This window comes from Arthrobacter sp. NPDC056493, from assembly GCF_042795115.1.
Taxonomy (GTDB): Bacteria; Actinomycetota; Actinomycetes; order Actinomycetales; family Micrococcaceae; genus Arthrobacter.
In genome coordinates this window covers 61,534-118,086 of record NZ_JBHTSL010000003.1, presented here as the reverse complement: position 1 = coordinate 118,086, position 56,553 = coordinate 61,534, and the positions used below count along the sequence as shown (strand labels likewise).

Genomic DNA, 56,553 nt, shown 5'->3' with positions numbered 1-56,553 from the left:
TCGATCACAGCCGCATCGACGGCACCTACTTTGGTCCGGTTAAGGTGCCCGCCGGCCACCTCTTCGTCCTGGGTGACAACCGGGCGGGCTCCATCGATTCACGCACCTACGGGAGCGTGCCGCTGGAATCGCTGCGGGCCACGGTGCTGTGGCCCGTCGGCCGTTGATGCAGCGCTAAGTCCCTTACCCGAAGGCAAAAGGTAAGTATGCTGGGAATCATCCTGGCGGGCTGCCCGGCCGGCCAGGCACGTAGAAGCATCGGTGACGGCAGCGGAGGAAGACATGAAGGCATCCGAGACTCTGGCCGGCAATCTCCAGAAGGTCCTCACCGACCTGATTGAGCTGCACGTCCAAGGCAAGCAGGCACACTGGAACCTGGTGGGCACCAACTTCCGCGACCTGCATCTGCAGCTGGACGAAATCGTGGACAGTGCCCGGCTGCTCGCCGACCAGACCGCTGAGCGCATGCGTTCGCTGCATGCACTTCCGGACGGCCGCAGCGCCACTGTCTCGTCCGGCACCAGGCTGGACCCGTATCCTGCCGGCCTGACCGTCACGAAGGACACCGCCAAGCTCATCACCGCGAGACTGGAACAAACGGTCAAGACCATCCGCGATGTCCACGATGAGGTCGATGAAGAAGATCCCACGAGCGCGGACCTCCTGCACGAGGCCATCACCCGGCTGGAACAGCTGGCCTGGATGGTGAACGCGGAAGTGATGCCCGCCTCGGCGTCCGTGACCGCCCCGGAACAGGGCTAGCACGGCCATGACCCGGCCCCGCCCCCGACAGTCAGTGGACGCCGCATGAACTCTCCGCACCGCCAGTGGCAGCCCGTCCGATTCGGCCCGACGCCGGCCGGGAAGACCGGCGTCGAACCTGTGCCGGAAACCGGACCTGGGCTTGACGCCGAACCTGAACTAAACGTTCAGCAGCTGCTGGACCGGGTTGCCTCGGCCGTGGGGGACGTCCCGGCGCTGCTGGCCATCGCCCAGCAGGCCGGCCGTTCCGCGCCGAAGCCCGGTGACGGGCGGACTGTGCAGCTGTGGGAACTGCTGGCGTCCGTGGCAGCGGTGGACGTGGCCGCCGCCAGGGTCCTGGAGCCGCATCTGGATGCCGGCGCCATCCTGTCCCAGGCGGGAACACCGGAAACATTTACCGGATCGTGGGGAGTGTACGCAGCCGAGGCCGCGGGCACGCGGCTAACGGCCGCGCCGGCATCACCGTCCGCTGTACAGCTGACCGGCTCCAAGCCCTGGTGCTCGCTGGCCCAGTTTGTGGACCATGCCGTGGTGACCGCGCACGCCGAAACGGGCGGCCGGGCCGCTTTTGCCGTCGACCTGAGGGCCGCCGGCGTCACGTGTGACGTGCCGGAATGGACCAGCCGCGGACTGCGCGAAATTCCCAGCGGAACAGTCCACTTTGACCGGGTACCGGCTGTACCGCTCGGCGGCGACGGGTGGTACTTCCAGCGACCCGGCTTTGCGTGGGGCGGCATGGGCGTTGCCGCGTGCTGGCTGGGCGGCGCCGTGGCACTCGGCCGGCTGTTCGAAGCCGCGCTGCTGCGGGGCGCCAGGTCACAACGCGAGCCCGACCAGGTAGCGCTCGCCGCCCTTGGCGAAGTGGACCGGATCCTGACGTCCACCAGCCAGTATCTCGCCCGCGCAGCTGACGCCGTGGACGCTGCCCGGGCCGGCGCCGCCCAGACCGGCGCCGCCCAGGCGGGCCCGGAATCCGGCCCGGAAGGGGCCGCCGGCGAGCCCAGCACCGAAGGTGCGGTCCAGCTCAGCGGTGCCGTTGGCGGGTGGAGCGAGGCGCTGCGTGTCCGGGGAACTGTTGCCGCCGCCGTCGAACGCGTCCAGCTCCTGGTGAGCCAGAACCTGGGCCCCGGACCACTGGCCTTCGATGAACGGTACGGCAAGTGCATGGCTGACCTGTCCCTCTACGTGCGGCAGCACCATGCCACGCGTGACGACGCCCAGCTGGGCGTGCTCACCCTCAAGGGGGAGCACGCGTGGTGACGTTCTCGCACGCGGATGCCGGCACGCATGAAGATGCATGGGCAGCCGGCGGCCTTGGCACGGTCGGCGAACTGCCGCTGGATTCCGCCGAGCTGTCAGGGACGGAGTTCGTTGTCCTGGTGGCTCACCCGGACGACGAATCCCTCGGCGCCGGAGGGCTGCTTGCCCGCCTCGCGTCCTCCGGTGCACACGTTGAGGTGCTCCTGTGTTCGGCGGGGGAGGCGTCCCACCCGGGGTCGTCCACCACCACCCCGGAGCAGCTTGCCGCCGTCCGCCTGGAAGAGTTCGCAGCCGCCATGGCCGCGTTCGGGCTGGCTGAGCGCTGGCAGTTCCTGAACCTGCCGGACAGCGGGCTGGCCCAGCACCGCGCCATAATTGCCGAACGCCTGGCGGACGTCATTGGAAATCGGGATGTGGTCATTGTTGCCCCGTACCGCGCGGACGGACACATCGACCACGACACCCTGGGATCCGTGGCGGCGGAAGCCGCCGCAGCCGGAAGTCACGGGCTGCTGGAATATCCCATCTGGTACTGGCTGTGGGCCACGCCTGGGGACATCGCCTGGCGGAACTGGGTGCGGCTGCCCCTGAGCTTCGGTGAACAGCGAACCAAGCGTGCGGCCCTGCACGCCCATGCCTCCCAGTTGCAGCCGCTCTCTGACCGCCCTGGCGACGAGGCGCTGCTGTCAGAGCAGTTTCTTGCGCACTTCTCCCGGCCCTTTGAGGTCTTCGCCTGGCAACCGCCGGTGACCGGAAGGCGGAGCGCCCGGGACGCCGAGGCCGTCTTTGACGACCTGCACCGCGGCGCCGAGGATCCCTGGAGGTACCAGGACACCTGGTATGAGCAGCGCAAGCGCAGCCTGACGCTCGCTGCGCTCCCTGAACAGAAGTACGACGCCGGACTGGAGGCCGGCTGCTCGATCGGCACCCTGGGTGCGGAGCTGGCACAGCGCTGCGGGAGGTTCCTGGCCGTGGACGCCAGCGGCACCGCCGTGGCGCGGGCCGCCGAACGGCTCGCCCGGCACCCGGGCGCTGAAGCCATGCAGCTGACCCTGCCGGAACAGTGGCCGGAGGGCAGCTTTGACCTGATCGTGGTCTCCGAGATGGGCTACTACCTCGCGGCGGCCGAACTGGACGAGCTCTTCACCCGGATCTCCGAGTCCCTCATGCCGGGCGGAACGCTGCTGCTCTGCCACTGGAGGCATCCGGTTTCCGGATGGGAGCTCGACGGCGACACCGTGCACGCGCTGGCACGGAGCCGGCTCGGGTGGCCGCCCGCGGGTTTTTACCGCGAGCGGGACTTCATCCTCGAAACCTTCATCGCGCCAGCGGCCGCGCTCTCTTCCAGGCCGGGAGCCGCGCGTGACGCCGGCTAGTTTCCGGCCGGTGATCAACCGGGTGGAGGTGGTGATGCCGGTCCATGACGAGGAGCACCATCTTGGACCCTCCCTGCACGCGCTCGGCGCCGCGGCTGAAACGGTGCGGCGGCATCACCCCGCAATGGCCGTGGGTATCACTGTTGTCCTGGACCACTGCACCGATGGTTCGGCGGATATAGCGGACCGCTTTGCCGGGTCGTGGGCAGGATTAGGCGCCGGACCAAGCACCGGCGTCCGGGTGCTGCACCGGAGGTTCCGCAACGCGGGCGCCAGCAGGGCGGCGGGTGTGGCGGCAGCCCTGGGGGAGGCTGGCGCCGGCCGTCTGCAACGCACCTGGCTGGCCAATACCGATGCCGATTCCAGGGTTCCCGAGGACTGGCTTGTGCGCCAGCTGGAGATTGCGGATGCCGGCTGGGACGTGGTGCTTGGTTCCGTGGAGCCCGACTCCGCAGGGATGGATCCCGAGCTTGTGCGCAGCTGGCGCCTCCGGCATCCGCTCGAGGAGGGGCACGCCAATGTTTATGGCGCCAACCTCGGCGTGCGCGCCTCGGCATACCGCCAGGCTGGCGGATTCCCGCCGCTGCGCTCGTCCGAGGACCGCGCCCTGGTGGAGCAGTTGCGGCGAAGAGGCTTTGCCGTCACAGCCACCGACACCACCCGTGTACTGACCTCTGGGCGTACTGTCGCCCGGGCGCCCCACGGTTTTGGCGCCTACCTTCGTGCGCTGGGTGTTGAAACGGCTGCCGCCCTCCGGAGCAGCTGACCCGGGTCAGCTGCTTTTGCTGTCGCTCTGCTCCTGGCCGTCGGCCTGGTCGCTGTATTTCTCGCGCAGTTCGCGTCCCAGCCGGATGTCTTCCTCTTCCTTCTCCTGGAGCTTGTCGCTTTTCTTGGTGTCGCGGGGCGGAAGCTGGAGTGTTTCCTCGGCTTCGATGCCCGCCTGCAGCTGCCGGCCACGTTCCATCTCGGCGTCGAACTCCGCACCAAAAAGCAGGGACATGTTCAGGATCCAGAGCCACAGCAGCATGACGATCACGCCGCCGATGGCGCCGTACGTCTTGTTGTAGTTGCTGAAGTTCCCCACGTAGAACCCGAAGCCCACCGAGGCCACCACGAAGATCAGCAGGGCGATGAGGGAACCAAGGCTCATCCATCGGATCTTGGGCTGGCGGACGTTGGGAGTGGCGTAATAGAGGATGGCGATCACCACGATGACCAGCGCCACAATCACCGGCCACTTGGCGATGTTCCACACGGTCAGGAACACTCCGCCCAGCCCCAGGGCATTGCCAACGGCTTCAGCCACCGGACCGCTGATGACGAGCATTGCGGCGAGCAGCGCAACGATGATCAGGGAAATCAGCGTCACGCCGAGCATGGTGCCGCGCAGCTTGACGAAGCCCCGGCCCTCATCAATTTCGTAAATTCGGTTCATCGCCCGGCCGAACGCGGTCACATACCCCGAAGCCGACCACAGGGCTGTCGCGAGACCAATGAACAGTGTGAAGCCGGCAGCCGGTGAGGTGGTGAGCTCCTGGATCGGGGCGCGGATCATCTCCACCGCCTGCCCGGGTGCGATGCCCTGGACGATTTCCAGGAGCGCCGCCGTCGTCTTCTCTGCCTGTCCAAAGATGCCGAGCAACGAAACGAGGGCGAGCAGTGCGGGGAAGAGCGAGAAGATCGCGTAATAGGTAAGCCCGGCGGCGAGGTCGGGGCACTGGTCACCCGTGAATTCACGCAGGGTCTTGCGGAAAATGTACTTCCACGACGGCTTGTCCACGTCCGTGGGACTGTCCGGCTTTCGCGCATCATCCGGGGCAGGCGCGCTGGCCGCCTTTGCTGTGCTGGTTTCCGGGGCTTCTTTCGTAGCCATGAAGCATCCTTTCGTTCGCGGGCAGGACGCGTTCCGGCGTCGCGGATCGTTTCCCGCCCGCTATCAGGGTTTGGGCTCACGGGGCGCGCTTTAGGCCGCCTCAGGTTCGGGTCGTTTTTGGTCCTCCGCCTACAGTCCGGGCGCCCTGGGTGGGTTGCGACGGTCCAGTGTGAGCGGGTCGCTCCCCAGCGGGTCGTCTGCGGGTTGCTTCCCACCCAGTGGATCGTCCGCCATCCGGGTGTCCGATTGCGGGGTCTCGGCCAACTGGCCGGAGGCCAACGGGTTGGGTTCGTGGCTACCACGGTGCGCGCCGGGCGGGGGAGCGCTTGCGCCCTGCGGCCGTTTGTTCTCCGTCATGGTCGATCCCTCTCCAGCATGTGGGGTTGCCGAGTGCAACCGGCAACCACTCGCCATAAAATAGTAAGCATGGTTACTATTAGATCGTAAGTACCCTGATTGCCGCTAGTTCAATCGGCCGCCCTCCGTCAGCGTTACGCCGGGTGCAAGTGGCCGGACCTGCCGGAGAATGACGTGCTGGAAAAGAGAGAGGTGGATCCGCGGTGGACCCAACTGCCTGGATTTGGATCGTCGTTGTAATCGTCGTCATCGCGCTCATTGCGGTGCTTCTGATGTCCAGCCGCAAGCGCCGGGAGGCGTTCCGGCAGAAGCGCGATGAACAGAACCGCCAGCACGCTGCCGAGATCCGCAGGAAGGCGGAGAACGCCGACCTTGAGGCGCGCGAAAACGAAGCCCGGGCCATGCACGCCAAGGCTGACGCCGAGAGGGCGCAGGTCGAGGCGGCGCGTCTTCGCCAGGAGGCGGAGCAGCGTCAGTCGTCTGCGCAGGACCTGCGGACGGACGCCGAGAAGCACCAATACAAGGCGGACGCCCTCGACCCGGACGTGGACGCGAACGGCAACCGGCGCGACGATGCACGCACAGATTCCGGGCGTGACGATGCTCGGGCTGCCGACACCTTGGCCGGCGATGCGCGCAACGCTGACGCCCGGGATCCGGGTGAGCGGGACGCTGGCCGACGAACCGGCGATGTGAATGACGCCGACGCGCGCAATCCTGATGCGCGCACCGCTGATGCCCGCCCGGATACCGACGCCGCCACGGATGCTACGCGGCGGAACACCCCGCGCGAGTAGCCGCCGTCGGCCTTTACGCCCCGTAGCCGGCGGCCCGTGAGCTGGCAACTGGCCATGAGCGCTCTGACGCTGTGCCGCTGTTTGAGTGGAGGAGACGCCGGTACGCCGGCGCCTTTTCGGGGCGTAGCCTGGCCACCCTAATACACGTGGAATGCATTCCGTCCGTTGCCGTGGAAAGTTCCGGTCAGATCGCCCGACGGCGGGCCGTGACCGTGGTGCTTCGTTCGACCCTATCGTTTCGGAGCCGTTGTGTAATAAGCACGCTTATGATTTCCTTCTTCTAAGTCTTGCCGCAGGCTTTCTCGACCCCCGATCGAAGGAACCGACGACAATGCCAGAAACCCCGCCCTCCTTGTCCGCGTCCTTCCCTGTGCATACAGCACCCCACTCGGCCCGCCAGCCGGCAGCGCCGTTCAGGGTCCCGTTCGCCGCCCAAACAGGGCGGCTGCACGATGCCTTCCAGAACCAGTTGGTACTCAACTACCTGGACCTGGCGGAGTCGCTCGCCTCGCGGTTTGCAGCCCGCGGACGGGAGCGCTCAGACCTGGTGCAGGTGGCCTACCTGGGGCTGGTCAAGGCCGCCCGCGGCTTCGATGAAGAGAAGGGCGAAAGCTTCCCGGCGTACGCAGCCCCCACCATCAGCGGCGAACTCAAGCGCTTTCTCCGGGACCGGTGCTGGACCGTCCGGCCGCCGCGGCGCATCCAGGATGTGCGGACGCAGCTCCTGCACACTGCCCCGGACCTGTCCCAGTCGCTGGGCCGCGTTCCGTCGGCGCAGGAACTGGCCACCGCGCTTGGCGTTACCGCGGCTGAGGTCCGGGAAGCGCAGGCAGCAGGCAGCAGCATGCATCCCGACTCCCTGGACAGCCCCGATCCGTGGGGCGGGCCGAGCATGGGCGAGGCATTGGTCTCGCCGGACCAGCCGATTGAGCACCTCGAGGAACTCGTGTGCCTCAATGAGGCGATCCAGGAACTGGATCCTGACGACCGGGAGATGCTTTACCGGCGGTACTTCCGCGAGGAGACCCAGGTGGAACTGGGCAAACGCTTTGGCATCTCCCAGATGCAGGTGTCCCGGCGGCTTTCCCGGATCCTGGTCTGGTTGCAGCGCCGGCTGCTCGACGAGGAGGGCCAGCACGGGGAGGGCCAGAGCGCTGACACCGAAAATGGCAGGGGCAGGCAGCGCCAAGCGAAGCGGTGACAGTGCCCGCGGCGCCAGTGATTGGCAGCGGTCGGGCCAGCGCGGGTCAGGCGAGCCGGAGCTGCCCGACAGCCGCCAGGACATCCTCCACCGAAACCGCCAACAGGGCGGGATCAGGGGTTGCCGCGAAGGTGTCGCCGCGGCGCGCCTGAGCATCGGTCAGCACGATGTGCGGTCCCGGCGGCGGCCCCCAGACCTCGGCCGGGGCGGGACCGAAAAGCACCACTGAAGGCCGCGAATACGCTGAGGCGAGGTGCGCCGCGCCGGTGTCGGCGGACACCACAAGCCGGGCCTCCGCTATGGCGGCCATGAACCCGGCCAGCCGCAGCCGCCCCGCCAGAACGTGTTCCTCCGGGAGCCCGGCCAGCCGTGCAACCTCCAGCGCCCGCGGCCGTTCGGCCGAGCTGCCGGTGAACACCAACTGGTGACCATCCGCCGCGAGGGTGCGGGCCACTTCGGCAAAGCGGTCCTCGGGCCACAGCCGGCTGCCGTAGGCGGCCCCCACGTGCAGCACGGTGGCGCCGGGACAGGGGCTGGAAACAGCAGGCGGCAGGAGCCGGAAATCGTCAGGTTCTGCGTCGATGCCATGCCACTGCAGCAGCCTGGTCCACCGCTTTCGCTCATGGATTTCCTCCAGCCAGGCCGGGCCGGGCCGTTCGGCGGTACGGTGCCCGAGGACCGTCCTGGGCCGGACGGCCGCGAGCCGCGCCTCGCTTTCTGGTCCGCTGCCATGCAGGTTCACGGCCACGTCCACTGTGCCTGCCTCGACGGGAATCGGAACATCCAGCCCATGGGTCGGAAGCAGCTCGTAGCCGCCCACCAGAGCCAGTGCGTCTTCCAGCCAGCCCTGCGCTGCGTAGAGCAGGCGGTGTTCCGGATAGGCGCGCCGCAGGGCACGGAGCGCCGGCACAGCAACGAGCAGGTCGCCCAGCTTCAGGGCACGCAGGACCAGCAGGACCGGTTGCTCGTGCGTGCCGTTCGGTGCTTCCACTGCCGTCCTTCTCCTCCTCGGGTTTGCTCTCCCAGAGTGCCTGTCGAGGAGTCTAGCCGAGAAGAAGTCAGCGGCCGGTTGTTTAGGTCTCTGCCGGCCGGGGAACGGAGGGGGTATGGCAACTAACGCTTTGACGCTCAAGGCTGTGCTGTTCGACCGGGACGGGACACTCGTGGTTGACGTGCCGTACAACGGCGACCCTCAGCTGGTCGAGCCCTGCCCCGGCGCGCGGCGGGTACTCGACGAACTGCGCAGCCTGGGCCTGGCCACCGGCGTCCTGAGCAACCAGTCGGGCATTGCCCGCGGCCTCCTGACTGCGGAGCAGGTGGACAGCGTGAACGCCCGGGTGGAGGACCTGCTGGGTCCCTTCGACGTATGGGAAGTCTGCCCGCATGGGGCCGGCGACGGTTGTCCGTGCCGGAAGCCGGCGCCGGGCATGATCCACAGCGCGTGCCGGCGCCTTGGCATCGACCCGTCCGAGGCGGCGTTCATCGGTGACATCGGCAGCGACATTCAGGCGGCCGCAGCCGCCGGTGCGCGGGGCATTCTGGTTCCCACTCCTCAGACCAGAGCCGAAGAGATCAAGGCTGCCCACGAGGTTGCCGCGGACCTCGAGCAGGCCGTTGCCCTGCTGCTTCAGGGTCTGCTGCTTCAGGGACTGCTGCTTCAGGGACCGCTGCTTCAGGGGCGGGCATGAGCAAGGTCCTGGTGGCCCGGCTGGACAGTGTCGGTGACGTCCTCCTGTCCGGCCCGGCAGTCCGGGCCGTGGCGAATGGACGGCGGGCCGACGGTCGCAGCCCCAACGACGTCGTCGTGCTTTGCGCGCCGCAGGGCCAGGCGGCAGCCTCGCTGCTGCCCAACGTGGCCGACGTTTTTGCCTGGGATACCCCATGGATCAGCAATCCGGCACCGCAGGTGACCGGCCCGCATCTGGACTCGCTGGTGGGCTTTGTCCGGAACTCCCGCATCACCGAGGCGGTCATCCTGACGTCCTTCCACCAGTCGCCGCTTCCCCTGGCGCTGCTCCTGCGGTTGGCGGGCGTGGAGCGCATCACCGGGGCCTCCACCGACTACGCGGGATCACTCCTGGACGTCCGGCTGAAACCCGGCGAGGACTTTCCCGAGGACCAGCCGGAGTCCGTGCGGGCGCTGGGCATCGCCCGCGCGGCCGGCTTCCAGCTCAAAGCCGGGGACGACGGAAAACTCACGGTCAAGGACGCACCGGGCGTGCGCCAGCTCGTCGGTGACGGCCCCTACGTGGTGGTCCATCCCGGGGCAACGGTGCCGGCACGGGCATGGCCGCCGCTCCATCATGCGGCTGCCGTGGAGCTGCTGGAGGGTGCAGGTCACAAGGTGGTGGTGACCGGGGGACCGGGCGAAACCGCCCTTACTGCAACGGTGGCCGGCCCCTCCGCCATCGATCTCGGCGGACGGACGGACCTGTCCACCCTGTCCGGTGTCCTGGCCAACGCGGACGTCGTGGTCACGGGAAACACGGGACCCGCCCACCTGGCCGCCGCCGTCGGAACCCCCGTGGTGAGCCTGTTTTCCCCGGTTGTGCAGGCCGTCCGCTGGGCGCCCTACGGCGTTCCGCTGGAATTGCTGGGAGACCAGAACGCGCCGTGCCGGCTCAGCCGCGCACGCATCTGTCCGGTACCGGGACATCCCTGCCTGAGCTCGGTTTCGCCGGAGCAGGTGGTGGAAGCGGTGGAACGCCTGTTGAGCGGGGTCTCCTCGCTCAGCACACGGAGAAAGGTCCGGAAACAATGAGAATTTTGCTCTGGCACGTGCATGGGTCGTGGACGGACGCCTTTGTCCGCGGCGGGCACGAGTACCTGTTGCCGGTCCTGCCCGGCGGCGGCGCCTGGGGACTGGGCCGCGCAGGCCGGGACTGGCCCGCTTCCGCGCGGGAGGTGGTGCTCGCGGAGTTGGACGCCGGCAGTATTGACGCCGTCGTGCTCCAGCGGCCGGAGGAAGCCGCGGAGGCGGCACGCATCCTGGGCCGCCGGCCCGGCGTCGACCTTCCCGCCGTGTACGTGGAACACAACACCCCCAAGGGCGATGTTCCCTTCACCGTGCATCCGCTCGGGGAGCAGCGCGACATCCCGATCGTCCACGTGACCCATTTCAATGAGCTGTTCTGGGACAGCGGCCGCGCTCCGACCAAGGTCATCGAGCACGGCATCGCGGACCCCGGGTACCTCTACACGGGCGAGGTTCCCGAGTTGGGCGTGGTGGTCAACGAACCGGTGCGCCGCGGACGCGTAACGGGCACGGACCTGCTGCCCCGCTTCGCCACCGCGGCCCCGCTCCAGGTCTTCGGTATGGGTGGCGGCGGCCTGGCCGAGGCCACCGGCATTCCTTCGCCGCGCCTCACCGTCCGGGGTGACCTGAAGACCGTGGAGCTCCACCGGGAACTGGCACGCTGCCGGGCTTACCTGCACCCATTGCGCTGGACTTCCCTTGGGCTGGCGCTGCTGGAGGCGATGCACCTCGGCATGCCGGTGCTGGCTCTGGCCGCCACCGAGGCGGCACGGGCCGTGCCGCCTGACGCGGGCTGCATCTCCACCGACGTGGAGGAACTACGCCGGTGTGCCCGGCTGCTGGTCAACGACCCGGAGGAAGCACGACGGCGGGGCAAGGCTGCGCGGGAGGCAGCGCTTGAGCGCTACGGACTTGAGCGGTTCCTCGCCGACTGGGATGAGGTGCTGGCGGACCTGGCGCCGGCGCGACCGGATCCTTCGGAACCGGCGCCTTCAGAACGGGCGCGTTCAGTTCAGGCGCCATCAGCTGAGGAGAGCAGGTTGGGCCGAGGGTCTTCGGAGGGGGTGGCATCGGGGGATGCAGCTTTGAAGGGGTCCGGATCGGATGCCCTGTCCGCGGCGCGAGAAGGGAATACCCATTGAAGATCTCAATGATTTCGGAACACGCCAGTCCTTTGGCAGCGCTTGGAGGAGTGGATGCGGGCGGCCAGAACGTCCATGTTGCGGCACTGTCCTCGGCACTGGCCCGGCGCGGCCACCGGGTGACGGTCTACACCAGGCGTGACGCGCCCGATCTGCCGACGAGGGTCCGGGTGCATCCCCGGCTCGAGGTGGTCCACGTGGACGCCGGCCCGGCCGAACATGTGCCCAAGGACGATCTGTTGCCCTTCATGACCGCCCTCGCGGACGGCGTGGTCCAGGACTGGGGCGACTCGCCGCCGCACGTGGTGCACGGCCACTTCTGGATGTCCGGCGTCGCCGCGCTGGATGCCGCACGCCGCGCGCCGGGCGGTTTCCGCGTGCCCGTGGTGCAGACCTTCCACGCGCTGGGCACCGTCAAGCGCCGCCACCAGGGCGCAGCCGACACGAGCCCCGCCGAGCGGCGCTTCCTTGAACCGTCGGTGGGCCGGTCGGCGGACCGCATCGTGGCAACCTGCTCTGACGAGGTCTTCGAACTGAGGGCCATGGGGATCGACACCCGCCGGGTCTCCATCGCCCCCTGCGGCGTGGACCTGGACCTCTTCTCCAGCGGCGGCCCGGCCGCCGCTGCGCCCCGTTCCCACCGGATCCTTTCCGTGGGCCGGCTGGTTCCGCGCAAGGGCGTGGACCTGGTGATCCGCGCGCTGCCGCATCTGCTGCGGGCGGGGTTCGACGACGTCGAGCTGCTCATAGTGGGCGGCGGGGCGGACACGAAAGGGCAGGATCCGGAGGCGCGAAGGCTGCTGGACCTTGCCCGTGAGCTCCGCGTGGCAGAGCACGTGGAGCTCCGGGGCCAGCTGCCCAGGGAGGCCATGCCCGGCATGTTCCGCAGCGCGGATGCTGTGGTCTGCACTCCCTGGTACGAGCCCTTCGGCATCGTTCCCCTGGAGGCGATGGCCTGTGGCATTCCGGTGGTCGCCGCCGCAGTGGGCGGCCTGACGGACAGCGTGGTGGACCGCGGAACCGGCCTGCACGTGCCGCCGAAGGACCCCGAAGCCATAGCGGAAGCCGTCGGCACCCTGCTGGCCAGCCCGGACCTTCGGGCCAAACTCGGGCAGGCCGGCGAGCGCCGCGCGCAGGCCCGCTACTCGTGGAACCGGGTTGCCGCGGAAACCGAAAAGGCCTACCAGTTGGCCATCGCCGGAACTGCGGACGCCAGCAGCCTGGAACCGATGGAAGGAGCGGCACTGTGACGCCGGAATCCCTGCGGGAGGCTGAGCTTCCTGCCTTGCCCCGGGTCGCCGCCCCGCCCGGCTTGTCCACTGCGAACCCCGTCGGGCACCAAGCCGCCCTGCACGAGGCCGCCCTGGGCTCGCAGCAGGCCGTGCGGACCCACCTCGAAAACGTCCTGCCCGCCCTGCGGTCCCTGGAAAGCCAGGCCGACAGGCTGGCCGGCTGGGGCGTGGAGTTGGCCCAGCGCCTGCTCAGCGGGCAGAAGCTGCTGGCCGCCGGGAACGGCGGGTCCGCCGCCGAGGCGCAGCACCTGACCGCGGAACTCGTGGGCAGATTCGACGGCGAGCGGATGCCCTTTTCCGCGATCTCCCTGCACGCCGAAAGTTCAGCAGTCACGGCTATCGCCAACGACTACGGCTACGCCGAGCTCTTCGCCCGGCAGGTCCGCGCCCACGGCAGGTCCGGGGACATCCTCGTGCTGCTGTCCACCAGCGGCCAGAGCCCCAACCTGCTCCGTGCAGCCGAGGCCGCAGCCAGGCTGAACGTGACCACGTGGGCCCTGACGGGGCCGGCGCCCAACCCGCTGGCGTCCTGCTGCGACGATGCCGTGGCCATCGATGCCATCTCGGCCAATGCGCAGGAAGGCCACCTGATTGCGCTGCACGCGATGTGCCGCGCCTTCGAAGCCGAAGTGGCCCGCAGGGGCCAGGGCATTCCCGGGCCGGAGGCTGAGCGCGGATGAGGATCACGGTGGTGGGCGACGTCCTGCTGGACGTGGACCTTTCCGGTGAAGCAACCAGGCTGTGCCCCGACGCGCCTGTGCCGGTGGTGGACGTCTCCGATGTCCGGCGCCGGGCCGGCGGCGCCGGGCTCGTGGCCCGGATGCTGGCCCACGACGGCCACCGGGTCACCCTGGTGACGGTTCTCTCCGACGACGACGCCTCCCTGGCACTCGAAGGCGCGCTCGCCGGCGTCCGGGTGGTGTCCGGGCCCTCAGGCGCGAGAACGCCGGTGAAGACCAGGGTCCGGGCTGGCCGCCAACCGTTGGTGCGGGTGGATGAGGGATGCGGGCAGCCGGATGTTCCGGCGGCCACACCAGGCATGCTCCGGGCACTGGACCAGGCCGAGGTGATTGTCGTGGCCGACTACGGCAGGGGCGTTGCCGCTAACCCGGAGATCCGTGAGTTGCTCGAGGCCCGCGCCGGCGATATTCCGATCGTGTGGGATCCGCATCCCTCCGGCCCCGTCCCGGTGCGCGGCGTGGCCGTGGTGACCCCCAACCTGTCCGAGGCTGCCAGGGCCGCGGATTCCGGCACCGGAACGCCTGCGGCGATTGCCGCCGTCGGCAGCGCCCTCGGCACCACGCTGCTGGAGCGCTGGCAAAGCCAGGCGGTTCTCGTGACCATGGGCGAGCTGGGTGGCCTGCTGTCCCAGCGCCACACTGCAGCGGTGACGATTCCGGCCCCTGCCACCAAGGTCACCGATCCCTGCGGCGCCGGTGACCGGCTCGCGGCCAGCCTGGCCGTGCATCTTGCGGAGGGCCGCTGCCTGAGCGACGCCGCCGAACTGGCCATCAATGAAGCGGCCGCCTTCCTCGGCGCCGGCGGGGTGGCCTCCCTGCCGGACCGCCACCGGCCGGTCTGGCACCACAGCCGCGAGGAAGACGCCGTCGGCCTGGCCCGGCGGGTGCGCTCCGACGGCGGAACCGTCGTGGCCACCGGCGGCTGCTTCGACCTGCTGCACGCCGGCCATGCCCGCACCCTGGCGGCGGCCAGGGCCCTTGGCGACTGCCTGGTCGTCTGCCTTAACTCGGACGAGTCGGTGCGGCGGATCAAAGGGGATCAGCGCCCCATCGTGAGCCAGGAGGACCGGGCAGAACTTCTGCTGGCCCTCGAATGCGTGGACGCCGTCCTAATCTTCGGGGAGGACACCCCGGAGGCCTGCCTGGACACACTGCGGCCGGACGTCTGGGTAAAGGGCGGCGACTACCGCGCCTCGGAGCTGCCCGAAGCCGGGCTGGTCGAGAGCTGGGGCGGCCGCTGCGTGACGGTGCCGTTCCACCAGGCCCGGTCCACCTCTGTGCTTGCGGATGCGCTGGCGAAGGTCAGCTGAACTGCAGGGGCAGCTGAACTGCAACAAGATCCTGAATCAGACCCGACTGAAAGGAACACCATGACTGAATCGACTATCCGGCCCGGCCGGGTCCTGGTAACCGGCGGTGCCTCCGGACTGGGGGCCGCCGTCGTCGACGCCGTGCTGAAAGCCGGGGGAACCCCGGTGGTGCTGGACCGGGACATCCGGAACGTCGCCGCGGCGAAGGCGTACGAAGTGGACGTCTCGGACCGCGTTGCCGTGACCGCGGCGGTGCAGCAGGCCGCCGAAACCCTCGACGGGCTCGATGCCGTGGTCACCGCGGCCGGCATCGACCGGTGCGGGAAGCTGGAGGACGTGGCCGCGGAGGAATGGGAACGCGTCATCGGGGTCAACCTGATGGGAACGGTGTCCGTCGTAAGGGCCGCCCTCCCGTATCTTAAGGAGTCCCGCGGGCGGGTGGTCACCATAGCGTCCACGCTGGGCAAACGGGCACTGCCCGAGGCCACCGCCTACTGCGCCTCAAAATTCGGCGTGGTGGGCTTCAGCCATTCCCTGGCGGCTGAGACGGGCGGCGAAGTCGGCGTGACCACCATGATCCCCGGCGGCATGAAGACCCGCTTCTTCGACGACCGCGCCGAGCAGTACAAGCCGCAGGACGACTCACGCCTGAACGACCCCGGCAACGTGGCGCAGGCGATTCTGTTTGTCCTCTCCCAGCCCACCGGCTGCGAGGTCCGCGAGATGCTTATCTGCCATGAGGAAGAGGGCTCATGGCCGTGAGCTGGAGTACGTCACCGTAAACCTCAGACGGTTCGATGGCCTTCACGGTGGACTCGTCATGCGGGCACCGTGGGGCCGTCCACCCGACTTGCGTGACGTCCACGCCGCACACCGGGCAGCGCGTGACCCAGCCCAGTCGGACCCGGTGCCTGCTGCGGCCCAGCGGCGCGGCGTTGATGGCATTGCCGGCCCAGTAGATGCCCACCGTTGGCGCCCCCAGGGCCTGGGCCAGGTGGCGCGGTCCGCTGTCGTTCGCCACCACGACGGAGCTCGCCGCCAGCAGCGCGGCGAGCTCACCGAGGCTGAGTTTGCCGGCGAGTGACTCGACGGCCGGACGGGCTTCAGCGGACTCGCTTTTCCGGGACCCTGTGTTGACCTGCTCGGCCCCAGGGTGTTCTGCCTGGGAATGTTCGACGGCGAGTTCCACGACTGTCTCGGCCAGCTCCTTTTCGCTGCTGTCGCCCACCACAAAGACCCGGAAGCCGTCGTCGGCGGCCCTCCGGGCCACCGCGGCGAAGCGTTCGGCAGGCCAGCGCCGGCGCAGATCCGTGGCGCCCGGATGGATCACCAGCACGCGGCCGTACCCGGGTGCGTTCCCCAACGGCAGGCCCTGCCGTGGTCCGCCGCTGTTGGCTGATCCGTCGTTGCTGAGCTCCGGCCCGCCGTTCCCCAACAGCAGTTCCTGCGCGAGCTGCCGGCCAAACTCCGGCAGTGCCTGGAGCCGGGCCTCCAGCTCACGCGGAGGGGCCCCGGCGAAGCCCGCCACCTCGAGGGCCCGGAGCGGCTCGTGCTGGTAGTAGACGTAAGGCACGGTCCGCTCGAGCGGGGCTGCGTCCGGGGTTCTGGTGCCCACGGTATGGCGTGCGCCGAGGCCGAGCAGGAACGGATTTGAGTACCGGCCGCCGCCGTGCAGTTGGACGGCCAGGTCAAAGTTCCTGGCGCGCATCCCGGCAAAGAACCGCTCCAGTTCGTGGTGGTCTTCCGGCCCCGGGCGGACCCCTTCGGCAAACGGCAGAACCACGGCCTCATCCGCGGGCCCCACGGTCTGGGACAGCAGCTCAGCCTGGACCGGCGTGCACAGCAGGGTCACGCTGGCTTCCGGGTAGGCGGCCTTCAGCGCTGCCACCGCCGGCAGGGCATACATCAGGTCACCCAGCCCGCCGCCGCGCAGGACGGCGATGCTGGAAACACCGCTGAAGGCCTCCAAGACCGGGCCGATTCCGTGGCCCGTGATGCGTGCTCCGCCGAAGTCGGCGTTGAAGAGTTCCATGTTGTCAGCCCTCTCGGTTCCGGATCGTTGAGGTCGGGATGCGCTCAGGTCGGGATGGGTCATGTGGAGCCACCCTACGGTGCGTCGGCACTGTAGTGCCAGCTCAGAAAACCCGGTCCCTAGACTCAACAAAACCTGTCATGCCAGCTCTGAAACTCCTGTACCCGGGCGTGTGTAAACACTTCGATACCGGGGTACGGATCACCTCAGAGAGGGCGGGGACTCAGGTCCAGCTGCCCCAGGCCAATCCCCAGTGAGGAGCCACATGCAATCGACCATGACCAGCGAGCTGGCCAATGCGGAAGACGTGCTCACCATCCTGAACCCGCGAACAGGGGACGCTGTCGGCAGCCTTTCCGTCGCCGGCGCGAATGATGTGGCGGGAGCCGTGGCGGCTGCCCGCGCTGCCCAGCCCGGCTGGGCGGCGACGCCCGCGGGGGAGCGGGGCAAGCTGCTGCGCGAGGCCGCCCGGGTGCTGGACGCGGCCGCCGCCGGGCTGGCCGAACTGAATGCGCAGGAGACCGGCCGCCCGGTGGAGGAGGCCCTGGCAGGCATTGCTGCCGGAGTTTCGACTCTGGAGCAATACGCGGAACTGGGGCCCGTCCACCGCGGGCACAGCCTTCGCGGCAACGTGCTGGCCGCGGACTACACCATCGCCGAGCCCCGAGGGGTGGCCGTCCTGCTGACCCCGTGGAACGATCCCGCCGCCGTGGCCTGCGGACTCATCGGGGCTGCCCTGGTCACCGGGAACACCGCCATTCACAAACCGAGCGAGCGATGCCCCCACCTGGGAAAGCTGCTGGGGGAGGCGCTGGCGCCGGTCTTTCCGCCCAACGTGCTGGTGACGCTCACGGGAGGGGCCGACGTCGGAACCCTCCTCACGCAGGAGCCGGACGTTGATATGTTCGCCCACGTGGGCTCCAGCGCGACCGGTGACCGGATTGCGCGGGCGGCGGCGGTGACGGGCGCGTACGTCATCAGGGAAAACGGCGGGAACGATCCACTGCTGGTGGATGCCGACGTCGATCCCGGCTGGGCCGCGGAGCAGGCGGCGATCGGGGCTTTCAGCAACAGCGGGCAGATCTGCACGTCCGTGGAGCGGATCTATGTCCACCGGTCCATCGCCGAACAGTTCTGCCAGGCGCTCGCCGGGCAGGCCCGGGATCGCAACACGGAACATCCACTCGCGCCGCTCGTGGATATCCGGATGCGGGACACGGTCCACCGACACGTGGCCGAGGCGGTGCAGTTGGGCGCGCGGGCGATGGAGGGCGGGACCATTCCGGACGGGCCAGGCGCCTTCTACCCGGCCACGGTCCTGGTGGACTGCACCGACTCCATGGAAGTCATGACCGAGGAAACGTTCGGCCCGGTCGCTCCGGTGCGCGTGGTGGACAGCTTCGAGGAAGGGCTCGCCCTCGCCGCGGCCGGCCGGTACGGACTGGCCGCAACCGTGCTGACCGGCAGCATCGCCCACGCCCAGCAGGCCGTCGCAGCGCTGCCAGTGGGGACCGTCAAGGTCAACGAGGTGTTCGGCGGCGCGCCGGGCGGGGCCGCCCAGCCCCGGGGGGTAAGCGGGCACGGGTTTGGCTACGGCCCCGAACTCCTGGATGAATTCAGCCGGGTCAAGGTGGTCCACATCGCAGCGCCTCCCACCCCTGCAGCTCGTGAAACCAACAGGGCAGTGTCGTGACGGCCGCGGCACCCGGCGTCGGGGGACACCCGGGGGACGACGGCGGCCGGGAGTTGTCCGGCCCGCAGCATTTCGAACCAATGCTTTCAGAATCAGTGCCGTCAGCACCGGTGCTTTCAGAACAGCGTGGCCTTGCCGCGTGGCTTCCCCGGAGGCTGGCCCAGAAGGGGCCTGCCATCACCGTCGTGGGCGACTTTATGCTCGACGGCTGGTGGACGGGCTCGATCGACAGAATGTGCCGCGAGGCCCCGGCTCCGGTGGTGGACATCGCCCGGCGCGACTTTGCCCCCGGCGGCGCCGCCAACACCGCCATGAACCTGGCCGCCCTCGGCGCCCGCGTCAGCGTGGCCGGAATTATCGGAAAGGACGACGCCGGCGCGGAACTTAAGCGCCAACTCGTCGCCGCCGGGGTGGACACTACCCTCCTCGCCGGGCACCCGGACATGGTCACCACCACCAAGATCCGGATCAGCAGCGGCGGCCAGGTCCTCCTGCGCTTCGACGACTCCGCGGCAGCCGTCCCGGGCGACGCCCTGGCGAGGTTCGAGGCTGCGGTTCCTGCCGCCGTCGGACACCAGGACGCGGTGGTGATCTGCGACTACGGAACAGGGGTCCTCGCGGAACCGGTCCGCGGCCGGCTCATCGAATCGCTGGCGGGACGGGGCCAGGAAACGCTTGTGGTGGTGGACGCGCACGATCCCCGCCCATGGGCAGGACTCGAACCGGACCTGGTCACGCCCAACGCCCAGGAGGCGGCGGGGATGCTGGGCCTCCGGCTGGGCGCCGGGCCCGAGCGCGCAGATGTGGTGACCGCGCACGGCGGCGAGTTGCTGCAGGCGACGGGAGCACGCGCCGTCGTGGTCACGCTGGACCGGGACGGCACCGTCCTCATCACGGCCGCCGGGAACCCGCACCGGACCTGGGCACGGCCCGCCACCGAGAAGCAGGCCTCCGGCGCTGGCGACACCTTCGTGGCGGCGCTGACCCTGGCGCGGGCCGCGTCGCTGCCACTGACGGCCAGCCTGGACCTGGCCCAGGCCGCCGCGGATGTGGTGGTCCACCATCAGGGGACATCGGTGTGCGGCACAGACGAGCTGGGCCGGTACCTGGAAAGCTTCGCGGACACCGCCCTGACTGCCGACGAACTGGAGCGGCACATCCGTGCCCACCGCAGCGACGGCCAGCGGGTGGTGCTGACCAACGGCTGCTTCGACGTCCTTCACCGCGGGCATACGCGCTACCTGAATCAGGCCAAGCAGCTCGGCGACATCCTGGTGGTGGCGCTGAACAGTGACGACTCCGTCCGCGAGCTCAAGGGACCGGGCCGCCCCATCAACAGCGTGGCCGACCGGGCCGCCGTGATCGCCGCCCTGAGCTGCGTGGACTACGTCACCGTCTTCGATACCCCGACGCCGATTCCCCTGATTGAACAGCTGCGGCCGGAAATCTATACCAAGGGCGGTGACTACACGCCGGAGATGCTGGCCGAAACGGAAGCCGTGGAGGCCTACGGAGGCACGGTGACCATCCTCGACTACGTGGCCGAACGCTCCACCACGGCGATTGTCCAGCGCATCCGCAACGGCGAAGGGGCGCCTGTGCCGGAGGGGTAGCTCCAGCTGATTGAGCTTGCGGGCTCAGCGGGCTGGCGGGGAGCGGGATCAAGGGCTCCCCGCTGTCAACTAGGCTTGAAGCATGACGGAAGCGGCGGAGAACTGATGGCACGGCGCACCAAGTCAGGCGGGAAATCGGGACCCAAATCCGGCGGCAAAAGAGGCACGGCAGCGGCCTCCGATGCGCTTGAAGATCCAAGGCAGGCCCGTCCCGGCGGAGTTCGGGCAGACGGACCCGCCGAGGGCGTTTACTACATCGACACCGGCGACTGCGAGCTGATTGCCGACCAGGACAACTCCACCGGCTGGCTCCTGCGCATCAACGGCGTGATGAGCTCGCACATCGACCTTGCCGATCCGCTGTTCCTCGACTTCGAGTACATGCGGTGGATGTCCGCGCTCATCGAATCCCGCTGGCCGCCTGAGACCAAGCCCAGGCTGCGCGGCCTGCATCTGGGCGGCGGAGCCTGCTCGCTGGCCCGGTACTTTCATGCCGCCTATCCGGACGCCCGGCAGGTGGTGGTGGAACTGGACGGGAAGCTTGCCGAGTACGTCCGCGGCTGGTTCGACCTGCCCAAGGCCCCGCTGCTGCGCCTGCGTGTCGGCGAGGCCCGTGCTGTGACGGAAACCCTCACCCCGGACACCCGTGACTTCATCATCCGGGACGTCTTCGCCGGCGCGGCGACACCCCTTCCGCTGACCACGGCCGAGTTCAACGGACATGTGCGCCGGGTGCTCGCCCCGGGCGGCATTTACGTAGTGAATTCGGGCGATGGTCCGGAGCTGAAGAATGCCCGGGAGGATGCCGCCACCATCGCGGCTGCGTTCGAGCACACCCTCATCATCGCTGACCCCGCCATGCTGAAGGGGCGCCGCTACGGCAATATGGTGATGGCCGGCAGCGACCAGCCGTTCGACGACGATCCGCAGCTCGCGCGGCGGCTCCTGGGCGGGGCGGTGCCAGCGCACATTTGGAACGACGCCAAGGTCCGGGCCTTCGCCGCCGGAGCCCAGGTGCGCCACGACCCCGTGCCGCGCGCAGACGCCCAACCCAGCACGGACGCTGCAATAACCGAGCCAGGAACTGCGGTCGATCCAAGACCCACCGCCCGCACCGGGTCTCAGCCTTTAGCCAGCAGCTGATCCGCGTCCCCGGCTGAGCCGCTGCGACCTTGCCCGAGGAGCCACTCCCGGTGCGCCGTGGTTTGTTCGCGCAGCGCGGTCACCACGGCGGCGACGGCCGGACGGCGCATGGAGTCGGGGCGCAGGACCATCCAGTAGGGCAGCCGTTCGGCGATGTTCCCGGGCAGCAGTCGCACCAGGTCCTCGTGCCGATCGGCCATGAAACAGGGGAGGAACCCCACCCCGGCACCGGCCCGGGTGGCCTCGACGTGCACGAACACGTTGGTGGAGCTCACACCGTCGCGCATGGCAGGCACCAGCCGCCGTGGCGCATCAAGATCGTCCACCTGCAGCATCGAGTCCACGAAGTACACGAGCGGATGAGCGGTCAGGGCCTCCACTGTGTCAGGCATTCCGTTGGCCTCGATGTACGGGCGGGACGCGTACATCCCGAGCTCGTACTCGCCCAGCCGGAACGCTTCGGCCCGGTGCACCTGCGGCTCGCCCACCACCACCTCGATGTCCAGTCCCGAGCGCTGCTGGAGCGCCCGCCGCGTGACGGTGACAATCTCGACGCTGAGCCCCGGGTGATCCCTCCTCAGCCGGGCCACCGCCGGGGCTGCGATGTACGCGCTGAAACCATCGGTCGCCGTCATGCGTACGACGCCGGTAATCGGGTCAGGCGCGCGGCCTGACGGTCCCAGCGCACGCACCGCGGTCTCCACCTGCTCTGCCACCAGCACGGCTTGGGCCCCGAGCTCGGTCAGCTCCCAGCCCCCGGACGCCCGGGCCAGGACACGGCCGCCCAGGGCTTTCTCCAGTGCGGCAATCCGGCGCGAAACGGTGGTGTGGTTCAGGCCCAGGACCTGGGCCGCCGTCGTGAACTTCGCCGAGCGTGAGACGGCGAGCAGCACCAGCAGATCATCCGGGTTGGCATCCATATCTGCAATTTTGCACGAATCCAGTGCCCGATTGGTCATTGAACCGCGTTCCTTCTGCAGGAATACTCGGGTGAATCGGAAGTGCCGCACGCGTTGGAGTGGAAGGCGTGCAGCACGTGTCAACGTGGACACTTTGAGGAGCAGACTGTGGACGCACAAGGACCGGGCGTGGAGAAGAACCTGAATGGCCGCAAGGCCCTGGTCACCGGCGGTGCCAGCGGCATCGGCGCGGCGTGCGTACGGGAACTGGCCACCAGGGGAGCCAAAGTGGTGGTGGCCGACGTCGACGAAGTTGGCGCCGCGGCCCTCGCCGATGCGGTGGGCGGGACGTCCTGGGCCGTCGACCTCCTGGACGTCGAGGCGCTGGCCGCGCTGAGCCTGGACTGCGACATCCTGGTGAACAACGCCGGCATCCAACAGATCAGCCCGATTGAGGATTTCGATCCCGTGGCGTTCCGGCGGATCCTGGCGCTCATGCTCGAGGCACCGTTCCTGCTGATCCGGGCCGCGCTGCCGCACATGTACGCCAACGGATTTGGGCGCATCATCAACCTGTCGTCGGTGCACGGCCTCCGGGCCTCGCCGTTCAAGAGTGCCTATGTCTCGGCGAAGCACGGTCTTGAGGGACTGAGCAAGGTGACGGCGCTCGAGGGCGGCGAGCACGGGGTCACGTCCAACTGCATCAATCCCGGCTATGTTCGGACGCCGCTGGTGGAGAAGCAAATCGCGGACCAGGCACGTGTCCATGGGATTCCGGAGTCCGAGGTGCTCGCGAAGGTGATGCTGACCGAGTCCGCGGTGAAACGGCTGGTGGAACCCGAGGAGGTGGCCTCGCTGGTTGCCTGGCTGTCCTCCGACGCCGCCGGAATGGTCACCGGGGCCAGCTACACGATGGACGGGGGCTGGTCCGCCCGCTAGCGCGGTGGTTGAAGCCTGTCGAAACCAATCAGCTCTTACTACCCGTCAGTGCAAGGGTGCCCCCGAGCCCGATCATCATCACCCCGCCGGTAGTCGTCACAGCCGCCACCCGACGGGGCGAGCGGGCGAACCACTGCCTCGCTGTGCCGGCGGCGAGTGCCCAGACGCTGTCCGAAACCAGTGCGATGGCCAGGAACGTGGCACCCAGAAGGGCGAGTTGAAGGGGAATATCGCCCGCTGAATGATCGACGAACTGGGGGAGGACCGCCACGAAGAACACCACCGACTTCGGGTTCGTGGCCCCGACAACGAAGCCTTCGCGCAGAATCCGCCGCGTGGTCGCGGGCCTGGTCGGATCCGGGCCGCCCGCAGGACCGCCACGGCGGTGCAGCACCGCCTGGATTCCCAGATAGATGAGGTAGGCCGCGCCGGCAAACTTCACCACGGTGAACAGCAGCACCGACTCAGCCAGCACCACGCCGAGTCCCAAGGCCACCCCTGCGATCTGCAGCAGTTCCCCGGCCGCATTGCCAAGGACACTGAGCAGACCGCCGCGCCGCCCCAAGGCCAGCGACCGTCCGATAACGAACAGGACGCTTGGGCCCGGGACGGCGATCAGCAGTGCGGAGACCAAGGCAAAGGCCAGGAGATTCTGCAGCGGGAGCATGCCTGATGGTAACGCCGGCGGCCGGCAGCCAGCCAGCACCGGTGTGCGCCAAACCGCTGCCAGCCCAGGCACTCATTGCCTCACCGCATGTGCTCAGCTTTGTGGACCCGGTGGATCCCCTGTAGCCGGGCTTCCTGAAGCCCGGATGTACTCCTCCACAGCTGACTCCGGCACGCGGTAGGACTTGCCGAACCGGTCGGCCGCCAGCGTTCCGGCCCGGACCATCCGGTAGACGGTCATTTTGGACAGGCGCAGGGCCGCGGCGACCTCGGCAATGGTGAGGTACGAGGTGGGAAGGTTGGCGATGGACATGGGATCGGCTCCTGTTGGTCGTCGGCTGGACTGGCGGTGACCCGCCTAGTCCGGCCGCCTCAGTTGCCGGTAGTCGTAGAAGTACATCCGGTCCGAGGACCGGATCCCGATCGACCGGCCGTTCTTGACCACCACAGTGCCTTCGCGCCGGCCATTGAACGGATCGTCGCCCACCAGGACATCGCCGACCTTGTATGGAATTGCGGCCCTGCGCGCCCGCTGCAGGGTCTGGGCCAGGAGACCGGGTGACCGCCCGGATTGAATATTTGGTGCCGGTGCCCCGGCTTGGATTTCCAACATGAGGACCACTCCTTCACAGTGTGACCAATCGTCGAATCACTGGCGGCGCGGGTCCGGGTCATCATCCGGGGTCAATGCCCCAGCCGGCTGGCACCGTGTAGTCCACTGTAGGAAGAAATCACATGCGTCACACGAGTAACATCTACCTCATTTATCACATCAGGCACTCGCGTAACAGACATTAATTACCTGTCTTGTCCCATTTCTACTACTTGTTTTTGCCAATTCCAGCGCGGCGCGGCACTGTCGCGGGAATCCTACTCAGTTTTCCGCGACCACCGGCAGTGGTGAGGTCTCATCCTCAAGGTGGGCCCGGCGTCGTCCGTTGCCTTTGACCCAGAGCCGGTAGGCGGCCACCAGCAACCCCAGCCACACAGCCCCCACATAGAGCGCGACCCGCGTGTCCTCGAAAAACCCAAGCACCGCGATCACCAGCCCCATGAAGCCGATGGTGAGGACGGATGCCGCCGGCCACCACGGCGAGGGAAACTCCGACGCCGGCAGGCCCTTGCGTGCAATCTCGCGCTTCATGGCCACATGGGAGGCGAGAATCATGACCCACACCCAGACCGTGGCGAAGGTGGCGATGGAGGCGATGAGCAGGAAGACGTCCTCCGGGATGACCGCGTTCAGCACCACTCCCACCAGCAGGATCCCGGTCATCATCACCACAGTCATCCACGGCACGCCATGCCGCGAAACCCGCCCGAAGCTCTGCGGTGCGTGCCCCTGCTTGGCCAGGCCGAACAGGATCCGCCCGGCGCCGAAGATGTCGCTGTTGATCGCAGACAGCGCGGCGGTGATCACCACGGCGTTGAGGATGTGGGGTGCGGCGGGAATGCCCAGGCCGCTGAAGATCTGGACGAACGGGCTGCCGCTGCTGCCGATCTCGTTCCACGGGAAAAGGCTCATGAGCACGCCCAGGGTGAGTACATAGAACAGCAGGACCCGGACCGGCACTGTGTTGACGGCCTTCGGGATCACCTTCTTGGGGTCGGCCGCCTCGCCGGCCGTGATGCCGATGGTTTCAATCCCGCCGAAGGCGAACATCACGACGGCGAACGAGGCCAGGAGCCCTTCGAAGCCGTTGGGGAAAAGGCCGCCGTGCTCCACGAGGTTGCCCAGGCCGGGGGCGGCCGAGGCATCGCCATTCTGGAAGCCGAATGCGAGGATGGCCGCGCCGCCCGCGATCATCGCGATAATGGCTGAAACCTTCACCAGCGTGAACCAGAATTCGAGTTCGCCGAAGACCTTTACGCTCAGCAGGTTCAGGGCCGCGAGGAGGAAGATGATGGCCAGGATCCAGACCCACCGCTCCACGGATGGGAACCAGAAGCCCATATAGATACTGAACGCGGTGACGTCGGCGATGGCCACGATCGCCATTTCGAAGACGTAGGTCCAGCCGGTCACGAAGCCTGCCAGCGGGCCAAGGTAGCGGCTGGCGTACTGCCCGAACGATCCCGAGACCGGGTGCCGCACGGCCATTTCACCCAGGGCGCGCATCACCATGAACACGGCGGCGCCGCCGATCATGTAGGCGAACAGCACGGCGGGGCCGGCCTTTTGGATGGCCGAGGCCGAACCGTAGAACAGGCCGGTGCCGATGGCGGAGCCCAGCGCCATGAAGCGGATGTGGCGGACGTTCAGGCCGCGGTTCAGGACGGTCGCGACGGCGGTTTCGACGGCTGTTTCGACAGCGTTGCGGGCGTTTCGGGCGTTTCCGACGGCGGTGGCGTCATCGGTGGAGGTGCTGTCAGGCGCCGCCGTTTCGGCTGTTGTTTGGGCTTGTTGCATGCCAATACCTTCTCGTCATTGGGAGGGGGATCGCTATCCAGCAGACCATGTCCGGGAGGTCTGTGATGAGGCTCACGGGCTCTTGGTGTCTTTGATTTCAGACTGTGCGCCGCAGGGGATTTGGCGCGAACGGGCAGTTGGGGCCCCTGCTCCACGGCCGCGCGGTAAGAATGTCAGTGGCCGGTGAGATGCTTCGGGTATGGAAAGCAGTGCAGCTGTGGAGATGATGGAGGCCATCGACGCCTCTACTTCTGCACTGGCTGCCTTTGTTGATCTCGCCACGGGAAACGTCCCCGTGACAGGTGGCCAGGCGTCGGGCGCGGCTGATCCGCTGCGGGACCAGGCCGACGCCCACCTTGACGGTTTGGCCGAGCTGGCCAAAGTGGAGGCCCGCCTCGCTGCCCTGAAGGTGCAGCTCGTCGCCGGCTACGCCAACGCTGAGAAAGCCATGACGCCGCCGGCCGCTTCCCCGCAGGACCGCACCGTCAGGGACATGGCCGTGACCGCCGAAGTGGCGGGTGTCCTGACCATCAGCGAACGCGCCGCGGGTGCGCTGCTGTCAGAGGCCCATGTGCTGACCACGGACCTGCCGCTGACGCTGTCCGCGCTCCGGGCCGGCACCATTTCGTGGCAGCACGCCCGGATCATGGTGGAGGAGACCGTGAATCTTGACCCCGCCGGGGCGGCAGCGTTGGAGGCGCATTTCCTCGACCCCGCCGCTCCGAACGCGGCGCGGGGCATGCCAGTCGGCGACCTCGTCCCGTGCCGGTTCCGGGCGAAGGTCCGCTCCTGGCGGGAGCGGCACCACCCGGTCAGCATCGAAAAACGCCACGCCCGCAGCGCGGCGGACCGGCGGGTGGAATATTGTCCGGATCAGGATGGCATGGCCTGGTTCTCGGCCTACCTGCCCGCGGACCAGGCTGCGGGGATCTGGGACCGCAGCACCGCCGCAGCCCGGGCCATGCAGGGACCGGGCGAGGCCAGGACCCTCACCCAGCTCCGCGCCGACGTCGCCGCGACCTGGCTCCTCACCGCAGGCCTCGAACACACGCCGGCCGGCACCGCAGCAGCCGGCAACGGCGCCGGTGACGAAGGTCCCGCCGGTTCCCGGTCGGCCAGCGGTGTGCCCTCGCCCGCGGCGCAGGTCCTGATCACGGTGCCGGCGCTGTCCCTGCTCGGCCTGACCGAGGAAACGGCCATGCTCGACGGCTACGGGCCGATCCCGCCCTCCATGGCCCGTGCACTCGTCGCCGACGGGGCATCCTCATTCCGCAGGGTGCTCACCGACCCCCGCGACGGCGCACCCCTGGAAATCGGACGAACCAGCTACCGGATCCCGAAGCCGCTGCGCCAATGGTTGAGGCTCCGGGACGCCAAGTGCTCGTTCCCGGCCTGCAACAATCACTCCCTGGACAACGACGCCGACCACCTCCTGGCCTGGGCGCGCGGCGGACCCACCGGGATCAGCAACCTCGGCCAACCATGCCCTAAACATCACCGGCTCAAACACGGCTCTACCTGGACACCCACCGCTGCCAGCGCCAACGGCCCGCCCGGCTGGACCTCACCCACCGGCAGGCATTACCCCAGCGAACAACCCGACTGGGAACCCCCACACTGGCCACCAGACATCCAGGCCATACTCGCGTGCCTTGACACAGGCACGCGCGAAAAGGCCGCTTCTCCCGGCGACGTGCCGGAGGCAGGCCGCGCAGCGGCCTAAACGAGCGCCTCAGCGGTAGCCCGTTGCGTCGGCGGGCAATCCGGCGTCCTGGACCTCCGCCAGGTAGCGCCAGCAGTCGGGCCGGGAGCCGTCAACGTCGGTGAAGCCGTACTCCTGCGCCAGGCCGCCGGAGGAGAACGAGCCGCCGGTCCGTCGGTGGACGTCGGGATCGGCGGCGAGGGCGGCGACAGCCCGGCCCACAAAGCGCGGGCTTTCCGAGATGGCGGCGAAGTGCGGATTGGTCGCGGCGGCATCGCGCCACTTGGCTTCGGTCACGCCATAGTTTTCGAGCATCATTTCCGAGCGCATCCACCCCGGCGTTAGCGCCACAGCCGTGCACCCGAACGGCCTCAGCTCCTCGGCCTGACTGAAGGCGAGCCGCAGGACGGCGGATTTGGCAAGGTCGTAAAACGCGGAGAGCCGGTAATGCGCCGCGTTGTAGTCGCGCGTTCCGTCCGTCATTTCCACCACCAGTCCTCCCGGCCGCCGAATGAGCAGCGGCAGCGCGTAGTGGCTCGTGACCAGATGCGTGTCGACGGCGCCGTGCAGCATCCGCAAACCACCGTGAAGGTCGTGTTCCCACAGGGGCGTGTTCCACTGGATGAGCTTCTCGCCGCCCCAAATATCATTCACCAGGATGTCCAGCCGGCCGTGCTCGCCGTCGATGCGGCGGACCAGCGCTTCCACCTCAGTGGCGTTGAGATGGTCAACCGCCACGGCGATGCCGGTCCCGCCGGCCGCGCTCACCATGGCTGCCGTTTCATCGATGGTTTCCGGGCGACGGTAGTCGGACGTCTGGCCCTTAGTGGTGCGGCCGGTGCAGTAGACCACTGCCCCGGCCTCACCCAGCGCCACAGCCGTGCCGCGACCTGCCCCTCGTGTGGCACCGGCCACCAGAGCCACCTTGCCCTTCAGTGGAAATTCCATGGACAAACGCTACCTCCGTGCGCGGGAAAGCGGGATCATGGGGGCTGGCAAGGCGATGTCCGGTATTCCAGACAGTAGTGCTGCTGAAGGAGGGCTTCAGGGAGTGGATCAGGCGCAAGCTTAAGTACGGGATACCGGACACCTTTAGGCGAAAACCCGAAGAGGCAGAATCCCGAACGGACAGTCAAACAACGGGCAGTCAGCCAAACAAACGAGGCCTGGAGGACACATGGCAGGCACGACGGCCGCCACGGCGGCAAAACGGCCGGAATCAGCGGCGCGGCCGGACTCAGCGGTCAAGGCGAAAGTTCCAGCCGCCGAAAATACCTTGCGGATTCTCAAACTGTTGGCTTCCAAGCGGGGGCCGATGGCGGCGTCGAACATTGCCACGGCACTGGGGCTGCCCCGCTCAAGTGTCTACCACCTCCTGGGCGTCATGGAGGCGAACGGCTTCGTCCTGCACCTGCACGAGGAGCAGCGCTACGGCCTCGGCATCAGCGCCTTCGAGCTCAGTTCCGCGTACTCGCGGCAGGAACCGCTGTCCAGGCTGGGGCGGCCCATGCTGGCATCCCTCGTTGATGTCCTAGGCGAAAGCGCACACCTGGCGGTCCTGCACGGCCGGGATGTGCTCTACATCGTGGAGGAGCGCGCCAAGAACCGGCCATCCCTGGTGACCGACGTCGGTGTCCGGCTGCCCAGCCACCTCACCGCCAGCGGCCGGGCCATCCTTGCCGCGCTGCCAAAGTCACAGGTCCGGGCGCTCTATCCGAACGCCGCCGCCTTCTCTGCCCGGCACGAGGTGGAGGGCGCCATCATGAAGTACTCGGCCCTGTCATCGCACCTGGACCAGGTGCGGCAGCGTGGCTACGCCACGGAACACGGGGAAGTGACCCCGGGCTTTGGTTCAATCGCCGCCGCTGTCACGGATCACCTTGGATGGCCGACGGCGGCAGTCGCCGTCACGTTCCTGGAAGACAAGCTGCCGGAGGACCAGTGGCCGGTGCTCGCCGCCCGGGTCCAAAAGGTCGCCGACGAGCTCTCGGTGCGCATCCACGGCCGCCCGGCGAAATAGGCTGCGCCCAGCACCAGCGCAACTGGGTGGCAGCACAGGGCGTTCCCAGCGCTGGGAACGCCCTGAAGTGCTACCCAGTTGGGTCTGGGATACCGGACAGCCCCGCTTGGAAACCCCTGTCTCACCCGGTCTTGAGGGGCTTTAGTTGATACAGAAGCACTTCCGCTCAAAATGCTGACTCAGCAACACCACAGAATTCCTGCACCACACAACATTCCTGCAACGCAGCAACATTCCCGCTATACGAAGGAGCCACCATGGCACCCGCCGATTTCACCACCGGTGCCCGCCCGGTCAAAGCAGCCCGCGGCACCGAGCTCACCGCCAAGTCCTGGCAGACCGAGGCACCCCTGCGCATGCTCATGAACAACCTCGACCCTGAGGTTGCCGAACGCCCGGATGACCTGGTGGTCTACGGCGGCACCGGCCGGGCCGTGCGTTCCTGGGCTGCGTTCGACGCCATCACCCGCACCCTGGAAACCATGGACAAGGACGAGACCCTGCTGGTCCAGTCGGGCAAGCCGGTGGGCGTCTTCCGCACCAACGAATGGGCCCCGCGGGTGCTGCTGGCCAACTCCAACCTCGTCGGCGACTGGGCCACGTGGCCCGAATTCCGCCGGCTCGAGGCCGAGGGCCTGATGATGTACGGCCAGATGACGGCCGGCTCCTGGATCTACATCGGCACCCAGGGCATCCTGCAGGGCACGTTCGAGACCTTCGCGGCGATCGCCCGCAAGCTCACCGGGGACAGCAACGGCACGCTCGCCGGCACCCTGACCCTGACCGGCGGCTGCGGCGGCATGGGCGGCGCCCAGCCCCTCGCCGTCACCCTCAACGAGGGAGCCTGCCTGATTATCGACGTCGACGAGACCCGCCTGCGTCGCCGCGCCGGCAAGCGCTACCTCGATGAGGTGGAAACGGACCTCGACGCCGCGATCGCCAAGGTCCTGGCGGCCAAGGAAGAGCGCCGCGGCTGGTCGGTGGGCTACGTGGGCAATGCCGCCGAGGTCTTCCCGGAACTGCTTCGCCGCCACAAGGCCGGCGAGCTGACCATCGACATCGTCACCGACCAGACCTCCGCCCACGACCCCCTGAGCTACCTGCCGGAGGGCATTTCCGTGGACGAATGGCACCGCGAGGCCGAGGCCGATCCGGAAGGCTTCACCAAGAAGGCCCAGGCGTCGATGGCCAAGCACGTCCAGGCCATGGTCGAATTCCAGGATGCCGGCGCCGAGGTGTTCGACTACGGCAACTCCATCCGCGACGAGGCCCGCAAGGGCGGCTACAGCCGCGCGTTCGAGTTCCCCGGCTTCGTCCCGGCCTACATCCGCCCCCTGTTCTGCGAGGGCCTCGGCCCGTTCCGCTGGGTTGCCCTCTCCGGCGACCCCGAGGACATCGCCGTCACCGACAAGGCCATCAAGGAACTCTTCCCGGACAACAAGCACCTGCACCGCTGGATCGACGCCGCCGGTGAGCGCGTCGAGTTCGAAGGTCTGCCGGCCCGTATTTGCTGGCTGGGCTACGGCGAACGCGCCAAGGCCGGGCTGCTCTTCAACCAGCTCGTCAAGGAGGGCAAGGTCAAGGCCCCGATCGTCATTGGCCGCGACCACCTCGACTCCGGCTCCGTCGCCTCCCCGTACCGCGAGACCGAAGCCATGGCCGACGGCTCCGACGCCATCGCCGACTGGCCGCTGCTCAACGCGCTGATCAACACCTCCTCCGGCGCCACGTGGGTCTCGATCCACCACGGCGGGGGAGTGGGCATCGGCCGCTCCATCCACGCCGGCCAGGTCTCCGTCGCTGACGGCACCGACCTCGCCGCGCAGAAACTGGAGCGGCTCCTCACCAACGATCCCGGCATGGGCGTCATCCGGCATGTCGACGCCGGCTATGACCGCGCCGTCGACGTCGCCAAGGAACGCGGCGTCCGGATCCCCATGAACGAAGGAACCACCAACTAACTCGCATTAGATGTCGTTTTGAACGCCCAAAACGACAACAACTGCCAGTCAGTTGGGAAGAAGGAAGAAGAAATGACTCTCCCCACGACCTCCCTAACCTCGCAAGCTCGGCCAGGGAACCCTGCCCGCGTGGCCCCAACCCACCAACCGCTCACCGTCACCCTCGGTGCCAGCGGTGCCACGCCCGAGGACGTCGTCGCCGTCGCGCGCCACGACGCCAAGGTGACCATCGCCCAGGAAGCCCTGGACACCGTCGCCAAAGTCCGCGCGCACATCGACGAACTGGCCCACAGCGACGTGCCCGCGTACGGCATCTCCACGGGCTTCGGCGCGCTGGCCAACCGCCACATCCCCGGCGAGCTCCGCACCCAGCTGCAGAAATCGCTGATCCGCAGCCACGCTGCCGGGATGGGCCCCGCTGTGGAACGCGAAGTGGTCCGCGGCATCATGTTCCTGCGCGCCAAGACGCTGGCATCCGGACGCACCGGCGTCCGGCCCGTGGTGCTGCAGACCATGGTGGACGTGCTCAACGCCGGCATCACCCCGGTGGTCCGTGAGTTCGGTTCGTTGGGCTGCTCCGGCGACCTCGCACCGCTGTCCCACTGCGCCCTGGTCCTCATGGGTGAGGGCGAAGCAACCGGCCCCGACGGCGAACTCTACGGGGGCGCCGGCCAGCGCACGGTTGCCGACCTCCTTGCCGCACACAGCATCGAACCCGTGACCCTGGCCGAGAAGGAAGGGCTGGCGCTGGTCAACGGCACTGAGGGCATGCTGGGCATGCTCCTGATGGCCATCGCGGACATCCGCCAGCTGCTCACGACGGCGGACATCACCGCCGCGCTCAGCGTCGAGGCGCTGCTCGGCACAGATCAGGTGTTCCTGCCCGAGCTGCACGCCGCCCTCCGCCCGCACCCCGGCCAGGCTGCCAGCGCCGACAACATGCTCCGGGTCCTGTCCGACTCGGCCATCGTGGCGTCGCACCGCGTGGGCGATTCCCGGGTCCAGGATGCCTACTCCCTGCGCTGCGCACCCCAGGTTGCCGGCGCCGTCCGGGACACGGTCGACCACGCCGAACTCGTGGCCTCCCGTGAACTCGCGGCAGCCATCGACAACCCCGTGGTCCTGCCCGACGGCCGGGTCAGCTCCAACGGCAACTTCCACGGCGCCCCTGTGGCGTATGTTCTCGACTACCTGGCCATCGCCGTCGCGGACCTCAGCTCCATCGCCGAACGGCGTACGGACCGCATGCTTGACCCTGCCCGCTCGCACGGCCTGCCGGCGTTCCTGGCCGCGGATCCGGGCGTGGACTCGGGTCTTATGATCGCCCAGTACACCCAGGCCGGGCTGGTTTCGGACAACAAGAGGCTCGCGGTGCCCGCGTCCGTGGACTCCATCCCGAGCTCGGCCATGCAGGAGGACCACGTATCCATGGGCTGGCACGCTGCCCGAAAGCTCCGGAAAGCCGTGGAGAACCTGCGCCGCGTGCTGGCGATCGAGCTGGTGACATCGGCCCGGGCTATCGACATGCGTACCCAGCTGTCCGGGGGCCAGCTGACGCCGGGACCCGCCGGGGCGGCTGTCCTCGAAACACTGCGGACCGTCGTCGCCGGCCCGGGCACGGACCGGTTCCTCTCACCCGAGCTCGAGGCCGCCGACCGGCTGGTCGCCTCCGGTGCGGTGCGGGCGGCAGCCGAATCCGCCGTCGGAAACCTCGCCTGAGGGTGAACATTGTGCGCCGCCGGCAATGATTTGCCGGCGGCGCCGAAATAGTCTGCAACCCGCCGGAAATAGGCCGGAGAGTGTAGTAGAACTAAAGGTGTAGTGAAAGTCACATCAACGATGCTGTGGCGTAAGAAGAACATCCACAAAGGGGTAGAAGTTCAAATGAAAGCACGCGGGGCAGTCCTGTCCAGACGCATCGCACACGCAGCTACGGTTTCAGACTGGGGATCGCTGCACGTGGGCGAGCGGATTGAGATCATCAAGCATGCGCACGTAATTGCGGCAGGCGAGGTGGAGGAAATCTCACGGAGCGGCAACGTGCTGTGGCTGATCTGTGGCGGAGCGCATGAATCCCAGCTCTTTATGAAATCCGACGGCGTGCAGGTGCGCCGGATGTAGTCCGGCTGAAGCCCTGCGGAGCACGCGCAGCTGAAATCAAAAAGCCCCCGACCTTGGATGATTCGGCCGTTTGGCCAGCATGAGTCCAGGATCGGGGGCTTTTTCGCGTGTTAGGCTGCGATGTCCTCGTGTGTTTCACCGAAGGGGACAGACTCGTCGAGGGCCACCGTGTAACGGCCTGGCTCAAGGCGCGTGACCTTGATGCCGCAGGTGCCTTCCTGGGCAGCCGTTTCGATCAGCGCTTCTACCGCGTTTTCCAGGCCGTCGTGGACCTGGTCGGCACTGGTGAACGCCAGGTCGATGGACCGGGCATCCGCGGAGCGAGACGCGCTCTTAGGAGCGGTTGGGCGCTCCATGGTTGCTGTGCTCATGTACTGACTTTCTGTGATTCTTGCCGGGGGGCAGTAGACCATTCTACCGGGAACCGGTCCAAAGGTAAGATGACTGTCATTTGACAAGACGTTTGACATGTCTGTGACTGGGTTTGTTTTGGGTGCGCCCATCCGCGGCGTGCCCTCCCGGGTGCGTGAACGGGCGGCTAGTGTTGGTCAGGTCTGAGAGGCCGACGGCGCAGGAGGCGACCGTGTTTGAAGGTGCCAGCATCATGTTCGCCGCGGCGGGCGTCGCGGTCTTTGTTGCCGCCATCCTGCCCAAGGCCCTGCGCAGTGCCCCGATCTCCATGCCGATGGTCTTCCTGGGTGCCGGCGCCGCCGCCTTCGGCCTGCTTCCCAACCTCCCCGACCCGAACCCTGTCCAGCACCCCGAGCTGACCCTGCACCTGACCGAGATCTGCGTGATCATCTCGCTGATGGGAGCCGGGCTGGCGCTGGACCGCTCGGTGGGCCGGCGGAACTGGGCCACCACCTGGCGGATGCTCGGGATTGCCATGCCCCTGTGCATGCTGGGCCTGACGCTCCTCGGGCTCTGGCTGCTGGGACTGGGACTCGCCGCCGCGCTCCTCGTTTCGGCTGCCCTGGCGCCCACGGATCCGGTCCTGGCCTCCGAGGTGCAGGTGGGCGAGCCCGCCGACGAGGAGGAGGGCACCGACCAGGAGGACGAGGTCAGGTTCGCCCTGACCTCGGAGGCAGGCCTGAATGACGGGCTGGCCTTTCCCTTTGTGTACCTGGCCATCGCCATGAGCCTCGTGGGGACCGCGCCGTCGGCCTGGTTTCCGGCGTGGTTCGGCGTGGACGTCCTGTGGCGCATCGGCGTGGGCCTGTTGCTGGGCTACTGCACGGGCAAGGTGCTGGCCCGGCTTTTCTTCTCCGCCCGGCACGACAGCATCCGGCTGTCCAACCACTCCGAGGGCTTCGTTGCGCTGGCCGCCACCTTCCTGGCGTACGGCGTCACACAGATGATCGAGGGCTACGGCTTCATTGCGGTGTTCGTCTGCGCCGTGACCATCAGGGCAGCGGAGCGCACCCACGGCTACCACCGCATTCTTCACTCCTACGTGGAACAGCTCGAGCGGCTCCTGACAGTTGTCATCCTGGTCCTCCTGGGCGGAGCGATCGCGAGGGGCCTGCTGGCCGGCGTCGGCTGGGCCGAGGTGGGCGTGGCGGTGGCCTTCCTGATCCTGGTCCGTCCGCTGTCCGGCTGGCTGGCGCTTGCCCGGGGCAAGACCGGTCCCCGCGAACGGATCGCCATTTCCTTCTTCGGCATCAGGGGCATCGGGTCCCTGTACTACCTTGCCTACGCGCTGGGCCAGGGCAGCTTCGGGGACCAGGCCCAGCGCCTGTGGAGCATCATCGGACTGGTAGTGGCGGTGTCCGTGGTGCTGCACGGGGCCACCACGGCGCCGGTCATGAAGCGCCTGGACCGGCTCCGCGAACGCAGGGCAGCCGAGAAATTCGGTGACGAGGGAAAGGCGCCGCACACCCCGGTCTGACCCTGCGAAGCACGAATCATGCCGGGAGCGGCGAGTATTCTACTTTCCGGCCGATGATGTGGTGAGCTTGGATCATGGCAGGCAGAAGGTTGATATCCCGTTTGGCTCTTGCGCTGGCAAAGTTGCTGGGGTTCGTGGTTGTCAGCTGCCTCTGCGGGGTCCTGGTGGCCAGCTTCCTGGTGCCCGGGGCCGCCCTCGCCGGCACCTCGGTCAGCAAGTCGATTTCCTACTTCAACAGCCTGCCCACCGAACTCGCGGTGCCCGCCCCATCGCAGACCACCCGCATGCTGACCGCGGACGGCAAGCTCATCGCCACGTTCTATTCGGAGAACCGGGTCCGCGTTCCGCTGAAGCAGATGTCCCCGTTCATCCGGAAGGCAGTCGTCGCCATCGAGGACAGCCGCTTCTATGAGCACGGCGGCGTGGACACGCAGGGCGTCCTGCGCGCGCTGACCAGCAACCTGACCCGGGGTGACCGGCAGGGAGCCTCAACCCTCACCCAGCAGTACGTCACCAACATTGTGAACGAGTCCCTGATATCCGAAGGCCGTGAGGACCAGGTGGTGCTCAGCGGGCAGAAGACCATGGGGGACAAGCTGCGCGAGATGCGCCTCGCCATGGCGCTGGAGAAGAAATTCACCAAGGACCAGATCCTTGAGGGCTACCTCAACATCGTCTTCTTCAACCGCAGCGCGTACGGCATTGAGGCTGCCTCCCAGTATTTCTTCAGCGTTCCGGCCAGCAAGCTGACCCTGCCCCAGTCGGCGCTGCTCGCGGGCCTGGTGAACAGCCCCAGCTTCTACGATCCCGTGACCAACCCCAAGAACTCGCTGAAACGCCGCAACCAGGTCCTCGGCGAAATGCTCAAGCAGAAGATGATCACCAAGAAGCAGCATGACGCCGCAGTGGCCTCCGGCGTCGGCCTGAAGGTCAGGCCCTCGCGGCAGGGTTGCGCCGCGGCCACCATGGCCCCCTACTTCTGTGACTACGTGACCCATCTCTTCCTCAACAACCCGGCCTACGGCGCGGACACCGAGGCGCGCGAAAAGCGGCTCTTCCGCGGCGGACTCACCATCACCACGACCCTGGACAGCCGGCTGCAGGCCAGGGCACAGTCGCAGGTCAACGCCACCGCCGGCGCCAACCCGAATAAATGGGGTGCTTCCCTGGTCACGGTCCAGCCGGGCACCGGCAAGGTCCTGGCGATGGCGCAGAACACGGTGTACCTGCCGCAGCCCGGGAAGTTCGACACCCAGCTGAACTTCAACGTGGATGCCAAGGACGCCAACGGCAACGACCTCAACGGCGCCGGCGGGTTCCAGCCGGGGTCCACCATGAAGCCCTTTACCTTCGCCGAGTGGCTGCACCAGGGCAAAACCATGAGTACAGTGGTGGACGCCTCCAAGCGCGAGTACCCCCTGGGCTTCCGCTGGCGGTCCTCGTGCGGCAAGGTGGCAGGCGGCTACAGCACCAAGCAACGCAGGGCAGGACTCGAAACGGCGGACGACCTGCAGAACGCTTCAGAAGGCTACTACCGCAAGATGCCGGCCGACTACGGGCTCTACAACTCCATCAATACGGCCACCTTTGCCGAGGCCGCGCAGCTGGACTTCTGCGGGATCCAGAACATGGTCAACGCTGTCGGGCTCCGCAGCGGGCTGGACGGAACGCCGGTCAACATGCACCAGCTGGGCAACCTGCTGGGCGGCACCGGGGTGGCCCCGCTGACCATGGCCAACGCCTTTGCCACCTTCGCGGCCGATGGCCGCCACTGCGAGCCGGTGGCCCTGGCCGGGGTGGCGGACATGGCGGGCAAGAAGCTCCCGGCGGAGGCCCAGGACTGCAGCGACGCCGTGGACAAGAACGTGGTCCGCGGCGTTAACAAGGCACTCCAGGACATGCTCAACAAGGGCTCCGGTATCTACATCAACCCCAAGGTGCAGAAAACCGTGCCGGTGGCGGCCAAAACGGGCACCAACAACAGCAACAGCGCCACCTGGGTGCTGGGGTACACCTCTGGTTTGGCAACTGCCTCGTTCTTCGGGGACGCGCTGGAGGGCCAGCAGCGGCCCGGCCGGAACCTCACCATCAATGGCAAGTTCTACGACCGCATTGACGGCTACATGATCGCGGGGCCGCAGTGGGCGAACTACATGCTCCAAGTGGCGCGGCTCTATCCCGCCGCTGCCTTCCCCAAGCCGCCGGCGTCGATCGTCAGCAAGCCCGCGGCGAAGCCCAAGGCGCCTGCCCGGCCTGCCCCGAAGCCCACAGCCAAGCCCAAGCCCAAGGACTAGCCGGGCCGGGCTCGGCACGGGACTGACGCTCAGCCCAGCAGGATGCTGACCAGCCGCGCCGCTACCCGGGCGGTCCGGTTGTCGATGTCGAATGCCGGGTTCAGCTCGGCCACGTCAGCGTGCAGCAGTTTGCCGCTGGCCACGACCTGGCGGCAGACGGCACTGATGACGGGCAGCGGAACGCCGTACGCGGCCGGTGCGCTGACCCCGGGAGCCACCGCCGCCGGCAGCACGTCCAGGTCGATGGTCAGGTACAGGACGTCGATTCCGCTGAGGAAGTCCGCCACGAAGGCCCCGGCCGCGCCGGCGGTGCAGTCCTCGTCCAGCAGGTACTTCACCCCCAACTCATCGGCAGTACTGAACAGTGCGCGGGTGTTGTTGGGTTCGGAAATTCCGACGACGGCGTACGACAGTTCGCGCCCCGCGGCCGCTTCCGCGCGGGCCATCTGGAGGAACGGGGTCCCCGAACTGGGGACCGCCTCATCCCGCAGATCGAAGTGGGCATCAAGGTTGAGGACGCCCAGCCGCTGGCCGTCGCGGACCGCCCTGGACCCTGCCACGCCGAGGTAGCTGGCATACGCCGTTTCGTGGCCGCCGCCCAGCACCATGGTGAGGCGGCCGCCGTCGAGCAGTCCCGCAACGGCGGCGCCCGCCCGGGCCTGGCCCGCCTCCAGCTCGCCGTCGCGGACCACGACGTCGCCGGCGTCGGCGACTGGCCGATCCGAATGGTAGGCAAGGGGGCCGAGCGCACTGCGGATCGCTGCAGGGGCGGCCGCGGCTCCGGTCCTGCCCTTGTTTCGGCGCACGCCCTCGTCGCTGCAGAAGCCGAGGATCACCGCAGGGCGGGCGGTGGCGTCAGTGCCGGCAAGCGGGGGCACCCTGACGGGCGGATCGGCGCGCAGGGGGCTGCCGTCCTGCTGGCTCTGTGAATGAGGGGTTACCGCCTGCCACCAGCGGCGGTGGGCGTCGCCGTCGCCGTCGTCACGGCCCGTCCAGGGGCGGGGCTGAGCGTCGACGGAGAGCGCGGGAAAGTCCATGCTTCAAGCTCACCGCACGGTGCTGGCCAAAGCCAGCAGCGCCGCCGTCGTGATGTCTGGAATACCGGAAACCCGGCCTGCTACATGCCCAGTGCCTGCTCAAGCGGGCCGATGCCGAAGAACAGGACGAAGGCCGCCGCGACGGCCCACATCAGCGGGTGCACTTCGCGGGCACGGCCCTGGAAGGTGCGGATGAGGGCGTAGGAGATGAAGCCGGCACCCAGGCCGTTGGCGATCGAGTAGGTGAACGGCATCAGCGTGAACGTGAGGAAGGCGGGCAGTGCAATGCCCCAGTCCTGCCAGTGGATTTTGCCGATCTGGGCCACCATCATGAAGCCGACCACCACCAGCGCGGGGGCCACGGCCTCGAACGGTACGAGGTTGATCAGCGGGGTGAAGAACATGGCCACCAGGAACAGCAGCCCGGTCACGATCGAGGCCAGGCCGGTCCGCGCGCCTTCGCCGATGCCTGCGCCGGATTCGACGAAGATCTGGTTGGAGGACACGGAGGCGCCGCCGCCCACAATGGCGCCGAGGGCATCCACCTGCAGCACGCGGTCAACGTTGGGGATGTTGCCGTCCTTGTCCACGGTTCCGGCCTCGTTGGCCAGGCCCACCATGGTGCCCATCGCGTCGAAGAAGATGCTGAGCAGGATCACGAACGCCAGCAGCGCAGCGGCCACAATGCCCAGGTGGCCGAAGGCCCCGACCGGGTTGGCCTTGCCGATCAGGGAGAGGTCCGGAGCTGACCATTCGGTGAATTTGGGGGCAACAAGGGACCAGCCCTGCGGGTTAAAGTTCTTGCCGTCGAAACTGGGACCGATGTGCAGGGTGAACTCGAGGATGACCGCCAGGACGGTGGAGGCGACGATGCCGATCAGGATGGCGCCCTTGATGTTGCGCACCAGCAGGGCGATGGTCAGGATCAGGCCGAACACGAACACCAGCGTCGGCCAGCCCAGGAGCTTGCCGTCAAAGCCGAGGCCCACCGGAACGGTGGTCCCGGCCGCATCCGGAATCCGCCGCACGAAGCCGGCGTTGACCAGGCCGATGAGGGCGATGAACAGGCCGATGCCCACCACGATGGCCGTCTTGAGCCCGTCCGGAACGGCCCGGAACACGGCGGTCCGGAACCCGGTCAGGACCAGGATCATCATGGTGACGCCGGAGAGGACCACCAGTCCCATCATGTCCGGCCAGGTCAGTCCCGGGTTGGTGGCCACTGTCACGGCCACGAACGCGTTGACGCCCAGGCCGGTGGCCATGGCGAAGGGGTGCTTGGCCCACGCACCCATGAGGATGGTCAGGATACCGGCAACGAAAGCGGTGACGGCAGCGACTGCCTGGAAACCGAGTGTGGCGCCGGAGGAGTCTGCCCCGGACAGGATGAGGGGGTTGAGCACCACGATGTAGCTCATGGCGAAGAAGGTGGCAAAACCGCCGCGGATCTCGCGGGAGAAGTTCGACCCCCGTTCGGAAATCTTGAAATACCGGTCCAGTGCAGAGCCCTGCTTGAGCATTAGTCCTCCGGTGAGAGTGTGGGGTTACTTGAATCCTAGTAGGTTGCCGGGTTTCGGTGAGGCAAATTCGCCTACTCTGTAAGGAAGTCAACACGAGGAGTAGTCCGCCCATGCGTTTCACCCGCCAGTTGCTGTCCGCCGTCTTTGGCGCCCTCGCGCTCGTCGCCCTGCTCCTTACTGCCGGGCCGGCTTCCGCGCATGATGTTGCCGAGTCAAGCAGCCCGGCCGACGGCGCCACCGTGCCAACGGCTCCGGCCAAGGTCTCGATCACCTTCAACAACACCCCGCTGGGGCTCGGCTCCGAGGTCAAGGTGACGGATGCCGCCGGAACCGACTGGACCGACGGCAAGGTGGAGATCGTGGACAACGTCGCCTCGCAGAAGCTGCGGGAAGGTGCGCCTGCCGGGAAGTACACGGTGGTGTGGCGCGTGGTGAGCTCGGATTCCCATCCCATCGAGGGCACGTTCGCCTTTACCGCCACGGCCGCTGCGGCGGGGGCGACGTCGGCGCCGGTCCAGACGGTCGGTACGCCGCAGCCTGGCGCCACGCAGGCCACAGCAAAAGCGCCGGATTCTTCGGAGCCCTTCCCCTGGAGCATCGTGGTGTTCGCGGCCGTGGCTCTCGGCCTGCTCGTCACCCTCGGTGTTCTGGCCCGCCGGAGGCTCGGCGTTGGCGACGAGTCTGACGGTGCAGATGACAATGACGGTACCGGGCAGGGCCCGGGCGGGCGCGAGGCGTAGCCGGGCGCGAGGCCCGGGCCGGGGTTGCCGGGGACTCGCACCCGCTTTCGAGAGCCGCGCCGCTTTAGAGAGCGGCGGCAGGCAGCGCCGGGAAGCTGCCGGTCAGGATCGACGGCACGCTGTCCGGGTAGACCTTCGCCGAGATGGCCTGGCCCACCACCTTTGCCTGCCGCAGCACTTCCTTCGGCGTAGGCGTGATCATCTCACCCACGCCGACCAGGTAGATGCCGATGGCGCGCATGGCCGCGACGAGGTTGGTGCCTATGGAAATGCCGAGGTCCGTGAGCATGCGCCGCAGCTGGCTGTGGGCACAGCGCGTGAGCACAATGTGGTCGGCCAGCAACACGCCGTCAGGGGTATGCACGGCCCAGCGGTGCAGAGAGGCCTCCGCCCCCGGCCCCATCTTGTCCAGCAACACGGCAGACGTGTCGCTGCGGATGTCCAGCTGGTGGCTTGAAGCGTAGTTGCGCAGGTGCCGGAGGATTTCGTTCCGTTCCTGGATTGACCCTGCCTCGGTGTCGTCGCACCGCTGGTGCGCGGATTTCTGGGATTGGCCGCCGGGGGATTCCAGCCGGCTGACAATGATTGAATCAACTCCCCGGCGTCGGAGTTCCGTGGCAATGGCCAAACCGGGAAGTCCTGTGCCGATGACCACAGTGGTGGTCCGTTCTGCGCCGCTGAGACCAGGCATGCGTGACACTTCACTTCCTCCTCGAGAATTTCGAAGCGCAGGGCATCATCGCCCATGCACCGTCCACTGCCCCAGCAAGCAGACACAACCCATCTCCGGCTGTGCGGTGGAGCACAATCCGGACCGATGGTGCCTCGACATTACAGAATTTTTTGGTCGCTGGATACCCCTCCCGAAACATTGGTTTGCCGGGCTTTGCACAGCGTCACCCGAGCACCCCAGGCAGTGCCGGAAGGGCACCCGGAAGGGGTGGAAAACAGCCCACCCACAGGACCCGCAGAGCCCCGTGGGGGCTGCTTGCTAACAGGTCGCCGACCGAGAATAGTTGGACTCAGAGGCAGGCTGCGCATAACCGGGAACCCGACGGCCTGCCGGTGACGGCTAGGCGGGCTGCTTCTGGCAGAATAGCCGCATCATCAGGCAGTATCGCGAGGAGGCGGACCGAATGGACGCACACGAATTGCATCCCGACCCGGCACGGGATGGCGGTGCCCGGCACGCAAGACCCGAAGGGATCGTGGTCGGCGTCGATGGTTCGGACCATGGCCAGTGCGCCCTCGTGTGGGCTGCCCGTGAAGCCGAACGCCGCCGTCGTCCCCTCCATATTGTCACCGCCTACTCGGTGCCCATCTTTGCCGCATCCGGACTCGACGGCGGCTATGCCACCGTGGACGACTCGGTGATCCGCGAGGGCGCCGAGGCGATCCTGCAGCACGCAGTGGACAAGGTGTCCGGCTACAACATCAACGTCAGCGCCTCGGTCGAGAACGGTGACGCTTCCGGCGTCCTGCTCGACCTGTCCGAGACCGCCGAACTGCTGGTTTTCGGGACGCGAGGGCGGGGCGGCTTCGTCGGGCGGCTCCTCGGCTCCGTGAGCAGTGCGCTTCCGGCTCACGCCAAATGCCCCACTGTGACGGTTCCGCTGATCTGCTCCGACCGCCTGGGCGAGACCACCCAGGACAAACACATCCGCGCTGAGCAGGCCAAGTCCGGCCACGGCCCGGTGGAAAAGGTAGTGGCCGTGGGCGTGGACGGGTCCGAGCAGGCCCGCGTCGCAGTCCTGGAAGCCGCGGAGCAGGCCGAACGGCTGGGTGCACCGCTGCGCGTGATCTGCGCCGTGCCGCAGTACAGCGGATCCCTTGCCTGGGTTCCGGCCCCGCTGGACCGGGAAGCGCTGTTCGCCGATATCCAGGTCCAGCTGAAGGCCGGAGTGGCCTGGCTGCAGAGCCACTTCCCGCGGCTGGCCATCGAGACCCGGCTGCTGGACGGTTCGCCCGTGGATGTGCTGGTGGAGGCCAGCAGGCACGTTGAGCTGATAGTGGTGGGAACCCGCGGCCGCGGCGGCTTCACCGGCATGCTCCTGGGCTCGACGTCGGACGGCGTCCTGCACCATGCCAAGAGCCCCGTGATGGTGGTCCCGGACCGGGAAGACCCCCGGCTCGCCGACCGCGTCAGCTTCGGACCGATGCTCGGCGCCTCGTAGCGCATGAGCGGGCTGGTGCTCGGCCTCGGGGACCTCAGCGGCTCCATGCTGCCCCAGGTTGGCGGCAAGGCCGCCAACCTCGGCGAGCTGCTGGCAGCCGGCCTCCCTGTGCCCGACGGGTTCTGCCTGATCACCGAGGCCTACGTCCGGGCCGTGGAGCCGCTGGGGCTCGGCGAGGTTCACAGTGCCCTTCAGGACACCCCCGCCGATGACCTGGAATCCCTCGCGGGCCTGGCCGCCAGGGCCCGCGGCCTGATCACCTCGGCAGAACTTCCGACGGCGATCGCCGGGGAGCTACTCACGGCTTACCGGGCGCTGGACGGCGTGCCCGTCGCAGTCAGGTCCTCGGCCACGGCCGAGGACCTTCCCTTCGCCAGCTTCGCCGGCCAGCAGGACACTTATCTGAACGTCATAGACGCCGTGGCGCTGCTGGACGCCGTCCGGAAGTGCTGGGCCTCGCTGTGGACCGACCGGGCGGTGGCGTACCGCGCCAGCCGGAACATTGACCCCGCAACGGTGGCCCTCGCCGTCGTCATCCAACGCATGGTGAACGCCGAGGCGGCGGGCGTGATGTTTACCGCAAACCCGGTCACCGGCAGGCGCCGGGAGGCCGTGATCGACGCGAGCCCCGGGCTTGGCGAGGCGGTGGTGTCCGGCGCCGTCAATCCTGACCACTTCGTGGTGGATACCGGGTCCGGGGCCATCCTGCAGCGCCGACTGGGGGACAAACGGACGGCTGTCCGGCCGTTGCCCGGGGGAGGCACCGAACTTGTCGAGCAGAGCGCGGAGAACCAGCAGTGCCTGACCGACGCGCAGATCCGGGAACTCGCGGTGCTGGGGAGCAAAGCAGAGGCCCACTACGGCGCCCCGCAGGACACGGAGTGGGCGCTCGACGGCGGCGGAAAGGTCTGGCTGACCCAGTCCCGGCCCATCACCACGCTTTACCCGCAGCCGGAGAAGGCCCCGGACCGGCGCGGTCCGGGGGAGGAGTTGCGGGTCTACCTGTGCTTCAGCCTCGCCCAGGGCCTCACACGGCCGCTGACCCCGATGGGGCTTGCCGCCCTCCGGCGGGTCGGCTCGTCCGTTGCGGCCGCCGCCGGCTTTGACGTTCCCGACCCCCGCAACGGGCCGCCGCCGTACGTCGAAGCCGGGCAGCGCATCTTCGTCGACCTGACCGCGGCCGCGCGGAGCACCGTGGGCCGCCGGCTCATCCCGAGTGTCTTCGACGTCATGGAGGCACGCTCCGCAAAAGTCCTGCGCAGCGTGTTTGGCGACCCCCGCCTCTCGATCACCCGCCGCACGCCATGGGACCTCCTCAGGCACGTGGTCCCCATCGCTGTGCGGTTCCGCGTGCCGGAAGCAGCGGTCCGGGCGCTGGTCCGTCCCGAGGCGGCCCTCAGGCGCCTGAACCGCTTCACTACGGAGTTCAACGCGACGCTGGAACTTCCCCAGGGAGCTTCCCCGCGCGCGCGGCTTGACCACGCCGAGGGGATCCTCCCGCGGCTCTTCCCCAACCTTCCGGCAGTGCTCCCGTTGGCGGGCCTGGGCTTCGCAATGCTCGGCCTCGCCGGGAAACTCCTGGGTGCCGGGAAACTGTTCGGTGCCGGGCCGGACGGTGCCGGGCCGGACAGCTCCGGCCAGGACAGCGCCGGGCAGGACAGCGCCGGGCCGAAACGAAACGTCGATCTCCAGCCCGTGCTCCGCGGCCTGCCCAACAACGTGACAACCGAGATGGACCTTGAGCTGTGGCGGGTGGCCACACAGATGAAGTCCGACACCGAATCGCTGGCCGTGCTCACCGGCCACCCGCCCGCAGTGCTGGCGCAGCGCTTCGCCGCCGGCGACTTGCCGGCCGTGGCCCAGTCCGGCCTGGCAGGATTCCTCGCGCGGTACGGGCACCGGGCTGTCGCCGAGATCGACGTCGGCATGCCCCGCTGGCGGGACGACCCCACCCATATCCTTGGCGTCCTCGCCAACTGCCTCCGGCTGGAGGACCCGGAACGCGCCCCTGACCGCCAGTTCAGCAAGGCGGCAGCCGAGGCCGAGGCGCAAATCGAGCGGCTCGTGGCGGAGGCCCGTTCGCGGGGACGACTCCGGGCCGTGGCCGTCCGGGCGGCGCTGCAGCGGGCGCGGCTCTTCGCCGGGCTGCGCGAGCTTCCCAAATTCCAGATCGTCCTGGCGCTGGCGGAAGTGCGGAAGCAGCTCGCCGAAGTTGGTGCCGTGCTGGCGGAACAGGAACGGCTCGCCCGGGCCGACGACATCTTCTTCCTGGACTTTGCCGAAGCGAACCGGGCCCTGGATGGTGCCGACATGCAGGATCTCGTGGCGCAGCGGCAGGGGGCCTATTACCTGGAACTGGAGCGGCGCCACATTCCCCGGATGCTGCTCTCAGACGGAACGGAACCCGAAACGCTGCTTACCGCCGTCGGAACCGCGGCTGCCGGGGCGCTGTCCGGGAGCCCGGCGTCGGCGGGGACGGTGACAGCGCCCGCGCGCGTCATCCTCGACCCCGTAGGTGCCCACCTGGAACCGGGGGAGATCCTCGTGGCGCCGTCCACCGATCCGGGCTGGACCCCGCTGTTCCTGACGGCGGGCGGCCTGGTGATGGAGATGGGCGGCCCTAATTCCCATGGCGCGGTTGTGGCCCGGGAATACGGCATCCCCGCCGTGGTGGGCGTCGCTGACGCCACCTCGCTGCTCAGGACGGGCCAGGAAGTGACGGTCGACGGCGGCGCGGGCACCGTGGTGCCCGGCGCCTGAGAGCCCGGGGCTACTGAAGGGGGCTATCCGGGCCCGGAACTACTTCCGGTCCTGTGCCGGCTTTCCGCGCCGGATGTGCCGGACCACGAGCCAGATCACGAAGATGGCCAGGGCGCCGTAGACGGCGTAGTTGAGGTAGCGCGAGTACTGCTCCACCATCGCGTATTGGCGCCCCAGCAGCACACCGAAGCCGATCAGGGCGCCGTTCCAGATGCCGCTGCCGGCAATCGTGAAAATGCTGAAAGTGCCGAGGTGCATCCTTTCGGCGCCCGCCGGCAACGAAATGAGGCTCCGCACGCCGGGCAGCAGCCGGCCGAAGAAAATCGCCGATCTGCCGTGGCGGCGGAACCAGCCGTCCGCTTGCTCGAAGTCCTCCCGGTCCACCAGCGGCAGCTTGGACAACCAGCGGATCGAACGCTCCAGCCCCACCTTCGCGCCCAGGAAATACAGCGCAAGGGCGCCCAGATACGCCCCCAGTGTGCTGGTCACGAAGACCAGGACCAGATTGAGGGAGCCCTGCCGGGTCAGGAATCCGGCGAGCGGAAGAATCACTTCGCTGGGAATCGGCGGAAACACCGTCTCGAGGAAGGTGAAGAGCCCCACGCCCCATTCCCCGAGCGAATCGATCGCCTGGGCAGCGAAGCCCACGATGCCTGTCAGTTCATCGGCCGGACTGGATGTGGCACCGGGAATGCGCATGGGGCGGAGGCTCCTGGAAGCTGGAAAACGGCGTCCCTTCCAGTCTGGCGCACGAGTCGCGACAGGGAAAGCAGTCAGCCCGGCCGGGGGCTGCCACATAAGGGGCCGAGGCGTACCCTGAGGGTATGAGCTGCGACGTCGGAGCGGAGTTGACATGACTGCCATCTGGCTGAGGTGGACACCTGCCGTGGCCGTACCTGCTGTTATTGCTGCCGGAGTCCTGGCGGGGTCCCTGCCTGCGAGCGCCCGGGATCCGTTGCCGGAGAAGACACCGGCCCAGGTGCTGGCGATGATCGGGCAGCACCAGACCAAGTCCTTCTCCGGCACCCTGGAGCAGTCCTCCGAACTCGGACTGCCTGATGTTCCCCAGGTGGGGCCCAGCTCGGGTGCCGGCACGGGCTCCCTCGCCGAGCTGCTTACCGGGCCGCACAGCGCCCGCGTCTATGTCGACGGGGCAACCAAGGCCCGCATCCAGGTGATGGACCGGATGGCCGAGCGCGACGCCGTCCGCCAGGGCAACGAGGTGTGGCTGTACAACTCCAAGGACAACACAGCCACGCATGTCACGCTTCCCGCGGCGGCAGCGAAGGAATCCCGCAGCCATGACATGCCGGAAGGCGTGGCAACGCCGGAGGAACTGGCCGCGAAGATGCTTGACAAGCTGGACAGCAGCACCGAAGTGGCGGTGGCCGGTGACACCGAGGTGGCAGGCAGGGCCGCGTATAACCTGGTCCTCACGCCGCGGTCGGACGTCACTCTGGTGGGCTCCGTGGCTGTGGCCGTGGATGGTGAGAATGGCATGCCGCTGAGCGTGGAGGTGCGGGCGCGCGGGCAACAGGAGCCCGCCTTCAGGACAGCGTTCTCCAGCCTGACGCTTGGAGCCCCGGACGCGGGACTGTTCAAGTTCTCGCCGCCGCCGGGCGCCTCGGTGAAGGAACTTGCGGTGCCGTCGACGTCCCACGGCAAGACGGACCATGCCGATAAGGATCTGGCTGACAGGAATTCGGGCAGCCAGGACCTCCGCGGACACGCCCCAACGGTCACCGGAACCGGCTGGGACCGGATCGTCGGCATCCCGGCTCCCTCCGCTTCCGCCCCGTCCGCGTCCCCTGAGTCTGGAAAGCAATCCGTCGACAAGCTGCTCAATGATCCCCTGCTGCGCCAGGCGACCGTGACCGTTCCAGGCGGCCGGGCTATCTCCACATCACTGGTCAACGTCCTCCTGACCGACGACGGCCGGACGTTCGTAGGTTCCGTGCCCCTTGAGCGGCTCCAGGCCGCCGCAGCCGCGAGGTGACAGCGGCTGGCCGCGGCCCGGGTTCCGCAACTGACGCGCTGGCACCTGCATTGGAAGCTGTCACGCGCGTTTTCGGGGCAGCCGACACGCCGGCCATATCGACGCTGGCCATAGAGACGCAGGGCCTGAGCAAGCGCTTCGGCCACCAGTTGGCGGTCAACGGCATCGACCTCGCCGTCCCCCGGGGCTCAGTCTTCGGCTTCCTCGGGCCCAACGGTTCCGGCAAGACCACCACCATCCGCATGATGCTCGGCCTGGCGGCCCCCACCGCCGGAGAGGTCAGGGTCCTGGGACTGGACATGCCTCGGCAGCTGGATGAGGTCCTGCCCCGGGTCGGTGCCCTGGTGGAGGGCCCGGCTTTTTATCCGTTCCTCTCGGGCGCGGCAAATCTGCACCGCTTTGATGCCGCGGACCGCCACGCCGCGCCGTCCAGCCGCCGCGCGCGGGTGGCGGAAGCACTGGAACGCGTGGGGCTCTCCCACGCTGCCCGGAAGAAGGTGCGGGCCTACTCGCTCGGCATGAAGCAGCGGCTGGGAATCGCCAACGCGCTGCTGGCCAGGCGCGAATTGCTGGTCCTGGACGAACCCACCAACGGGCTGGATCCACAGGGCACACGCGAGGTCCGCAACCTGGTGCGGTCACTCGCCGCCGACGGTGCCACCGTGTTCGTCTCGAGCCATCTGCTCGCCGAAGTGGAGCAAATCTGCACCCATGCGGCGATCATGAGCGCGGGCCGGCTGGTGGCGCAGGGGCCCCTGGCCGAACTCCGCCAGGACGGCACCGCTCAGCTTCGCCTGGTGACGCCCGACGCCGGTACGGCCTCGGGCGTTTTGGCGCGGTTTGGTTTGTCCCCGGTTGTGGGACATCCCGACGGCGCGGACGCCGTCATCACGTCAAGCCTGCCCGTTGGCACGGGGCCCGACCGCATGGCAGGGCTCTCCGGTCCAGCTGAGCACCCGGCGCCGGCAGGTGAACCATCCGCGAACGGGGCTGTGGCACCGGAAGCGATCGTCGCTGCCCTCGTTGCCGACGGGGTGCGTGTCCGCGGGTTCACGGTGGAGCGTGGCAGCCTGGAAGACCGGTTCGTGGCCTTGACGGGGGAGGGCTTCGATGTCGCGCAGTGATCGGCCGCCAGTGCAGGAGTTCGCAACACAGGGACTGCCAGCCCCGGCGCCGGGGACCAGGCACCGGGCGTCCAGCGGTTCCCTGCTCGCCTCGGAGCTGAAGCAGCTGTTCCGCCGCCGCAGGACCCAGGCGATGCTGCTGGCCCTGGCCGCCATCCCGGTGCTGATCGCCGTCGTCGTCCGCGTTTCCTCAGCTGTTCCCCCGGGGAGGGGGCCCGCTTTCCTGGACCGGATCAGCCAGAACGGCCTGTTCGTGGCAGTCACCGCGATGCTGGTTTCAGTGCCGCTGTTCCTTCCGCTGACCATCGGCGTGGTCGCGGGGGACACCATTGCCGGGGAAGCCGGACTGGGCACGCTGCGATACCTGCTGGTGGCCCCAGCCGGAAGGGTGCGCCTGCTGCTGGTCAAGTATGCCGGGGCAGCGGTTTTCTGTATCTCCGCCCCGCTGGCCGTGGCACTTGCCGGAGCCGGCATCGGCTGGGCGCTCTTCCCGGTGGGGCCGGTGGCGCTGCTCTCGGGCGACCTGGTGGAACCGGACGAGGCGCTGGTCAGGATGCTGCTGATCGCCGCGTACCAGGCTGTTTCGCTGCTGGGTCTGTCGGCCATCGGGCTGTTCCTGTCCACGCTGACCGACGTGCCTGTGGGCGCCATGGCCGCCACCATCATCCTGTCCGTCGCATCCCAGGTGCTCGACCAGTTGCCCCAGCTCGAGTGGCTGCACCCGTGGCTGTTCACGCACTACTGGTTCGGCTTCGCAGACCTGCTTCGCCAACCCATCGGCTGGGACTCGTTTGGTGACAACGCCCTGTTGCAGGCTGGCTACATCGCAGTGTTCGGCGCGCTCGCGTACGGCAGGTTCGTGAGCAAGGACGTCCTGTCCTAGTTGGGACTGCTCCTGCCAGAAGCCTGGGTCAATAGCGTGCCGCGACCGGGTGGAGCTGCATGCCTGCCATCATGCTGAGGTCCGTCACGGTGATGCCCGCGGACGGGTTCAGCGCCTGGACCACCTTGCCGCCGCCCAGGTAGATCGCCACATGGTAGAAACCGGGGGCCGATCCCCAGACCAGGAGATCACCGGGCTGCGCCTGGGACAGGGGCACATGGACTGGCGCTTGGGCGAACTGCTCAGCTGCTGTGCGCGGAAGTTGCTTTCCAATGGCTGCGAATGCGTTCTGGACCAGGCCTGAACAGTCGAAGCCGTACGCGCCGGTGCCGCCGAACTGGTAGAAGTACGGGGAGCCCACCTTGCCCATTGCCACCGAAATGGCCGCCTGGTTGGAACCGCCCGGCGACGGCGCCGGCTGAACCGGTGCCGGCTGAACCGGCGCTGGTGCGGGGGCCGGGGCAGGACGTGCGGGCGCGGGAGCCGGGCGGGCAGGGGCCGGAGCCGCAGGCGAAGGTGCTGAAGGAGCGGCAGGTGCCGGCGCGGCCTGGGCAGGCGTCCGGGACGGTGCGGCAGCGGCCGGTTCCGCTGGGGCCGCACTCCCGCCGCCGGAACCGGCAGCATTCGCAGCCGCCGCCTTGTCTGCGGCCTCCTGGGCCGCGGCGGCACGTTCCGCGGCCGCAGTCACGGCGGCGAGCCGGGCCTGCTGGCGTTGGCGCTCCAAACCATCCACGCGGGCAGACTCAAGCGCCGCCGTTGTGTTCCGAAGCGAGGCAAGCTGCCCCACGAGGACAGTCCGCTGTGCCTTGGCGTCCGCCACCGCCTTTACCTGGGCTGCATTGGCCTGGTCTGCCGCTGCCTTAAGCGTCTCCGCGGTTTTCGCGGCGTCGTCTGCCGCGCGGCGGGCGTCGGCGGCGGCGGCGGTGAGTGATTCGGCGGCTGCGGCGGTGGTTTCGGCGGCGGTGAAGGCCCTGCTCCGGCCGGCCGTGAGGGCCTGTAGGGTTGCGGCCTTGGCCAGGACGTCGCCCGTGCCGGTGACCAGGCCGCTCAGCTCCGGATTGAGGCCGCCGTTCCGGTACAGGTCGCCGGCCAGCTGCCCCACGGCCTTACGGCTCTTGGACTGTTCCTTGTCCGCGGCGGCAGCCCTGGCCGTGGCCACGGCGGCCGCGTCCGATCTCGTGTCCAGCTCCACGAGGGCATTGCTGTAGGCGTTGTTGGCCTCAAGTGTCCGTGCGAACGTGACCTCCTGGGCCGCCGCGGCGTCGGCCAGGATGCCCTCGATGTCGGCGACCTTTGCCGCCGTCTTACTTTCGCTGGACTTGGCCGCGGCGATGTCCGCGGGGGACGGGAGTTCCGGCGCCGCCGGAACCGTCAGCGCTGTTGCACTTGGGACCGATGCCGGCGGCGTGAGCGCGAATGCCCGGTCAGCCCGTGCGGGCGATGCAAGGGTTCCAAAGAGGACGACGGCGGTGCACAGGACGGCCGCTGTGCGGCCGGGGCCGGTCAAACTCATTCATAACCTCGCAAGTCAGGGCGGGGCGAACGAGTCGGGAGGCAGCACGGAAGCGCCCCTCTGAAGATGCCCAGCCCTCTGAGGTTAGAGGTCAGTTTGTCACTTTGGCAACACTGATCACATCAATAACATAAACAACATCAGTGTCATTTGAGCGGAGGCGCGAGGGCGTGTCGCGGGAACGTTGCCCCGCGTGGGTGACGAAAAAGTGGCGAAGCCGGAGAGCGGAGGCCCGAGCACCCGGGCCTGGTTGGCCCCTGGCTGTGGTCATGTCCCCTGCCTGCAAGGCTAGTCCCAACCCAGTTCGTGAAGCCGCTGGTCGTCGATTCCGAAGTGATGGGCAATCTCGTGGATCACCGTTACCGCCACTTCCTCCACCACGTCCTCGCGGGAGGAACAGATGTCCAGGATCGGCTGGCGGTAAATGGTGATGCGGTCCGGAAGCGATCCCGCGTCCCACCAGGAGTCGCGCTCGGTCAGCGGTACTCCCTCGTACAGTCCCAGAAGCACCGTGTCCGGGTCCTCGCCGGGCTGCGGGACGTAGTCGTCGTCGATGAACACCGCCACGTTGTCCATGGCCCGCGCCACCTCGGCCGGAAGCTGGTCCAGGGCGTCGCTGACGGCGGCTTCGAAGTCGGCCTCGGACATCTCGAATCCGGAGGGATCGCCGGCCCCGTCCGGCACAATCGGGAGGCCGGGCGGCAGGTTTGCGGGCATATCCAAACTTTAGCGGGATCTCCGCCGGGTCAGCCCGACACCGAGGAGGCAGATGGCGCCGCCGATGAGCCCCCAGATGGTCGGGATTTCACTGAGCACCAGCCACGAGATCAGGACCGTCGTGCCCGGCACCAGATACGTGGTGGCCGCGAGCTTGCCGGCATCGATCAGTGAAAGGGCGTAGGCCCACGTGGTGAAGGCGATGGCGGTGGGAAAGATGCCCAGATAAACCAGGCCAAGCGTGGCGGGCAGGGGCGCCGCCTGCAGTTCCTGCCCCAACTGGCCGGCGAAGGGCAGGCAGCAGACCAGGCCCACCATGATGCCGAACCAGGTGGCCTGCCCGGCCGGAAACTTCCGCAGCACGGGCTTCTGGATGATGACGCTGACCGCGGCGAGTGCAGCAGCGAGGAGGCAAAGCAGCACACCTGCAACGTCCGCCGTCGAACGCGTCCCCGATCCCAGCGCGATGACCGCGACGCCGCCGAACGCCACCAGGCTGCCGATAATCAACCAGCGGGGAAAGCCCTCCTTGAGGATGATGCCCGCCATGACGGCCACCAGGATGGGGTTCACGTTGATGAGCAGCGCGCTGGTTCCGGCGTCGAGCGAATGTTCCGCGGCGTTCAGCGCCACGTTGTACCCGGCGAACCACATGACGCCGTAGGCGAGAATCGGCCACCATTCGCGTCCCCGCGGCAGCGCCCGCAGCTTGGGCAACACCACTGCGCCGAGCACGACGGCGGCGATCGCCAGCCGCCCCAGCGTCAGGGCTCCGGGGGAGAAGCTTGGTCCGACGGCGCGGATGCCCACGAAGGCGGAGGCCCAAAGCACCACCGTCACGACGACGGCGGCGACGCCCAGCTTGTTGACGCTCTTCCGGGGTTCCTGGGAGGTGCGCGCTTCGGGGGAGTGGGGCGGGAGGGGGCTCGTGCCGGCGGTGGATGCCATGGTGCCAATCTAATCCCGTTCCGCGCGCCCTGGCTGGCGGAAATCGGCCATGTCTAGCCAAGAAGCTGCCATTGTGTCGGGCCCTGATTTGCTTGGCGTCTGGGCGGTCTGCGGGCCGATTTTGGATATTCCGGGGATAGGCTCTATAGTTTTACAGGTCCAGTTCGGAGGAACACGAAAGGACAAGAACGAAAGGCTTCGGCCCTTTATTTTTGCCCTTGTTCAGCCAGAGTGAGTCCAGGCCCCCATCGTCTAGCGGCCTAGGACACCGCCCTTTCACGGCGGCGGCACGGGTTCGAATCCCGTTGGGGGTACGCAAGGAAGTGGTCAAAGCAGGCAAGAAAGTCTGGTAGGCTGGAGTCCTTGAAAAAACGCGGTAGCGATACTGCGGAAGCAAGAAATAGCAAGGCCCTGTAGCGCAGTTGGTTAGCGCGCCGCCCTGTCACGGCGGAGGTCGCGGGTTCAAGTCCCGTCAGGGTCGCTTTGATTGCCGGGAGAAATTCCGGCTGTCATGGTGACATGTCACCTAGGCTCTGTAGCTCAGTTGGTAGAGCGTTCGACTGAAAATCGAAAGGTCACCGGATCGACGCCGGTCGGAGCCACCAGCTAAAACCCCGCTGTTCCATTAGGAACGGCGGGGTTTTTTCGTTCCCCGGGTTTTGCGGGTTCTCCGCCCCGGCTTCCCCGCGCTGGCTACACCTGGTTCCACGCCTTTTCTGCCCCTGGTGACCTCCTCGCCTTGACGACCTCCCCCGCCTTCCCCGCCTTGGCGACCTCCCTCGCCTTCCCTGCCCCGTCTTGGCCTGACCCGCCAGTGGACGTGGAAGGCCGCCGCGAACGTCGCGTCGCCCGCCGGCGCCATGTCCCATTGGCGCGCACGTCCCATTGGCCACCGGCGAATGAACCGCCGTGGGGCACTTTGGAGGCGTAGGCGTCGTCATTCGCCCCGGCGTTCGGGTGTTGGCCGTCAAAGAGCCCCTTTTTGGCAGGCCGGGCCGATGGCCACGGATGTGATCAACGCCATTGATGACGCGTTTATGAAGTCACGTTTGGTTCCGGTCCTGAAGTGGGGCACGCGCGCGCAAACGAGATGTAAGCGCTTGCACTCAAGGAGGGCCAACCAGGGATTGCCCCCGAAAACCGTGTTGAACTCGGCTGACAACGTTGTCTACCGTTGGGTGTGGGCCGCGAAATGTATGACATTTCCGATCGCCCAACGCGGGGTCCTACCCAAACCCCGCTATCTCCCTCGACACAACGGCGTCCTCGATGACGCATGCCGTGTCAGCGGGGTCTCCGGAGTCCGGGGGACAAGGGCAGCTGCCCGTCTTCCACGAACGTAACTCCGCGAGAAGAGCAAAAAATGCACAAGCACCCCAACACCCCCCGGATGCTGCGGTGGCGCCCTGCCGCCGCAGCTCTGGTGGCCACTGTCGCCGCCACGGCATTCCTCGCCGTGCCCTCGGCGCAGGCCAACGAGCCCTCGGATCCGCCGTCCAGCACCCAGATGCCGGCGCCGACTCCGGGCTTCCCCCTGCCGACGCCCCACACCCAGGCAGCCCATGACCCGGCGTCGGACTTCACCTCGAAGTGGACCCGTGCGGATGCCAAGCAGATCATGGCGCAGAGCGACTCCAAGGTTCAGCCGGGCAAGAACTCGATGAGCCCCGACGTCACCATGCCGGAGATCCCCGAGAACTTCCCCGCCATGAACGATGACGTGTGGGTCTGGGACACCTGGTCGCTGACCGACGAGAACGCGAACCAGATCAGCTACAAGGGTTACGACGTGATCTTCTCGCTGGTCGCTGACCGGCACGCAGGCTACGGCTTCGACCAGCGCCACTGGAACGCCCGCATCGGCTACTTCTTCCGCAAGACCAACGCCGACCCGGCCAAGGACAAGTGGAACTACGGCGGACACCTGTTCCTGGACAACACCTCCATCGGCAACACCGAATGGTCCGGCTCCACCCGCCTCATGAAGGGCGACCAGGTGAACGTGTTCTACACGGCCACCACGTTCTACGACGTCAAGGAGCGCAACGCCGGCGGCGGCGGTATCGCCCCGGATGCTGTCATCGCCAAGGCACTCGGCAAGATCCACGCTGACAAGAACGGCGTGACCTTCGACGGCTTCCAGCACACCAAGCTGCTCGAGCCGGACGGAAAGCTCTACCAGAACAAGGCGCAGAACCCGGGCTTCGCGTTCCGCGACCCGTACACGTTCGCCGACCCGGCACACCCCGGCAAGACCTTCATGGTGTTCGAAGGCAACACCGGCGGCAAGCGCGGCGACTACCGCTGCAAGAACGAGGACCTGGGCTACGCCAAGGGTGACCCCAACGCCGAAAACCTCGACGAGGTCAACAGCAAGGGCGCCTACTATCAGACCGCCAACGTGGGCCTGGCCGTGGCAGACAACAAGGACCTGACCAAGTGGCACTTCCTGCCGCCGCTCCTGTCCGCCAACTGCGTCAACGACCAGACCGAACGTCCGCAGATCTTCATCCAGAATGAAAACGGCAAGAACAAGTACTACCTGTTCACCATCAGCCACCAGTTCACCTATGCGGCCGGCATGCGCGGACCCGACGGCGTCTACGGCTTCGTGGGCGACGGCGTCCGCTCCGACTACCAGCCGATGAACAACAGCAGCCTGGCCCTGGGCTCCCCGACGGACCTGAACCTGCCGTCAGAGTCACCGGAGGCTCCGACGCCGAACCAGAACGGCCGTCAGTTCCAGGCCTACTCGCACTACGTGCAGCCGGGCGGCCTGGTCCAGTCCTTCATCGACAACGTGAACGGCGTCCGCGGCGGCTCCCTGTCGCCTACCGTGAAGATCAACTTCCGGGACGGCGTGTCCAAGGTTGACCGCACCTTCGGCAAGAACGG

General features: G+C 67.9%; 49 protein-coding genes and 3 tRNA genes (2 of these 52 cut by a window edge). 35 read left to right on the top strand and 17 right to left on the bottom strand.

From position 1 onward, the window contains the following. The 5 genes from lepB to ACFQ50_RS02230 form a co-directional block, all read left to right on the top strand. Positions 1-167 carry the end of a signal peptidase I gene (gene lepB / locus ACFQ50_RS02250; RefSeq protein ID WP_377993899.1) on the top strand. It extends 283 nt beyond the left edge of the window, so 167 of the gene's 450 nt are visible here — the last part of the coding sequence; the start codon falls outside the window, past its left edge; the stop codon is at positions 165-167. A gap of 115 nt (positions 168-282) precedes the next feature. Further along, a complete protein-coding gene (locus ACFQ50_RS02245) occupies positions 283-762 on the top strand; it encodes a Dps family protein (protein ID WP_377993898.1) in 480 nt (159 codons plus the stop codon). 45 nt (positions 763-807) lie between these two features. Continuing rightward, positions 808-2,022, top strand: coding sequence for a hypothetical protein (locus ACFQ50_RS02240; RefSeq protein WP_377993897.1), 1,215 nt, complete (start codon positions 808-810; stop codon positions 2,020-2,022). Next, a complete protein-coding gene (locus ACFQ50_RS02235; protein ID WP_377993896.1) occupies positions 2,016-3,398 on the top strand; it encodes a PIG-L family deacetylase in 1,383 nt (460 codons plus the stop codon). The genes ACFQ50_RS02240 and ACFQ50_RS02235 overlap by 7 nt, the downstream gene beginning before the upstream one ends. Next, positions 3,385-4,164, top strand: a complete 780-nt coding sequence (locus ACFQ50_RS02230; protein ID WP_377993895.1) for a glycosyltransferase — start codon at positions 3,385-3,387, stop codon at positions 4,162-4,164. The genes ACFQ50_RS02235 and ACFQ50_RS02230 overlap by 14 nt, the downstream gene beginning before the upstream one ends. A 6-nt stretch (positions 4,165-4,170) precedes the next feature. Here ACFQ50_RS02230 and ACFQ50_RS02225 read toward each other — a convergent pair whose 3' ends face one another. After that, the gene (locus ACFQ50_RS02225; RefSeq protein ID WP_377993894.1) at positions 4,171-5,271 is read right to left on the bottom strand and encodes a YihY/virulence factor BrkB family protein; all 1,101 of its coding nucleotides are present in this window, start codon (positions 5,269-5,271) and stop codon (positions 4,171-4,173) included. 560 nt (positions 5,272-5,831) lie between these two features. Between ACFQ50_RS02225 and ACFQ50_RS02220 the strand changes: the two genes are divergently transcribed. Next, the gene (locus ACFQ50_RS02220) at positions 5,832-6,425 is read left to right on the top strand and encodes a hypothetical protein (RefSeq protein WP_377993893.1); all 594 of its coding nucleotides are present in this window, start codon (positions 5,832-5,834) and stop codon (positions 6,423-6,425) included. Between the two features lie 331 nt (positions 6,426-6,756). Further along, positions 6,757-7,626 carry a sigma-70 family RNA polymerase sigma factor gene (locus ACFQ50_RS02215; protein WP_377993892.1) on the top strand — a complete coding sequence of 290 codons (870 nt, stop codon included), beginning with the start codon at positions 6,757-6,759 and terminating at the stop codon, positions 7,624-7,626. 46 nt (positions 7,627-7,672) lie between these two features. On the opposite strand, the gene ACFQ50_RS02210 is transcribed toward ACFQ50_RS02215, so the two are convergent. Next, positions 7,673-8,617, bottom strand: coding sequence for a glycosyltransferase family 9 protein (locus tag ACFQ50_RS02210; RefSeq protein WP_377993891.1), 945 nt, complete (start codon positions 8,615-8,617; stop codon positions 7,673-7,675). Between the two features lie 115 nt (positions 8,618-8,732). Between ACFQ50_RS02210 and ACFQ50_RS02205 the strand changes: the two genes are divergently transcribed. Genes ACFQ50_RS02205 through ACFQ50_RS02175 form a run of 7 tightly spaced genes read left to right on the top strand, consistent with a single transcriptional unit; the run spans position 8,733 to position 15,627 of the window. Continuing rightward, complete coding sequence (locus ACFQ50_RS02205) at positions 8,733-9,314, top strand: D-glycero-alpha-D-manno-heptose-1,7-bisphosphate 7-phosphatase (RefSeq protein WP_377993890.1); 582 nt, start codon at positions 8,733-8,735, stop codon at positions 9,312-9,314. Continuing rightward, on the top strand, positions 9,311-10,387 hold the full coding sequence (locus tag ACFQ50_RS02200; RefSeq protein ID WP_377993889.1) for a glycosyltransferase family 9 protein: 1,077 nt from the start codon (positions 9,311-9,313) through the stop codon (positions 10,385-10,387). Before ACFQ50_RS02205 ends, ACFQ50_RS02200 begins: the two co-directional genes overlap by 4 nt. Then, a complete protein-coding gene (locus ACFQ50_RS02195; protein WP_377993888.1) occupies positions 10,384-11,523 on the top strand; it encodes a glycosyltransferase in 1,140 nt (379 codons plus the stop codon). The genes ACFQ50_RS02200 and ACFQ50_RS02195 overlap by 4 nt, the downstream gene beginning before the upstream one ends. Then, positions 11,520-12,773: a glycosyltransferase gene (locus ACFQ50_RS02190; protein ID WP_377993887.1), complete on the top strand. Its 1,254-nt coding sequence runs from the start codon at positions 11,520-11,522 to the stop codon at positions 12,771-12,773. The genes ACFQ50_RS02195 and ACFQ50_RS02190 overlap by 4 nt, the downstream gene beginning before the upstream one ends. Beyond that, positions 12,770-13,495 (top strand): SIS domain-containing protein, encoded by a 726-nt coding sequence (locus ACFQ50_RS02185; protein WP_377993886.1) that lies wholly within the window; start codon positions 12,770-12,772, stop codon positions 13,493-13,495. The genes ACFQ50_RS02190 and ACFQ50_RS02185 overlap by 4 nt, the downstream gene beginning before the upstream one ends. Continuing rightward, entirely contained in the window at positions 13,492-14,865 is a 1,374-nt protein-coding gene (locus ACFQ50_RS02180; protein WP_377993885.1) for a PfkB family carbohydrate kinase, read from the top strand. Before ACFQ50_RS02185 ends, ACFQ50_RS02180 begins: the two co-directional genes overlap by 4 nt. A gap of 60 nt (positions 14,866-14,925) precedes the next feature. Continuing rightward, entirely contained in the window at positions 14,926-15,627 is a 702-nt protein-coding gene (locus ACFQ50_RS02175; protein WP_377993884.1) for an SDR family oxidoreductase, read from the top strand. Here the strand turns inward: ACFQ50_RS02175 and ACFQ50_RS02170 are convergent. Then, positions 15,593-16,897 (bottom strand): glycosyltransferase family 9 protein, encoded by a 1,305-nt coding sequence (locus ACFQ50_RS02170; RefSeq protein WP_377993883.1) that lies wholly within the window; start codon positions 16,895-16,897, stop codon positions 15,593-15,595. The genes ACFQ50_RS02175 and ACFQ50_RS02170 overlap by 35 nt on opposite strands. A 265-nt stretch (positions 16,898-17,162) precedes the next feature. Here ACFQ50_RS02170 and ACFQ50_RS02165 point away from each other — a divergent pair, with 265 nt between their 5' ends. The 3 genes from ACFQ50_RS02165 to ACFQ50_RS02155 all read left to right on the top strand — a co-directional run bounded on the left by ACFQ50_RS02165 (position 17,163) and on the right by ACFQ50_RS02155 (position 21,346). Further along, complete coding sequence (locus tag ACFQ50_RS02165) at positions 17,163-18,590, top strand: aldehyde dehydrogenase family protein (protein WP_377993882.1); 1,428 nt, start codon at positions 17,163-17,165, stop codon at positions 18,588-18,590. Positions 18,591-18,670: 80 nt separating this feature from the next. Beyond that, positions 18,671-20,203, top strand: coding sequence for a D-glycero-beta-D-manno-heptose 1-phosphate adenylyltransferase (rfaE2, locus tag ACFQ50_RS02160; RefSeq protein ID WP_377993881.1), 1,533 nt, complete (start codon positions 18,671-18,673; stop codon positions 20,201-20,203). Positions 20,204-20,308: 105 nt separating this feature from the next. Next, positions 20,309-21,346, top strand: coding sequence for a spermidine synthase (locus tag ACFQ50_RS02155; protein WP_377993880.1), 1,038 nt, complete (start codon positions 20,309-20,311; stop codon positions 21,344-21,346). Here the strand turns inward: ACFQ50_RS02155 and ACFQ50_RS02150 are convergent. Further along, entirely contained in the window at positions 21,325-22,266 is a 942-nt protein-coding gene (locus ACFQ50_RS02150) for a LysR family transcriptional regulator (protein WP_377993879.1), read from the bottom strand. The genes ACFQ50_RS02155 and ACFQ50_RS02150 overlap by 22 nt on opposite strands. A 168-nt stretch (positions 22,267-22,434) precedes the next feature. Here ACFQ50_RS02150 and ACFQ50_RS02145 point away from each other — a divergent pair, with 168 nt between their 5' ends. Further along, entirely contained in the window at positions 22,435-23,184 is a 750-nt protein-coding gene (locus ACFQ50_RS02145) for a 3-hydroxybutyrate dehydrogenase (RefSeq protein ID WP_377993951.1), read from the top strand. Between the two features lie 28 nt (positions 23,185-23,212). Here the strand turns inward: ACFQ50_RS02145 and ACFQ50_RS02140 are convergent, their stop codons facing one another. The 4 genes from ACFQ50_RS02140 to ACFQ50_RS02125 form a co-directional block, all read right to left on the bottom strand. After that, on the bottom strand, positions 23,213-23,851 hold the full coding sequence (locus ACFQ50_RS02140) for a LysE family translocator (protein ID WP_377993878.1): 639 nt from the start codon (positions 23,849-23,851) through the stop codon (positions 23,213-23,215). Positions 23,852-23,944: 93 nt separating this feature from the next. Further along, the gene (locus ACFQ50_RS02135; RefSeq protein ID WP_377993877.1) at positions 23,945-24,163 is read right to left on the bottom strand and encodes a helix-turn-helix domain-containing protein; all 219 of its coding nucleotides are present in this window, start codon (positions 24,161-24,163) and stop codon (positions 23,945-23,947) included. Between the two features lie 45 nt (positions 24,164-24,208). Further along, the gene (locus ACFQ50_RS02130; RefSeq protein WP_377993876.1) at positions 24,209-24,463 is read right to left on the bottom strand and encodes a hypothetical protein; all 255 of its coding nucleotides are present in this window, start codon (positions 24,461-24,463) and stop codon (positions 24,209-24,211) included. A 261-nt stretch (positions 24,464-24,724) separates the two neighbouring features. Next, positions 24,725-26,260, bottom strand: coding sequence for an amino acid permease (locus ACFQ50_RS02125; RefSeq protein ID WP_377993875.1), 1,536 nt, complete (start codon positions 26,258-26,260; stop codon positions 24,725-24,727). A 199-nt stretch (positions 26,261-26,459) separates the two neighbouring features. On the opposite strand from ACFQ50_RS02125, the gene ACFQ50_RS02120 reads away from it, so the two are divergent. Beyond that, complete coding sequence (locus tag ACFQ50_RS02120; RefSeq protein ID WP_377993874.1) at positions 26,460-27,983, top strand: DUF222 domain-containing protein; 1,524 nt, start codon at positions 26,460-26,462, stop codon at positions 27,981-27,983. Positions 27,984-27,992: 9 nt separating this feature from the next. Here the strand turns inward: ACFQ50_RS02120 and ACFQ50_RS02115 are convergent, their stop codons facing one another. Then, entirely contained in the window at positions 27,993-28,910 is a 918-nt protein-coding gene (locus tag ACFQ50_RS02115) for an SDR family oxidoreductase (RefSeq protein WP_377993873.1), read from the bottom strand. A gap of 229 nt (positions 28,911-29,139) precedes the next feature. On the opposite strand from ACFQ50_RS02115, the gene ACFQ50_RS02110 reads away from it, so the two are divergent. The 4 genes from ACFQ50_RS02110 to ACFQ50_RS02095 all read left to right on the top strand — a co-directional run bounded on the left by ACFQ50_RS02110 (position 29,140) and on the right by ACFQ50_RS02095 (position 34,064). Next, complete coding sequence (locus ACFQ50_RS02110; RefSeq protein WP_377993872.1) at positions 29,140-29,982, top strand: IclR family transcriptional regulator; 843 nt, start codon at positions 29,140-29,142, stop codon at positions 29,980-29,982. A gap of 257 nt (positions 29,983-30,239) precedes the next feature. Continuing rightward, positions 30,240-31,943, top strand: coding sequence for a urocanate hydratase (locus tag ACFQ50_RS02105; RefSeq protein ID WP_377993871.1), 1,704 nt, complete (start codon positions 30,240-30,242; stop codon positions 31,941-31,943). A 72-nt stretch (positions 31,944-32,015) separates the two neighbouring features. Continuing rightward, complete coding sequence (gene hutH / locus ACFQ50_RS02100; RefSeq protein ID WP_377993870.1) at positions 32,016-33,662, top strand: histidine ammonia-lyase; 1,647 nt, start codon at positions 32,016-32,018, stop codon at positions 33,660-33,662. A 165-nt stretch (positions 33,663-33,827) separates the two neighbouring features. Further along, positions 33,828-34,064, top strand: coding sequence for a hypothetical protein (locus tag ACFQ50_RS02095; RefSeq protein WP_377993950.1), 237 nt, complete (start codon positions 33,828-33,830; stop codon positions 34,062-34,064). 110 nt (positions 34,065-34,174) lie between these two features. On the opposite strand, the gene ACFQ50_RS02090 is transcribed toward ACFQ50_RS02095, so the two are convergent. Then, positions 34,175-34,435, bottom strand: a complete 261-nt coding sequence (locus ACFQ50_RS02090) for a hypothetical protein (protein WP_377993869.1) — start codon at positions 34,433-34,435, stop codon at positions 34,175-34,177. A gap of 212 nt (positions 34,436-34,647) precedes the next feature. Here ACFQ50_RS02090 and ACFQ50_RS02085 point away from each other — a divergent pair, with 212 nt between their 5' ends. Both ACFQ50_RS02085 and ACFQ50_RS02080 read left to right on the top strand, forming a co-directional pair. Then, positions 34,648-35,952 (top strand): cation:proton antiporter, encoded by a 1,305-nt coding sequence (locus ACFQ50_RS02085; RefSeq protein WP_377993868.1) that lies wholly within the window; start codon positions 34,648-34,650, stop codon positions 35,950-35,952. A gap of 74 nt (positions 35,953-36,026) precedes the next feature. Further along, on the top strand, positions 36,027-38,246 hold the full coding sequence (locus tag ACFQ50_RS02080) for a transglycosylase domain-containing protein (protein ID WP_377993867.1): 2,220 nt from the start codon (positions 36,027-36,029) through the stop codon (positions 38,244-38,246). Positions 38,247-38,275: 29 nt separating this feature from the next. On the opposite strand, the gene hutG is transcribed toward ACFQ50_RS02080, so the two are convergent. Together hutG and ACFQ50_RS02070 are read right to left on the bottom strand one after the other, a co-directional pair. After that, entirely contained in the window at positions 38,276-39,283 is a 1,008-nt protein-coding gene (gene hutG, locus ACFQ50_RS02075) for a formimidoylglutamase (RefSeq protein ID WP_377993866.1), read from the bottom strand. 80 nt (positions 39,284-39,363) lie between these two features. Beyond that, a complete protein-coding gene (locus ACFQ50_RS02070; protein ID WP_377993865.1) occupies positions 39,364-40,803 on the bottom strand; it encodes an NCS2 family permease in 1,440 nt (479 codons plus the stop codon). A 110-nt stretch (positions 40,804-40,913) separates the two neighbouring features. On the opposite strand from ACFQ50_RS02070, the gene ACFQ50_RS02065 reads away from it, so the two are divergent. Continuing rightward, positions 40,914-41,543, top strand: coding sequence for a copper resistance protein CopC (locus tag ACFQ50_RS02065; RefSeq protein ID WP_377993864.1), 630 nt, complete (start codon positions 40,914-40,916; stop codon positions 41,541-41,543). Positions 41,544-41,607: 64 nt separating this feature from the next. Here the strand turns inward: ACFQ50_RS02065 and ACFQ50_RS02060 are convergent, their stop codons facing one another. Next, positions 41,608-42,234: an FAD-dependent monooxygenase gene (locus ACFQ50_RS02060; RefSeq protein WP_377993949.1), complete on the bottom strand. Its 627-nt coding sequence runs from the start codon at positions 42,232-42,234 to the stop codon at positions 41,608-41,610. 445 nt (positions 42,235-42,679) lie between these two features. Between ACFQ50_RS02060 and ACFQ50_RS02055 the strand changes: the two genes are divergently transcribed. Together ACFQ50_RS02055 and ACFQ50_RS02050 are read left to right on the top strand one after the other, a co-directional pair. Further along, entirely contained in the window at positions 42,680-43,717 is a 1,038-nt protein-coding gene (locus ACFQ50_RS02055) for a universal stress protein (protein WP_377993863.1), read from the top strand. Between the two features lie 3 nt (positions 43,718-43,720). Then, positions 43,721-46,477 (top strand): PEP/pyruvate-binding domain-containing protein, encoded by a 2,757-nt coding sequence (locus tag ACFQ50_RS02050; protein WP_377993862.1) that lies wholly within the window; start codon positions 43,721-43,723, stop codon positions 46,475-46,477. Positions 46,478-46,516: 39 nt separating this feature from the next. Here the strand turns inward: ACFQ50_RS02050 and ACFQ50_RS02045 are convergent, their stop codons facing one another. Beyond that, complete coding sequence (locus ACFQ50_RS02045; RefSeq protein WP_377993861.1) at positions 46,517-47,176, bottom strand: DedA family protein; 660 nt, start codon at positions 47,174-47,176, stop codon at positions 46,517-46,519. A gap of 154 nt (positions 47,177-47,330) precedes the next feature. Here ACFQ50_RS02045 and ACFQ50_RS02040 point away from each other — a divergent pair, with 154 nt between their 5' ends. From ACFQ50_RS02040 to ACFQ50_RS02030, 3 genes are read left to right on the top strand one after another with little or no spacing between them, the layout of a single operon-like run. After that, positions 47,331-48,473, top strand: coding sequence for an outer membrane lipoprotein carrier protein LolA (locus ACFQ50_RS02040; protein WP_377993860.1), 1,143 nt, complete (start codon positions 47,331-47,333; stop codon positions 48,471-48,473). A gap of 50 nt (positions 48,474-48,523) precedes the next feature. Next, positions 48,524-49,597, top strand: a complete 1,074-nt coding sequence (locus ACFQ50_RS02035) for an ABC transporter ATP-binding protein (protein ID WP_377993859.1) — start codon at positions 48,524-48,526, stop codon at positions 49,595-49,597. Beyond that, on the top strand, positions 49,584-50,480 hold the full coding sequence (locus ACFQ50_RS02030; RefSeq protein ID WP_377993858.1) for an ABC transporter permease: 897 nt from the start codon (positions 49,584-49,586) through the stop codon (positions 50,478-50,480). Before ACFQ50_RS02035 ends, ACFQ50_RS02030 begins: the two co-directional genes overlap by 14 nt. A gap of 28 nt (positions 50,481-50,508) precedes the next feature. Here ACFQ50_RS02030 and ACFQ50_RS02025 read toward each other — a convergent pair whose 3' ends face one another. The 3 genes from ACFQ50_RS02025 to ACFQ50_RS02015 form a co-directional block, all read right to left on the bottom strand. Continuing rightward, positions 50,509-51,993 (bottom strand): C40 family peptidase, encoded by a 1,485-nt coding sequence (locus ACFQ50_RS02025; RefSeq protein WP_377993857.1) that lies wholly within the window; start codon positions 51,991-51,993, stop codon positions 50,509-50,511. 288 nt (positions 51,994-52,281) lie between these two features. Continuing rightward, entirely contained in the window at positions 52,282-52,710 is a 429-nt protein-coding gene (locus ACFQ50_RS02020; RefSeq protein WP_377993856.1) for a metallopeptidase family protein, read from the bottom strand. Between the two features lie 9 nt (positions 52,711-52,719). Next, entirely contained in the window at positions 52,720-53,658 is a 939-nt protein-coding gene (locus ACFQ50_RS02015) for a DMT family transporter (protein WP_377993855.1), read from the bottom strand. A 241-nt stretch (positions 53,659-53,899) separates the two neighbouring features. Here ACFQ50_RS02015 and ACFQ50_RS02010 point away from each other — a divergent pair. The 4 genes from ACFQ50_RS02010 to ACFQ50_RS01995 form a co-directional block, all read left to right on the top strand. Continuing rightward, positions 53,900-53,972: transfer RNA gene (locus ACFQ50_RS02010), tRNA-Glu, on the top strand. Positions 53,973-54,065: 93 nt separating this feature from the next. Further along, positions 54,066-54,139, top strand: a tRNA-Asp gene (locus tag ACFQ50_RS02005). 48 nt (positions 54,140-54,187) lie between these two features. Continuing rightward, positions 54,188-54,263, top strand: a tRNA-Phe gene (locus ACFQ50_RS02000). A 758-nt stretch (positions 54,264-55,021) separates the two neighbouring features. Further along, on the top strand, positions 55,022-56,553 hold the 5' portion of the coding sequence (locus ACFQ50_RS01995; protein WP_377993854.1) for a glycoside hydrolase family 68 protein. It continues 64 nt past the right edge of the window; only the first 1,532 of its 1,596 coding nucleotides appear in the window; it begins with the start codon at positions 55,022-55,024; its stop codon lies off the right edge, out of view.

What these genes read in the sequence shown, in the direction of transcription:
- ACFQ50_RS02110 (WP_377993872.1), top strand. Translation starts at nt 29,140, where the DNA reads ATGGCAGGCACGACGGCCGCCACGGCGGCAAAACGGCCGGAATCAGCG.
- ACFQ50_RS02175 (WP_377993884.1), top strand. Translation starts at nt 14,926, where the DNA reads ATGACTGAATCGACTATCCGGCCCGGCCGGGTCCTGGTAACCGGCGGT.
- ACFQ50_RS02050 (WP_377993862.1), top strand. Translation starts at nt 43,721, where the DNA reads ATGAGCGGGCTGGTGCTCGGCCTCGGGGACCTCAGCGGCTCCATGCTG.
- ACFQ50_RS02115 (WP_377993873.1), bottom strand. Translation starts at nt 28,910, where the DNA reads ATGGAATTTCCACTGAAGGGCAAGGTGGCTCTGGTGGCCGGTGCCACA.
- ACFQ50_RS02030 (WP_377993858.1), top strand. Translation starts at nt 49,584, where the DNA reads ATGTCGCGCAGTGATCGGCCGCCAGTGCAGGAGTTCGCAACACAGGGA.
- ACFQ50_RS02125 (WP_377993875.1), bottom strand. Translation starts at nt 26,260, where the DNA reads ATGCAACAAGCCCAAACAACAGCCGAAACGGCGGCGCCTGACAGCACC.
- hutG (WP_377993866.1), bottom strand. Translation starts at nt 39,283, where the DNA reads ATGGACTTTCCCGCGCTCTCCGTCGACGCTCAGCCCCGCCCCTGGACG.
- ACFQ50_RS02140 (WP_377993878.1), bottom strand. Translation starts at nt 23,851, where the DNA reads ATGCTCCCGCTGCAGAATCTCCTGGCCTTTGCCTTGGTCTCCGCACTG.
- ACFQ50_RS02015 (WP_377993855.1), bottom strand. Translation starts at nt 53,658, where the DNA reads ATGGCATCCACCGCCGGCACGAGCCCCCTCCCGCCCCACTCCCCCGAA.
- ACFQ50_RS02155 (WP_377993880.1), top strand. Translation starts at nt 20,309, where the DNA reads ATGGCACGGCGCACCAAGTCAGGCGGGAAATCGGGACCCAAATCCGGC.
- ACFQ50_RS02225 (WP_377993894.1), bottom strand. Translation starts at nt 5,271, where the DNA reads ATGGCTACGAAAGAAGCCCCGGAAACCAGCACAGCAAAGGCGGCCAGC.
- ACFQ50_RS02090 (WP_377993869.1), bottom strand. Translation starts at nt 34,435, where the DNA reads ATGAGCACAGCAACCATGGAGCGCCCAACCGCTCCTAAGAGCGCGTCT.
- ACFQ50_RS02025 (WP_377993857.1), bottom strand. Translation starts at nt 51,993, where the DNA reads ATGAGTTTGACCGGCCCCGGCCGCACAGCGGCCGTCCTGTGCACCGCC.
- ACFQ50_RS02180 (WP_377993885.1), top strand. Translation starts at nt 13,492, where the DNA reads ATGAGGATCACGGTGGTGGGCGACGTCCTGCTGGACGTGGACCTTTCC.
- ACFQ50_RS02205 (WP_377993890.1), top strand. Translation starts at nt 8,733, where the DNA reads ATGGCAACTAACGCTTTGACGCTCAAGGCTGTGCTGTTCGACCGGGAC.
- ACFQ50_RS02020 (WP_377993856.1), bottom strand. Translation starts at nt 52,710, where the DNA reads ATGCCCGCAAACCTGCCGCCCGGCCTCCCGATTGTGCCGGACGGGGCC.
- ACFQ50_RS02065 (WP_377993864.1), top strand. Translation starts at nt 40,914, where the DNA reads ATGCGTTTCACCCGCCAGTTGCTGTCCGCCGTCTTTGGCGCCCTCGCG.
- ACFQ50_RS02095 (WP_377993950.1), top strand. Translation starts at nt 33,828, where the DNA reads ATGAAAGCACGCGGGGCAGTCCTGTCCAGACGCATCGCACACGCAGCT.
- ACFQ50_RS02070 (WP_377993865.1), bottom strand. Translation starts at nt 40,803, where the DNA reads ATGCTCAAGCAGGGCTCTGCACTGGACCGGTATTTCAAGATTTCCGAA.
- ACFQ50_RS02040 (WP_377993860.1), top strand. Translation starts at nt 47,331, where the DNA reads ATGACTGCCATCTGGCTGAGGTGGACACCTGCCGTGGCCGTACCTGCT.
- ACFQ50_RS02080 (WP_377993867.1), top strand. Translation starts at nt 36,027, where the DNA reads ATGGCAGGCAGAAGGTTGATATCCCGTTTGGCTCTTGCGCTGGCAAAG.
- ACFQ50_RS02045 (WP_377993861.1), bottom strand. Translation starts at nt 47,176, where the DNA reads ATGCGCATTCCCGGTGCCACATCCAGTCCGGCCGATGAACTGACAGGC.
- ACFQ50_RS02135 (WP_377993877.1), bottom strand. Translation starts at nt 24,163, where the DNA reads ATGTCCATCGCCAACCTTCCCACCTCGTACCTCACCATTGCCGAGGTC.
- ACFQ50_RS02240 (WP_377993897.1), top strand. Translation starts at nt 808, where the DNA reads ATGAACTCTCCGCACCGCCAGTGGCAGCCCGTCCGATTCGGCCCGACG.
- ACFQ50_RS02165 (WP_377993882.1), top strand. Translation starts at nt 17,163, where the DNA reads ATGCAATCGACCATGACCAGCGAGCTGGCCAATGCGGAAGACGTGCTC.
- ACFQ50_RS02215 (WP_377993892.1), top strand. Translation starts at nt 6,757, where the DNA reads ATGCCAGAAACCCCGCCCTCCTTGTCCGCGTCCTTCCCTGTGCATACA.
- ACFQ50_RS02200 (WP_377993889.1), top strand. Translation starts at nt 9,311, where the DNA reads ATGAGCAAGGTCCTGGTGGCCCGGCTGGACAGTGTCGGTGACGTCCTC.
- ACFQ50_RS02245 (WP_377993898.1), top strand. Translation starts at nt 283, where the DNA reads ATGAAGGCATCCGAGACTCTGGCCGGCAATCTCCAGAAGGTCCTCACC.
- ACFQ50_RS02105 (WP_377993871.1), top strand. Translation starts at nt 30,240, where the DNA reads ATGGCACCCGCCGATTTCACCACCGGTGCCCGCCCGGTCAAAGCAGCC.
- ACFQ50_RS02130 (WP_377993876.1), bottom strand. Translation starts at nt 24,463, where the DNA reads ATGTTGGAAATCCAAGCCGGGGCACCGGCACCAAATATTCAATCCGGG.
- ACFQ50_RS02170 (WP_377993883.1), bottom strand. Translation starts at nt 16,897, where the DNA reads ATGGAACTCTTCAACGCCGACTTCGGCGGAGCACGCATCACGGGCCAC.
- ACFQ50_RS02055 (WP_377993863.1), top strand. Translation starts at nt 42,680, where the DNA reads ATGGACGCACACGAATTGCATCCCGACCCGGCACGGGATGGCGGTGCC.
- ACFQ50_RS02120 (WP_377993874.1), top strand. Translation starts at nt 26,460, where the DNA reads ATGGAAAGCAGTGCAGCTGTGGAGATGATGGAGGCCATCGACGCCTCT.
- ACFQ50_RS02150 (WP_377993879.1), bottom strand. Translation starts at nt 22,266, where the DNA reads ATGGATGCCAACCCGGATGATCTGCTGGTGCTGCTCGCCGTCTCACGC.
- ACFQ50_RS02060 (WP_377993949.1), bottom strand. Translation starts at nt 42,234, where the DNA reads ATGCCTGGTCTCAGCGGCGCAGAACGGACCACCACTGTGGTCATCGGC.
- hutH (WP_377993870.1), top strand. Translation starts at nt 32,016, where the DNA reads ATGACTCTCCCCACGACCTCCCTAACCTCGCAAGCTCGGCCAGGGAAC.
- ACFQ50_RS02195 (WP_377993888.1), top strand. Translation starts at nt 10,384, where the DNA reads ATGAGAATTTTGCTCTGGCACGTGCATGGGTCGTGGACGGACGCCTTT.
- rfaE2 (WP_377993881.1), top strand. Translation starts at nt 18,671, where the DNA reads ATGCTTTCAGAATCAGTGCCGTCAGCACCGGTGCTTTCAGAACAGCGT.